This is a genomic window from Alteromonas hispanica, from assembly GCF_010500915.1.
In the GTDB taxonomy this organism is placed as follows: Bacteria; Pseudomonadota; Gammaproteobacteria; order Enterobacterales; family Alteromonadaceae; genus Alteromonas; species Alteromonas hispanica.
The window spans coordinates 173,015-230,685 of record NZ_JAAAWP010000005.1; the positions used below are offsets into that span (position 1 = coordinate 173,015).

At 44.3% G+C, this 57,671-nt stretch carries 53 protein-coding genes and 1 riboswitch (1 of these 54 cut by a window edge); of the genes, 21 read left to right on the forward strand and 32 right to left on the reverse strand.

Features of this window, described 5'->3' with window-relative positions:
- Positions 1-1,808 carry the 3' portion of an RNA polymerase sigma factor RpoD gene (rpoD, locus tag GTW09_RS09985; RefSeq protein ID WP_163111763.1) on the forward strand. 25 nt of this gene lie to the left of the window's left edge, so only the last 1,808 of its 1,833 coding nucleotides appear in the window; its start codon lies off the left edge, out of view; it ends in the stop codon at positions 1,806-1,808.
- Positions 1,809-2,044: 236 nt separating this feature from the next.
- On the opposite strand, the gene GTW09_RS09990 is transcribed toward rpoD, so the two are convergent.
- The 6 genes from GTW09_RS09990 to GTW09_RS10015 form a co-directional block, all read right to left on the reverse strand.
- Positions 2,045-3,664, reverse strand: coding sequence for a methyl-accepting chemotaxis protein (locus GTW09_RS09990; RefSeq protein ID WP_163111764.1), 1,620 nt, complete (start codon positions 3,662-3,664; stop codon positions 2,045-2,047).
- A gap of 190 nt (positions 3,665-3,854) precedes the next feature.
- On the reverse strand, positions 3,855-5,036 hold the full coding sequence (locus GTW09_RS09995; protein WP_163111765.1) for a topoisomerase IV: 1,182 nt from the start codon (positions 5,034-5,036) through the stop codon (positions 3,855-3,857).
- Positions 5,037-5,071: 35 nt separating this feature from the next.
- Positions 5,072-5,476 carry a type 2 periplasmic-binding domain-containing protein gene (locus tag GTW09_RS10000; protein WP_163111766.1) on the reverse strand — a complete coding sequence of 135 codons (405 nt, stop codon included), beginning with the start codon at positions 5,474-5,476 and terminating at the stop codon, positions 5,072-5,074.
- A 520-nt stretch (positions 5,477-5,996) separates the two neighbouring features.
- Positions 5,997-6,233 carry a hypothetical protein gene (locus GTW09_RS10005; protein WP_163111767.1) on the reverse strand — a complete coding sequence of 79 codons (237 nt, stop codon included), beginning with the start codon at positions 6,231-6,233 and terminating at the stop codon, positions 5,997-5,999.
- 22 nt (positions 6,234-6,255) lie between these two features.
- Positions 6,256-9,366 (reverse strand): efflux RND transporter permease subunit, encoded by a 3,111-nt coding sequence (locus tag GTW09_RS10010; RefSeq protein ID WP_163111768.1) that lies wholly within the window; start codon positions 9,364-9,366, stop codon positions 6,256-6,258.
- 11 nt (positions 9,367-9,377) lie between these two features.
- Positions 9,378-10,427: an efflux RND transporter periplasmic adaptor subunit gene (locus GTW09_RS10015; protein ID WP_163111769.1), complete on the reverse strand. Its 1,050-nt coding sequence runs from the start codon at positions 10,425-10,427 to the stop codon at positions 9,378-9,380.
- A 378-nt stretch (positions 10,428-10,805) separates the two neighbouring features.
- On the opposite strand from GTW09_RS10015, the gene GTW09_RS10020 reads away from it, so the two are divergent.
- The 3 genes from GTW09_RS10020 (at position 10,806) to GTW09_RS10030 (ending at position 13,566) form a co-directional block, all read left to right on the forward strand.
- Positions 10,806-11,177, forward strand: coding sequence for an NUDIX hydrolase (locus GTW09_RS10020; protein WP_338024942.1), 372 nt, complete (start codon positions 10,806-10,808; stop codon positions 11,175-11,177).
- A 256-nt stretch (positions 11,178-11,433) separates the two neighbouring features.
- Complete coding sequence (locus GTW09_RS10025; RefSeq protein ID WP_163111771.1) at positions 11,434-12,201, forward strand: class II aldolase/adducin family protein; 768 nt, start codon at positions 11,434-11,436, stop codon at positions 12,199-12,201.
- Positions 12,202-12,381: 180 nt separating this feature from the next.
- Positions 12,382-13,566, forward strand: coding sequence for a mandelate racemase/muconate lactonizing enzyme family protein (locus GTW09_RS10030; RefSeq protein WP_071978643.1), 1,185 nt, complete (start codon positions 12,382-12,384; stop codon positions 13,564-13,566).
- An 89-nt stretch (positions 13,567-13,655) separates the two neighbouring features.
- Here GTW09_RS10030 and GTW09_RS10035 read toward each other — a convergent pair whose 3' ends face one another.
- Positions 13,656-14,534 (reverse strand): amidohydrolase family protein, encoded by an 879-nt coding sequence (locus GTW09_RS10035; protein WP_163111772.1) that lies wholly within the window; start codon positions 14,532-14,534, stop codon positions 13,656-13,658.
- A gap of 56 nt (positions 14,535-14,590) precedes the next feature.
- Positions 14,591-15,340, reverse strand: a complete 750-nt coding sequence (locus GTW09_RS10040) for an SDR family NAD(P)-dependent oxidoreductase (protein ID WP_163111773.1) — start codon at positions 15,338-15,340, stop codon at positions 14,591-14,593.
- A 191-nt stretch (positions 15,341-15,531) separates the two neighbouring features.
- On the opposite strand from GTW09_RS10040, the gene GTW09_RS10045 reads away from it, so the two are divergent.
- On the forward strand, positions 15,532-17,292 hold the full coding sequence (locus tag GTW09_RS10045) for an acyl-CoA dehydrogenase family protein (protein ID WP_163111774.1): 1,761 nt from the start codon (positions 15,532-15,534) through the stop codon (positions 17,290-17,292).
- A 98-nt stretch (positions 17,293-17,390) separates the two neighbouring features.
- Here the strand turns inward: GTW09_RS10045 and GTW09_RS10050 are convergent, their stop codons facing one another.
- Positions 17,391-17,864 carry a DUF3016 domain-containing protein gene (locus tag GTW09_RS10050; RefSeq protein WP_163111844.1) on the reverse strand — a complete coding sequence of 158 codons (474 nt, stop codon included), beginning with the start codon at positions 17,862-17,864 and terminating at the stop codon, positions 17,391-17,393.
- A gap of 126 nt (positions 17,865-17,990) precedes the next feature.
- Positions 17,991-18,290, reverse strand: coding sequence for a hypothetical protein (locus GTW09_RS10055; protein WP_338024943.1), 300 nt, complete (start codon positions 18,288-18,290; stop codon positions 17,991-17,993).
- Between the two features lie 598 nt (positions 18,291-18,888).
- Here GTW09_RS10055 and ccoG point away from each other — a divergent pair.
- The 5 genes from ccoG to GTW09_RS10080 all read left to right on the forward strand — a co-directional run bounded on the left by ccoG (position 18,889) and on the right by GTW09_RS10080 (position 25,310).
- Positions 18,889-20,319 (forward strand): cytochrome c oxidase accessory protein CcoG, encoded by a 1,431-nt coding sequence (gene ccoG / locus GTW09_RS10060; RefSeq protein WP_071978639.1) that lies wholly within the window; start codon positions 18,889-18,891, stop codon positions 20,317-20,319.
- Positions 20,316-21,302, forward strand: a complete 987-nt coding sequence (locus tag GTW09_RS10065) for a serine/threonine protein kinase (protein ID WP_163111776.1) — start codon at positions 20,316-20,318, stop codon at positions 21,300-21,302. Before ccoG ends, GTW09_RS10065 begins: the two co-directional genes overlap by 4 nt.
- Positions 21,303-21,404: 102 nt before the next feature.
- Positions 21,405-21,707: riboswitch (cobalamin riboswitch) on the forward strand.
- Between the two features lie 75 nt (positions 21,708-21,782).
- Positions 21,783-23,723: a TonB-dependent receptor plug domain-containing protein gene (locus GTW09_RS10070; RefSeq protein WP_163111777.1), complete on the forward strand. Its 1,941-nt coding sequence runs from the start codon at positions 21,783-21,785 to the stop codon at positions 23,721-23,723.
- A 225-nt stretch (positions 23,724-23,948) separates the two neighbouring features.
- The gene (locus GTW09_RS10075; RefSeq protein ID WP_071978636.1) at positions 23,949-24,581 is read left to right on the forward strand and encodes a thiol:disulfide interchange protein DsbA/DsbL; all 633 of its coding nucleotides are present in this window, start codon (positions 23,949-23,951) and stop codon (positions 24,579-24,581) included.
- A gap of 126 nt (positions 24,582-24,707) precedes the next feature.
- Positions 24,708-25,310: an HD domain-containing protein gene (locus GTW09_RS10080; RefSeq protein WP_163111778.1), complete on the forward strand. Its 603-nt coding sequence runs from the start codon at positions 24,708-24,710 to the stop codon at positions 25,308-25,310.
- Between the two features lie 140 nt (positions 25,311-25,450).
- Here the strand turns inward: GTW09_RS10080 and GTW09_RS17760 are convergent, their stop codons facing one another.
- Positions 25,451-26,830: a DUF4397 domain-containing protein gene (locus GTW09_RS17760; protein WP_203565706.1), complete on the reverse strand. Its 1,380-nt coding sequence runs from the start codon at positions 26,828-26,830 to the stop codon at positions 25,451-25,453.
- A 189-nt stretch (positions 26,831-27,019) separates the two neighbouring features.
- Positions 27,020-28,012 (reverse strand): glycosyl transferase family protein, encoded by a 993-nt coding sequence (locus GTW09_RS10090; protein ID WP_163111779.1) that lies wholly within the window; start codon positions 28,010-28,012, stop codon positions 27,020-27,022.
- Positions 28,013-28,215: 203 nt separating this feature from the next.
- Between GTW09_RS10090 and GTW09_RS10095 the strand changes: the two genes are divergently transcribed.
- Positions 28,216-28,455 carry a hypothetical protein gene (locus GTW09_RS10095; RefSeq protein WP_163111780.1) on the forward strand — a complete coding sequence of 80 codons (240 nt, stop codon included), beginning with the start codon at positions 28,216-28,218 and terminating at the stop codon, positions 28,453-28,455.
- A 64-nt stretch (positions 28,456-28,519) separates the two neighbouring features.
- Here the strand turns inward: GTW09_RS10095 and GTW09_RS10100 are convergent, their stop codons facing one another.
- Together GTW09_RS10100 and GTW09_RS10105 are read right to left on the reverse strand one after the other, a co-directional pair.
- On the reverse strand, positions 28,520-28,891 hold the full coding sequence (locus GTW09_RS10100; protein WP_071978632.1) for a VOC family protein: 372 nt from the start codon (positions 28,889-28,891) through the stop codon (positions 28,520-28,522).
- Between the two features lie 218 nt (positions 28,892-29,109).
- Complete coding sequence (locus tag GTW09_RS10105; protein WP_071978631.1) at positions 29,110-30,675, reverse strand: SulP family inorganic anion transporter; 1,566 nt, start codon at positions 30,673-30,675, stop codon at positions 29,110-29,112.
- 328 nt (positions 30,676-31,003) lie between these two features.
- On the opposite strand from GTW09_RS10105, the gene GTW09_RS10110 reads away from it, so the two are divergent.
- On the forward strand, positions 31,004-31,291 hold the full coding sequence (locus GTW09_RS10110) for a hypothetical protein (RefSeq protein ID WP_071978630.1): 288 nt from the start codon (positions 31,004-31,006) through the stop codon (positions 31,289-31,291).
- On the opposite strand, the gene GTW09_RS10115 is transcribed toward GTW09_RS10110, so the two are convergent.
- The 4 genes from GTW09_RS10115 to GTW09_RS10130 form a co-directional block, all read right to left on the reverse strand.
- Entirely contained in the window at positions 31,288-31,914 is a 627-nt protein-coding gene (locus GTW09_RS10115; protein WP_203565707.1) for a nucleotidyltransferase family protein, read from the reverse strand. The genes GTW09_RS10110 and GTW09_RS10115 overlap by 4 nt on opposite strands.
- A gap of 54 nt (positions 31,915-31,968) precedes the next feature.
- The gene (locus GTW09_RS10120; protein ID WP_163111781.1) at positions 31,969-32,667 is read right to left on the reverse strand and encodes a phosphatase PAP2 family protein; all 699 of its coding nucleotides are present in this window, start codon (positions 32,665-32,667) and stop codon (positions 31,969-31,971) included.
- 125 nt (positions 32,668-32,792) lie between these two features.
- A complete protein-coding gene (locus tag GTW09_RS10125) occupies positions 32,793-33,113 on the reverse strand; it encodes a BolA family protein (RefSeq protein WP_163111782.1) in 321 nt (106 codons plus the stop codon).
- Between the two features lie 24 nt (positions 33,114-33,137).
- The gene (locus GTW09_RS10130) at positions 33,138-33,809 is read right to left on the reverse strand and encodes an alpha-ketoglutarate-dependent dioxygenase AlkB family protein (protein ID WP_163111783.1); all 672 of its coding nucleotides are present in this window, start codon (positions 33,807-33,809) and stop codon (positions 33,138-33,140) included.
- 214 nt (positions 33,810-34,023) lie between these two features.
- Between GTW09_RS10130 and GTW09_RS10135 the strand changes: the two genes are divergently transcribed.
- Positions 34,024-35,223 (forward strand): methyltransferase, encoded by a 1,200-nt coding sequence (locus tag GTW09_RS10135; protein ID WP_163111784.1) that lies wholly within the window; start codon positions 34,024-34,026, stop codon positions 35,221-35,223.
- Between the two features lie 20 nt (positions 35,224-35,243).
- A complete protein-coding gene (locus GTW09_RS10140) occupies positions 35,244-35,864 on the forward strand; it encodes a peptidylprolyl isomerase (protein WP_071978625.1) in 621 nt (206 codons plus the stop codon).
- Positions 35,865-36,021: 157 nt separating this feature from the next.
- On the opposite strand, the gene GTW09_RS10145 is transcribed toward GTW09_RS10140, so the two are convergent.
- On the reverse strand, positions 36,022-36,159 hold the full coding sequence (locus GTW09_RS10145) for a hypothetical protein (RefSeq protein WP_156844025.1): 138 nt from the start codon (positions 36,157-36,159) through the stop codon (positions 36,022-36,024).
- A 208-nt stretch (positions 36,160-36,367) separates the two neighbouring features.
- Here GTW09_RS10145 and GTW09_RS10150 point away from each other — a divergent pair, with 208 nt between their 5' ends.
- The 4 genes from GTW09_RS10150 (at position 36,368) to GTW09_RS10165 (ending at position 39,592) form a co-directional block, all read left to right on the forward strand.
- Positions 36,368-36,817: a rhomboid family intramembrane serine protease gene (locus tag GTW09_RS10150; RefSeq protein ID WP_163111785.1), complete on the forward strand. Its 450-nt coding sequence runs from the start codon at positions 36,368-36,370 to the stop codon at positions 36,815-36,817.
- A gap of 167 nt (positions 36,818-36,984) precedes the next feature.
- Positions 36,985-37,332 carry a rhomboid family protein gene (locus GTW09_RS10155; RefSeq protein ID WP_239059341.1) on the forward strand — a complete coding sequence of 116 codons (348 nt, stop codon included), beginning with the start codon at positions 36,985-36,987 and terminating at the stop codon, positions 37,330-37,332.
- On the forward strand, positions 37,329-37,787 hold the full coding sequence (locus GTW09_RS10160; protein ID WP_163111786.1) for an acyl-CoA thioesterase: 459 nt from the start codon (positions 37,329-37,331) through the stop codon (positions 37,785-37,787). The genes GTW09_RS10155 and GTW09_RS10160 overlap by 4 nt, the downstream gene beginning before the upstream one ends.
- Before the next feature lie 242 nt (positions 37,788-38,029).
- Positions 38,030-39,592, forward strand: coding sequence for a hypothetical protein (locus tag GTW09_RS10165; RefSeq protein WP_163111787.1), 1,563 nt, complete (start codon positions 38,030-38,032; stop codon positions 39,590-39,592).
- Positions 39,593-39,605: 13 nt separating this feature from the next.
- On the opposite strand, the gene GTW09_RS10170 is transcribed toward GTW09_RS10165, so the two are convergent.
- The 5 genes from GTW09_RS10170 to efp form a co-directional block, all read right to left on the reverse strand.
- Positions 39,606-40,109 (reverse strand): GNAT family N-acetyltransferase, encoded by a 504-nt coding sequence (locus GTW09_RS10170; RefSeq protein WP_163111788.1) that lies wholly within the window; start codon positions 40,107-40,109, stop codon positions 39,606-39,608.
- 137 nt (positions 40,110-40,246) lie between these two features.
- Entirely contained in the window at positions 40,247-40,927 is a 681-nt protein-coding gene (locus tag GTW09_RS10175; protein WP_163111789.1) for a gamma-glutamylcyclotransferase, read from the reverse strand.
- A gap of 228 nt (positions 40,928-41,155) precedes the next feature.
- Positions 41,156-43,657: a TonB-dependent receptor gene (locus GTW09_RS10180; protein WP_163111790.1), complete on the reverse strand. Its 2,502-nt coding sequence runs from the start codon at positions 43,655-43,657 to the stop codon at positions 41,156-41,158.
- A 230-nt stretch (positions 43,658-43,887) separates the two neighbouring features.
- Positions 43,888-44,856 (reverse strand): elongation factor P--(R)-beta-lysine ligase, encoded by a 969-nt coding sequence (gene epmA / locus GTW09_RS10185; RefSeq protein WP_163111791.1) that lies wholly within the window; start codon positions 44,854-44,856, stop codon positions 43,888-43,890.
- Positions 44,857-44,990: 134 nt separating this feature from the next.
- Complete coding sequence (gene efp / locus GTW09_RS10190; RefSeq protein WP_071978617.1) at positions 44,991-45,560, reverse strand: elongation factor P; 570 nt, start codon at positions 45,558-45,560, stop codon at positions 44,991-44,993.
- Positions 45,561-45,596: 36 nt separating this feature from the next.
- Here efp and epmB point away from each other — a divergent pair, with 36 nt between their 5' ends.
- Positions 45,597-46,622 (forward strand): EF-P beta-lysylation protein EpmB, encoded by a 1,026-nt coding sequence (gene epmB, locus GTW09_RS10195; RefSeq protein ID WP_163111792.1) that lies wholly within the window; start codon positions 45,597-45,599, stop codon positions 46,620-46,622.
- Position 46,623: 1 nt separating this feature from the next.
- Here the strand turns inward: epmB and GTW09_RS10200 are convergent, their stop codons facing one another.
- The gene (locus GTW09_RS10200; RefSeq protein WP_071978615.1) at positions 46,624-46,815 is read right to left on the reverse strand and encodes a hypothetical protein; all 192 of its coding nucleotides are present in this window, start codon (positions 46,813-46,815) and stop codon (positions 46,624-46,626) included.
- Between the two features lie 147 nt (positions 46,816-46,962).
- Between GTW09_RS10200 and GTW09_RS10205 the strand changes: the two genes are divergently transcribed.
- On the forward strand, positions 46,963-47,280 hold the full coding sequence (locus tag GTW09_RS10205; protein ID WP_071981127.1) for a hypothetical protein: 318 nt from the start codon (positions 46,963-46,965) through the stop codon (positions 47,278-47,280).
- A gap of 54 nt (positions 47,281-47,334) precedes the next feature.
- Here GTW09_RS10205 and GTW09_RS10210 read toward each other — a convergent pair whose 3' ends face one another.
- The 7 genes from GTW09_RS10210 to nudF all read right to left on the reverse strand — a co-directional run bounded on the left by GTW09_RS10210 (position 47,335) and on the right by nudF (position 55,876).
- Positions 47,335-48,630 carry a YfiM family lipoprotein gene (locus GTW09_RS10210; RefSeq protein WP_163111793.1) on the reverse strand — a complete coding sequence of 432 codons (1,296 nt, stop codon included), beginning with the start codon at positions 48,628-48,630 and terminating at the stop codon, positions 47,335-47,337.
- Between the two features lie 508 nt (positions 48,631-49,138).
- The gene (locus GTW09_RS10215; RefSeq protein ID WP_163111794.1) at positions 49,139-51,214 is read right to left on the reverse strand and encodes an NHL repeat-containing protein; all 2,076 of its coding nucleotides are present in this window, start codon (positions 51,212-51,214) and stop codon (positions 49,139-49,141) included.
- Positions 51,215-51,377: 163 nt separating this feature from the next.
- Positions 51,378-53,273: a DNA topoisomerase IV subunit B gene (parE, locus tag GTW09_RS10220; protein WP_163111795.1), complete on the reverse strand. Its 1,896-nt coding sequence runs from the start codon at positions 53,271-53,273 to the stop codon at positions 51,378-51,380.
- Positions 53,274-53,457: 184 nt separating this feature from the next.
- Positions 53,458-54,039, reverse strand: a complete 582-nt coding sequence (locus tag GTW09_RS10225; RefSeq protein WP_163111796.1) for a YqiA/YcfP family alpha/beta fold hydrolase — start codon at positions 54,037-54,039, stop codon at positions 53,458-53,460.
- A gap of 24 nt (positions 54,040-54,063) precedes the next feature.
- Positions 54,064-54,816 (reverse strand): metallophosphoesterase, encoded by a 753-nt coding sequence (locus GTW09_RS10230; protein ID WP_163111797.1) that lies wholly within the window; start codon positions 54,814-54,816, stop codon positions 54,064-54,066.
- Positions 54,813-55,208 carry a DUF1249 domain-containing protein gene (locus GTW09_RS10235; protein ID WP_100973157.1) on the reverse strand — a complete coding sequence of 132 codons (396 nt, stop codon included), beginning with the start codon at positions 55,206-55,208 and terminating at the stop codon, positions 54,813-54,815. The genes GTW09_RS10230 and GTW09_RS10235 overlap by 4 nt, the downstream gene beginning before the upstream one ends.
- Positions 55,209-55,249: 41 nt before the next feature.
- The gene (nudF, locus tag GTW09_RS10240; RefSeq protein WP_071978609.1) at positions 55,250-55,876 is read right to left on the reverse strand and encodes an ADP-ribose diphosphatase; all 627 of its coding nucleotides are present in this window, start codon (positions 55,874-55,876) and stop codon (positions 55,250-55,252) included.
- A gap of 309 nt (positions 55,877-56,185) precedes the next feature.
- On the opposite strand from nudF, the gene tolC reads away from it, so the two are divergent.
- Positions 56,186-57,559 carry an outer membrane channel protein TolC gene (gene tolC, locus GTW09_RS10245; protein WP_163111798.1) on the forward strand — a complete coding sequence of 458 codons (1,374 nt, stop codon included), beginning with the start codon at positions 56,186-56,188 and terminating at the stop codon, positions 57,557-57,559.
- Positions 57,560-57,671: the final 112 nt, after the last annotated feature.

Genomic DNA, 57,671 nt, shown 5'->3' on the forward strand with positions numbered 1-57,671 from the left:
TTAAGCTCCTGATTGCAAAAGGTAAAGAGCAAGGTTATTTGACCTTTGCAGAAGTTAACGACCACCTGCCGCAAGATATTGTCGATTCTGATCAAATCGAAGACATTATCCGCATGATTAACGACATGGGAATTCAAGTTTCTGAATCAGCTCCTGATGCAGATGAACTTCTCATGCAAGAGGCAAATGCAGACGAAGACGCAGCAGAGGCTGCCGCTCAAGCACTTGCCACTGTAGAAAGTGAAATAGGCCGCACCACAGATCCAGTGCGCATGTACATGCGTGAAATGGGTACGGTTGAACTATTAACACGTGAAGGCGAAATTGAAATTGCCAAGCGTATTGAAGATGGCATTAATCAGGTTCAGTGTTCTGTTGCAGAATACCCAGAAGCCATTACTTACTTGCTCGATCAATGGGATCTTTACGAAGCAGAAGAAATTCGCCTAAGCGATATTATCTCTGGTTTTGTTGACCCGGATGACGACCAAGACCTCGCCCCAACCGCAACGCACATCGGTTCTGACCTTTCAGAAGAAGAGTTAGAAGACGAAGATGATGATAGCGATGATGAGGACGAGGAAGAAGAAGACACTGGCGTAGATCCTGAACTTGCAAGAGAACGCTTTGACGAACTTCGCACTCAGTACATCAAAACTCGTGATGTAATTGAAAAGAAAGGTCGTTCGCATGCAGAAGCACGCAAGCAAATCAACGCACTAAGCGACATATTCAAAGAATTCAGACTTGTTCCAAAGCAATTTGATCGCATGGTGAAAAACATGCGTCACATGATGGACAAAGTGCGCATTCAAGAACGTCTCGTTATGAAGTTCTGCGTAGTGAATGCAAAGATGCCGAAGAAAGACTTTATAAAAGCTTTCGCCGGCAACGAAACATCGACAGCATGGCTTTTTGAAGCAGTTAAATCTGGTGCTCCGTACTCCGATGAGCTAGCGATACACCAAGAAGAAGTTGAACGCTGCATAAGCAAGATGAATCAGGTTGAACAAGAAACCGGTCTAGTTATCGCAGACATTAAAGACATTAACCGTCGTATGTCTATTGGTGAAGCGAAAGCCCGCCGTGCGAAGAAGGAAATGGTGGAAGCTAACCTTCGTCTTGTTATTTCAATTGCTAAGAAATATACCAATCGCGGACTTCAGTTCCTCGACCTTATTCAAGAAGGTAACATTGGTCTTATGAAAGCAGTTGATAAATTTGAATACCGCCGTGGGTATAAGTTCTCAACTTATGCAACGTGGTGGATTCGCCAGGCTATTACTCGCTCAATTGCAGACCAAGCACGTACTATACGTATACCGGTTCACATGATTGAGACGATTAACAAGCTAAACCGTATTTCTCGCCAAATGCTGCAAGAGATGGGACGCGAGCCAACACCAGAGGAATTATCGGAGCGCATGTTAATGCCTGAAGATAAGATTCGAAAAGTGCTTAAAATCGCTAAAGAGCCTATTTCAATGGAGACGCCGATTGGTGACGATGAAGATTCACATCTTGGTGACTTTATTGAGGACAGCACGATTGTGCAGCCTCTAGACTCGGCAACCGGTGGAAGCTTAAAAGGTGCAACTCAAGAGGTGTTAGCGGGTCTTACAGCTCGTGAAGCTAAGGTTTTGCGTATGCGTTTTGGTATCGACATGAATACTGACCATACGCTTGAAGAAGTAGGCAAGCAATTTGACGTTACCCGTGAGCGAATTCGTCAGATTGAGGCGAAAGCATTGCGTAAACTTCGTCACCCAAGCCGCTCTGAACAGCTTCGCAGCTTTTTAGACGAGTAGCCTCAAGAGAAACAGCAATCAAATATTGCTAATGCAAATAAACAGAATCCTCGGCGTTTGCCGGGGATTTTTTATTTGCGCAGTTCTTTATGTATGTTTACGTCTTTCTTTGCGTACTTCTATGTTGAAATACAACGTCTTGAATACCTTCGTACTGCTTGGTAAATCGAATCCTCAACCAAAAGTTAGACATAAAAAAACCTCCAACAGGAGGTTTTTATGAAACTAGATACGTCTTAAACACGGAATTGTTTAGCAATCGATTCTAAGTGCTGAGCCAAGTTTGCAAGCTCGTTACACATACTGCCAAGCTCGCCGGAGCGACTGGACGTTTGCTCTGTACGCTCATGAATTTCATCAACATGACGCACGATGTCGATAGCCACTGTACGTTGGTCTTCAGTATTTTTGGCAATTTGCTCGTTCATATTATTAATACGACCGATTGTGCTAGTAATAGTCTCTAGGCTTATACCCGCCTTGTTCGCGGTTTCTACGCTATTAGATGCTTGCTCTGTTCCTTTCGCCATTACTTGCACGGCCGATTTAGCCGCATTCTGCAGCTGCTCAATAGTGTTTTGAATTTCTTCGGTAGATTGCTGCGTTCTTGAAGCAAGAGTACGTACCTCATCCGCAACAACGGCAAAACCACGACCTTGCTCGCCTGCCCTAGCAGCCTCAATAGCCGCATTCAGCGCTAGCAAATTAGTTTGTTCTGCTATGCCTTTAATAACGTCTAAAACCGACCCGACTTTGTTTGAATCAGATTCTAAGCGCCCAATGACATCTGCCGTTTCTCTAACGTTGTCCGCTAAGTGCTGAATACTGGTCACTGTTTGTTGAACAATTTGACGTCCTTCACTAGCTGCATCAGTCGCTTCGTTTGCATCGTTTGCCGCTTGGGCCGCGCTTTGCGCTACACCATCTACAGAACCGCTCATCGTATCAACTGCTTGTTTCGCGTTAGTCGCTGAGCGTTGTTGCACATCAATGGTACGCTGCGTTTCTTCAGTCACACCGCGAAGGTTTTGCGCTAAATTAGACAGAGGCAGACTTGCTTCAACCACGTCTTTTACAACGCCTTGAAGTTTGTCCATGAATTGATTGAACCAATAAACAAGGTCGCCAATTTCATCTTCGCTTTTTGTTTCTATGCGAACGGTTAAGTCACCGTTTTCTTGCGCTATATCTTTAAGTGAGCGCACCACATCATCAATGCTCTTCTTGATACCGCGAACGATGGGAACTGCTGTGGCAAACAAGAGAATTGTTACTACTATCGCTAAGATAATGCCCGTACTAATTAGCGAGGTGTTAGCAGAGTCAGTGTTTTTGAATGCTGTTTCAAAAGCATTCTGTTGATCGTCTCTAAACCGGGTCATTGCAGCAATTACGCCATCGTACGACTCGTTCATCTGACTAGAAAGTTGTCCAATTCGGCTGAAATCGGCAGTTCCATTTACCATAGACTGAGATACATCAAAGGCAACTTTGAAATAGTCGTCAAAGCCCTCTGAAATTTTAGCCATATCCGAACGAAATTCAGGGCTGATGCCCCCAATTTGTTTCATGCCTGCTTTAGCCTCTTTTGCCAACGTTTGAGCTGCTGTTAGCGTATCTTGGTCGCCCGTTGTCACTGCACTAGATAAGGTATCTCTTACCTTTTGCATTTCGACAAGGGTTGAGGCAGATAATTGAAGTGCTGGGAACTGTACTTTTTGTACTTTTTCTAGAATTGCGTCGTTGTTTAATGCAGTGTAAATAGTGATTAATAGATAAATAACAAAGCTCAAAACCGCAATCCCTGGTATCAGGAAAATTTTTGACGCTATCGGCATTTTTTTAAGAAAACTCATTTGCTATCTCTCTATTTTTATTCATCGTCCAACAATAGTTAGGCAACCACTAACACGACGCTTCTAATGTTATTTATCTACTGTATTTTTGAATACTTTAGCAAATACTCTAACGAATACTTAAATAAAGCCTTAAAAACTTAGACAAATAATTGGGGCTCAGCAAAAAAGTCTGAGCCCCACTAGCGTTTTAGAATGTGTAGTTTACGCCAACTTTAAGCAAGGTTGCATCGTTCAAGTCATTTAAGTCATCGCTGTACCAGGTTACATCGGCTTTTACCGCAAGACCTGGCTCGACATCGTAACGTAGGCCTGCAGTTACTGCTGACACGTCTAGGTTTTGCTGAGCAGCAATACCACTTGCTGCTTGATAGATACCAGACCAGGTAGCATCTGTAACAGCATCACCAGAGGAAATTGTTGGTGGAAGCGCTGCAACTAAACCAAGCTGCGCACCGTTGTCCGCCTCTTCAACTTCATAAGTAATATGCGGAGTGAATTTACCAAAGCGTAAACCAGCAGTCACATACCATGCTTTGTTGTCGGCAATAACAGAACCATCAACTTCTGTTTGCGTGTATTCTGCACCCACAAACCAATCGTACTTATCAACACCAACGGCTACTTCAAAGAAGGTACCGGTGTCTTCTTCTACGCGTAAACCAGTCGCTAACGCCGATGCACCAGGAACAAAAGCACCAAATTGGCCCGCGCCGTCAACAAACGCATCAAATTCTGGGTTTGCAGCACTTGTTTTACCGGTTGCTATTAAAGTACGAGCACTAAACCAATCTCTTGTTGCTTCAAAAGATAACGCCAAAACGTTATCTAGAGTTAACGCCGCAGGAGTTCCAGAAATAGTGGTGTCTGCTTGAGCGCGACCTGTAGTGAACTGTGCGCCATACTCCCAATCGCCTGCATAGTTGGCATAGTCAACTCTTACACCATCAATGTTGTTAAAGTCGATACCGTAAACCGCGTCTGGTGGCGTTAACCAGTGATAAGAGTAACCCACATCTAAAGATGCAGAGTATTTGAATAACGGCATACGGATTCTGCCAGCACTAATACTAGTAGTATTAGATAGGTTATATGTCATGTAGGCCCATTCGAAATCAGCGTCGTAATCGTCTCTACCACGCCCTACAACCTGTGCTGTGGCAGACAGTTTATCGCTAATTTCACCGCGAACTTGCAAACCAAATACACTTGCTGGGTCGAAGCTAACGTCGCTGTTGTAATCGTAAACCGATTCGTCGTCATCCAGTGTCATACCAGCGATAAGGTTGGCAAAACCGTTAATTTGAACGTCTGCTATAGCGGGAGCGGCCAAAAGACTAGCCATTGAGAAGATAGCAAGTTTTGTTTTCATGCTTGTTCCTTTAAATTCAGTGTAATTCGGTAAAATTAAAACGTGGCTACAACGCGTACGCTGTCATTAACAGCGCCAGCATCAACGTAGCCTATGGCGCTAGGATTTCCCGCCACAGTGGAGAGCACTTCTGCGTCGCTACCAAGAGATTTTGGCGGTTGGCCTTTCCCTGTAAATACAAGCTTCGACCAAAACGCTGTTAATTGTGACGCCGTTTTATTGAGTACTTTACCGTTAAATTCGTCGGTAACTGCGTTACCTTCCGCTAGCGCTACCGGCTCAGCGCGAGTTCCGTTAGGAAATGCTTTGGCTTTGTTTAAGAACAATCTACTGATCGTTACTTTGTCTAACGAGTCGCCATTACTTGGATGAACAACAACCGCTACATCTGCGAATGCCATATTGCAGCAAAGGCTCGCTGCGAGTATCCATTTTTTCATAAGATATCCTCTTAACTTTGTCGCGGTGATATATCACCGCTTCAATTATGCTCAGCCCACGTTTTGCTCGTGTGGCAAAACCAGTGCTGGGTAAAACAAAGCGCAATCGTAGCTTCAATTCCACAATTGCCTAAGTATTGGTCACAAATGGTAATATCGCCAACAAAGCTACTAAGTTTTTAGATTCGAAAAATGAAGAACTTACGTTTGAAGGCGTGTGATGGCGCGCAGTTTAATGCGCGGGAGATTTTAAACAACTAGACTAATGACTAATAGCGCTACTTAGTGGTTGGATCAGTGTTTAAAAAAATAAAAGAAAGAATACGATTAAAAATTTAAACTCGAAAAATCAGACAATTAGCTAAAACCAGCTATTTTAATAGGGCATCAAAACCCATATGGAAGTATGAAAAAACATACCAAAAGCCTAACTGACGTATAATGCACTATACGAATACTTCTGGCATATTAAAAAAAGCGGGATATCAAGCTGGCAACAAGCACATAAACTACATCCCACTTAATCATCACCTAGCACACTCGACTCAGCTAACTTAGCAAGCAAATCGACTCTGTCAACTTGTACGTAAACGACACGCAGGCGGTCTTTTTGACAAACCATTTTGGCGCACCAGTAAGTCGCAGCTAGTGTAATTGATACGCCAACTGCGTTCACCCCGTCACGCCAACCCAGCCGCATCTCCTCAAAGTTTCCACTCAACAGTGTTAAATCTTGCTGAGTGAAGGACAATGGCATGCTGGGCTATATCGACAGGAAACTATTCAACATCACCCTTTTTGTATGGAATCTCTTTGTGCAACCGTTCTATCTCTTGAGTGCGCTTAAGCGGTGAACTTGTATTTCTGGCAAGCCAACTGTAAGCCGTTGGTACAACGTACAAGGTCATGAAGGCCGATACTAAGACACCTGAGAATATCACCATACCTATTACCATTCGGCTTTCTGCGCCAGGCCCGGTGGCAAGAACCAGAGGTAGCGCACTAAACACCGTAGTAAAACCTGTCATTACGATAGGACGAAGCCTTTGGGTAGCCGCTCTTTTTAGGGCCTCTTCAAAGGCCATGCCGCTATCGCGAAGCTGGTTCGCAAATTCAACAATTAAAATACCGTTCTTCGCAGCCAGCCCAATAAGCATGACTAACCCAATCTGACTATATATGTTTATCGTCATGCCCGAGAAAAACAGCCCAATATAAGCACCTACAAGAGCCAGAGGCACCGTAAGCATAATAACGAGAGGATGCACCCAACTTTCAAATTGTGCGGCCAAAATAAGATAGGTGATTGCTAATGCAAGCATGAAAACATAAATAAAGGAACTACCGGCTTCTTGATAGAGCTGTGACTCGCCTTTGTAGTCAATGGATACGGTGTCAGGAAGCTCTGTACGAACAATGTCTTCTAAATAAGTCAGTGCCTGACCTAGCGTGTAACCCTCGGCTAAGTTTGCCGATATAGTAACAGCGCGCATTCGGTTATAACGGTTTAGACGAGACGAGGTAGCCTGCTCCTCAAAAGTCAGTAAGTTATCCATAGGAACCAATTCGCCGGTTCTTGACGAACGCACATAGAGGTTTTCTATGCTGTTTGGGCTTCTAAAGTCGTCTTCAATACCTTCTAAAATAACATCGTATTCCTCTCCTCTATCTAGGAAAGTAGATACTCTGCGCTGACCCAGCATAACTTCTAAGGTGCCACCGATATCACTAATAGAAACACCGAGATCTGCGGCTCTATCGCGGTTAATGTTAACTAGCAACTGAGGTGACGTTTCTTTGTAATCTGAATCTAGTCGAATAAGCCCGGGGTTTTCAGCCGCTTTTTCAAGTACCGTATCTCGCCATGCAACAAGGTTTTCATAGGTATCGCCTTTTAAAACAAATTGCACTGGTCTTCCGAACCCGCCCCCAGATACACCACTTCGCATAATCGAAAAGGCTCTTACATCAGGTACCGTAGTTAATTTTTCGCTTAACTCGTCCATAAGTTCAAAGGTGCTGAAATCTCTTACATCCCAATCTGCTGAACCTACAATGGCAATACCTGCATTGCCACCAAAGCCCGGTGTTCTTACTAGCAAACGATTAATTTTACCGCTCTCCCGATAGGGCATTAATATATCTTCAATTTGCTTTAGGTTTTCAGCATTACTTTTAAAACTCGCCCCCTCCTGCGCATTCATAAGAATAAAAAAGTTACCCCTATCTTCTTTTGGTACAAACTCGCTGGGCACTTTTTCTGAAAATTGAATAATAGCGATGACTGCAAAAGCGAGTAACAGCAACATTAATATTGGCTGATGTAAGGTTTTCCCCAAACTTTGAAAATAACGGTTTTCGAGCGCCGAGAAACGCTTATCCATCCAACTTCCGAAACCAGATGCTCGCTCACGCTTTTTAAGTATTTTCGACGCCATCATAGGTGTTAGCGTTAGGGCAGTGAAACTGGAAAATGCCACAGCGGCAGCAATGGCCAATGCAAATTCAGTGAATAAACGTCCAATGTTCCCCTCCAAAAACACAAGAGGTACAAATACCGAAATCAGCACCAATGTAGTAGCAATAACGGCGAAACCAACTTCTTTGGCCCCCCGATAAGCAGCTAAAATAGGGGGCTCGCCCAACTCAATTCTGCGATAGATGTTTTCTAACACCACAATAGCATCGTCTACTACTAGTCCTATGGCCAGCACCATGGCCAGTAGTGTTAAGAGGTTGATTGAAAACCCAAGGGCATACATAACAATGAATGCAGCAATAAGAGATACCGGAACGGTGACCGCAGGAATAAAGGTAGCGCGAACATTCCCCAGAAATAAATAAATCACTACGACCACCATAAGCATAGCAATGGCCAGGGTTTCATAAACCTCATCAATAGAGGCCTCAATGAAAACCGAGGAGTCGTAGCTAGGTACAATAAAAATGTTATCTGGCAGCGATGCCTCTATTTTTGCTATTTGTGCCTTTGCCGCACGTGCCACTTCAAGGGTATTCGATTTAGATTGCTTGATAATGCCAAGACCAATCATGTTTACGCCGTCGCCGCGAAACTCGGTCTCATCATCTTCTGCGGTTAACTCAACATTGGCTATTTCGCCTAGTCGCACCAGATAGCCGTTATCGCCTACCGCCACAGTGAGGGCAGCAAAATCTTCAGGGGTTAAAAAGGTTCGGGCTACCCTTACTTCAAAATCACGGTCGACAGACTCAACTTCGCCGGCGGGCAGTTCAACGTTTTCTGCGCGAATAACTTGCTCTACATCGCTAACGGTAATGCCCCGGGCAGACATAGCGGTTCTATCTAAAAACACTTTCATGGCATAGCGGCGACCACCACCAATTTGCACCCGCGCAACGCCATCAACAATGGAAAGCCTATCAACGAGGAAGCGCTCTGCGTAGTCGGTCAATTCCATTGTGTTTAGGTTTGTACTTCTCAGGTTGTACCACACCACGGCGCTTTCATCGGAGTTAGCCTTTGACACTTCAGGTGGATCTGCTTGGTCCGGTAGATTATTTAATGCGCGACTCACGCGCTCCCTTACATCATTGGCCGCAGCATCAATATCGCGAGAAAGCTTAAATTCAATTGTGATGTCAGAACGACCGTTGCGCGAAGTAGAGGTAACGTTTTTTATACCCTCTATACCCGATATACGGTCTTCTAGAAGTTGGGTTATTCGAGTTTCAACAATATTTGCCGATGCACCAGCATAGGTGGTATTCACCGACACTATGGGTGGATCGATATCGGGGTATTCACGAAGTGACAGCATAGAAATAGCAACAACGCCAAATATCACTAACAGTAAATTGATAACCGTTGCAAAAACGGGGCGCTTAACTGAAACGTCAGACAATAACATGGTGCGCCGCCCTATCGATTAAGTACGTTGACTGGAGATTGGTCACGCACACGCAGCGTACCTTCGGTAATAACTTCATCACCTTCACTTACACCTTTGATTATCTGGACTATGCCTGGCCTTCTCTCCCCAATAACCACTTCTGTTTGGTGCGCCACATCGTCTTTAACCACATAAACAAATTGCTTATCTTGTACGGGAACCAGTGCTTTTTCTGGAAGAACGAGAGTGTTTAAAACACGCTTTTCTACTGTAACGGTTAGCAGCATACCTGGGCGTAAACGGTTGTCTTTATTCTTTATGACTGCTCGCACATTAATGGCGCGGATCACGGGGTCTAATCTGGTGTCGACATTACTAATAACGCCTTCGAACTCTACGCCTGGATAAGCAATTGAAGTTGCAGTTAACCGCTGGCCTGCTGCAACACTCGCTAAATGCGTTTCTGCAACACTAAAGTCAACTTTTACCACGCTGATGTCGTCTAACGTAGTAATAGTATTTCCAGGCTGGATAAGTGAGCCTTTACTGATCATTCTATTGCCAAGCAAACCACTAAAAGGAGCGCGAACCTGCAAGTCGTCTAACTGTGCTTTTGCGATATCTAGCTGAGCTTCTAACGCTTTTACGCGGGCTTGTTGTTCGTCTAAAAGCTGCTCAGAGGTAGCATTGGTTTGGCGTAAATCAGCTATTCGGGTGAATTGTCTTTTTGCTTCAACAATATTGGCCTTGAGTTCTTCAACACGCGCGAGTTCTTCCGAGTTATTAAGCTGAACAAGTACTGTGCCTGCGTCAACTTTATCACCGTCTTCAAAATTGATACTGGCTATCGTTTCTGTAACTTGGGCAGTGATGTTTACCGATTCGTTCGCCACCGCGGTGCCTAGCGACTCTATGGTAATGGGTAATGCTTGTGTACTCGCCAATGCCGTTTTGACCGGCGTGGCCTTTGCTGCATTTTGTTGCTCAGCACTTTCTTCGGGTAAATTAAGATAGACAACAATGCCGGCCAGTAGGGCAACACCAATGAGTAGTGGAGATAAAGAAAAACGTGAAGACATAACCTTTCCTATAGGTAAAATAACGCCTTGTGATAAAGTAGTTTGCGAAGTGGTTGCCAATTTTAGTAAAAAGCACTCTATTCACATTCGGCTACGCATCTCAAACACCTTCTCCAATATGCACCCTAGGCACGTTTTGGTGCAAGGCGCGAGCGGTGGTTTTGTGGCGCTATTACTTGTTTTTATTTTAATAAGGGTATTCTACCTTTTTCGATGACTTTCTATTTTCGCTTATCAGCTATTTTGGCACTTTTAACGCTTTTTGCCTGCTCGGACTCTACTCCTAGCCAACCCGCTTGTAGACAATCAACGCAATTGAGTACTGAAACTGCCCAACCGCAAAATAATACCGTCAACTCAAACGCCGCAGCCTGCCTTGTGAAAATTCAAAATAAAGTGTTACTTATTAGGCATCGGCTAACCGGCAAACTTGATTTTCCTGGAGGTGGGGTCGATAAGGATGAATCTTTGTCTTGTGCCGCTCATAGAGAAACCTGGGAAGAAACCGGTTTTAATGTTTTTGTTCGCAAACACTTGCTCACAACCCGGCGGGGTCTCTCGGTATTTGCCTGCGACCTGGATGCAGGAGTTGGCGCTTTTCCCGATAATTTTTCACCACCGGCATGGGCTAAAATTGAGGTAACGGCTGTAGAAAAAATTGACCCCTTTGTTATAGAACATAACGCAATGCGATTCCCAGACGATTTAGTTTCACTTAGAGATGGTTTTATTGCATTTACGCCACAGTAAACGGGCAAAAATCGGTATTAGCATATCTTTGCGCTGAATATATGTCAGCCATATGTATCAAAACGGCTATATATGCTTGTGATTCAAAATCCAAAGAAGTTCTGGCTTTTGATAAATAGCCTGAACTGGTAATCTTTGCGGTACGGTTAAAGCGATTCTATGGCTGTGCCTTGTATTTGTAATTCACATTCGCTTTCAACGCCCTGCACTACTTTTTCTACCAAGTGCAGGGATAAGATTACCCAAGGAGTAAAGCGTGTTTTCACTACCGCCTCAAAGTCTTAAAAATTCTGTTTCAGAACAAGAATGGCAAACCCGAGTGGATCTTGCAGCCTGCTATCGCCTGGTAGCAGATATGCGCTGGGGCGACCTCATTTATACGCATATTTCAGCCAAAGTGCCGGGAACAGAACATTACTTGGTGAATGCGTTTGGTTTAGGCTTCGACGAGGTGACGGCTTCTAATCTCGTTAAAGTAGACCTAGACGGTAACATTCTCGATGATACACCTTATGGAATAAACCCTGCGGGCTTCACTATTCATAGCGCTATTCATGAAGTGCGTCACGATGCAAAATGCGTAATTCATTTGCATACATTGGCCACCATTTCAGTTGCCTCGGTGAAAGGTGGCTTAAAACCTTGGAGCCAGTATTCTTTATTTTCTCTTCCATCGCTGTCCTATCATAAATATGAAGGACTGGCTGTTGATGACCAAGAAAGAAAGCGTCTGCAAGAGGATTTAGGCGATACTAACCATATGTTATTGCCCAATCATGGCGGCCTTACTCTAGGCCCCACCGTAGGTGACGCGTTTATGCGATTTTATGATTTACAAAGAGCATGTGAAATTCAACTTGCGCTGATGCAGTCTAATGAAGAAGTGATTGAGATCCCTCAACCCATTATCGACGGTATATATGAGCAAGCGAGCATTGTTCACAGCGGAGAGACAGGTGGCCAAAAAGCATGGCCAGCGATGCTTAGAAAAGCCTACAAATTAGATCCAAGCTTCTGTGAATAATGCGTCTTTGTGATTACAAGGCTATTTCTCATCACAAAAAGCTATCTTGTTATCACAAAATAACAGGCAGGGAAAAGGCGAGGCAGTTAAAAAAGTACGAGTTGGCGCTCTGACATTTAAGGTAGGTTTCCGTAGGGAAATCCTCAAAATTGACTTAAAACACGGAATTGAACATAAACTATGAAAGTGACCAAAGTAGAAATATTCGACATTCAATGTCCAAAACGCCCACAGTGGAACCCTGTATTTGTAAGAGTTTATACCGACGAGGGAATTACCGGTGTGGGTGAAGCGGGTCTTGCTTACGACTGGGGACACAGCGCTGCTGCTCACATGGTAAAAGAAATTGCTGAGGCATTGCTCATTGGCTTTAATCCTTTTCAAACCGAACTATTATGGTCACGCATGCTACGTGAAGGTTTCTGGGGGTTAGGCGGCGGCCCTGTTTTTTATTCTGCAATGAGTGCCATAGATACCGCGCTTTGGGATATCAAAGGGAAAGCACTAGGCTTACCGGTATACGAACTGCTAGGTGGAAAAACAAACGGCAAACTGCGTAGCTATGCCAGTCAGTTACAGTTTGACTGGGATAAGGAAGTTACAAAACTGAACGACCCTGCCGATTACGCTCGCGCGACAGAGAAAGCGCTTAAAGACGGTTACGATGCGGTTAAAGTCGACCCCATTGTTTATGACAAAGATGGCAACACCCATTTCGACAGAACTAAGTTGTTTACTAAGCCAGAACTCAAGCTATTTAGAGCCCGCCTACAGGCAATGCGCGATGTTATGGGTGACGATGGCGATATTATCTTCGAGTGTCATAGCTTACTAGGCGCTTCTACTGCCATTCAGCTAGGTAGTATCGTAGAGGATATTGGCTGCTTGTATTACGAAGAGCCTGTGAACTACTTAAACTCAAAGCTTCACGATAAAGTTGCCAAGAACGTAAATGTGCCTATTGCTGGCGGCGAGCGTTTGTATCATCGCTGGGATGTTCGCCCTTATCTTGAAGATCAGTCTATTGACGTACTGCAACCAGATGTCGGTCTTTGTGGCGGCTTCACCGAAGCGAAAAAGGTGTGCGATTATGCTGACATTTACGATGTGCGTATTCAGGCCCATGTTTGTGGCGGCCCAGTAGCAACCGCTGCCAGCTTACATCTTGAGACCGCAATACCGAACTTTTTAATTCACGAGCATCACACCTACGCCATAAAAGAGTGGAATAGAGAGTTGTGTATTCAAGATCCTCAGCCAGTGAACGGATTCATTGAAGCACCAGATACGCCAGGGATCGGAATCGATTTGAATGATGAAGTTGTGTATCGCTCGCCACATATGACGGTTACCGAGCTAAAATAGTTATTACCTTTAAAACAGGCATCTTAAAAGCGAAGTGGTACATTGCGTTGCCACTTTGCTTTCAATTCACCGGCTCTTATTAGCGCGTGTTATTCTTCAAAATCTTGCGGAGTAAATTTGTACCAGCGATAAGCATTGCTATATCGTAACTGCTCGGCTGTTTGGCGATCGAAGCGCTTTAATAACCTGTCGTAGCCACGAAGAAGCGCTGAATAAGGCATTCTTAAGTTACATAGCGGAAAATTACTTGCCAACATAAGCTTACTTAAAGGTACACTTTCGATAACATCACAAAGTACCCCATGCGCATACTGCCACGACCACTGCCTCTCCTGCATCTCCATACCAGAAAATTTAAATGCCAACTTATTGTGCTGCCCAAGCTCTCGCAAATGATGCTGCCAATGTTTATAAGCAAGATTGGCTCTGCTAGAGGGCGCAATTCCAACATGATTTACCACAACTGTGAGGTGTGGCACTTGCTCAAGTACTTTAACTAATGCACTGACGCTTGCCGTGTCGGTTAAATCTAACTGAGCATCAAAAGAAAGCTGGTGCTGCGCCATGTATTTAAATGTGTGTAAAGCTTTTGGCGAACGCAAAATGGTTTGTGCACCGTCATCGAGAATATGGCGTAACCCGACGACGGAGTGAAAGCGGACCAGCCTATTGATATCTGCTTGCGCTGAATTTGCGGTTAAATGAATATTGGCAACGCTGCGAAATGGCCCTTTGCAGTGCTGCTCTAAAAATTGTACTTCCCGCCAAGGATGATGGTTATCAAACCCAGCTTCTATATGCACAAACCCTGCGATCAGGTTTCGGTTTCCTTCGTACAGCTCAGGCTCTAAGGTAGTTTGATTTATTACTGCCTTGTCGCTCCAGAACGGCGGGTTTTCAGGCTTTAGCCATGCATAATGTCCGTGGGCTAGTGCAAAAAGGTGGATGTGTGGATCAATCCATTTCATATCTTCTTCCCCTCTTTTCATACTCAGCCTAACAGCATTATGATGATTCATATTCACTACTGCGCTGTATAACCGCCATCAACCGCATACAGGCTGCCAGTAATAAAGGATGCTTTGTCACTGCATAAAAAATAGGTGAGTTCTGCAACATCCTCTGGCTGCCCAAGCCTGCCTAATGGCTGTGCTGACGCTTCTTCAGCAACCACTTCCTCTTTATTTGCACCAGATTTCGCCACATAGTTATCGATAGCGTTATGAAATAAAGGCGTTTCCACCGTACCTGGGCACACAGCATTCACACGTATTTTAAATGATGCGTAATCAAGCGCCGTTGTTTTAGCCATAGACGCTAATGCAGATTTTGTTAAGCCATACGCGAAAGAGTTTTGCTTACCTACAAAAGATTGATCTGACCCCATTACCACAATAGCGCCAGATTGCTGCAACTTCATCATCGGCAATGTGTATTTAATTGCGGCGTAAGCGCCTTTTATATTTAAATTAATCACGCTGTCTAGAAGGGCTTCATCGGTTTCTTCAATAGTGGCAGATACGTGCTTACCTGCATTACACACTAGCGCGTCAATTCGTTCATATTTGCTGGCAACAGAAGATAACGCAGTTTCAACATCACTAACCTTGCTAACATCACAACTTACCCATTCACAATGAGCTGGCGTGATATCAAAAGGCCTGATGTCTAAATTGACCACGCGATAACCGTTTTCGGCAAAGGTTTTACATACCGCAAGGCCAATTCCCAAGCTGCCTCCCGTTACTACGCATACTGGACTATTATTACTCATACGCTTTTTACGCCTTAACTATGTCGCCTTATTTAGGGCGTTAGCATGCCAGTGAGATGGATAAATGCAAGAAAAAGCCAAGTGGTATAAATAATATTTATTATTAACTTTCGATTAACGGACTACTCTGACCACTTGTTTTATGGCTATAATAGCGAGATTAAAACACTTGTTTGAAAAAGGAGTCATCCATGCCTCTACACCACGCCCCTACCGCTGATTTTCAGTTTCTTTTAAAAGAATGGCTTGGACTTGATGCTCATTACCAAAAGCTAGGTATTAGCGATTTCGATAGTGACTTAGCAAATGAAATTATTTCCCAAGGCGCCAAATTTGCCTTGGACGTTGTTGCTCCGCTTAATCGCGAAGGCGACGAAGAAGGCTGTAAACTTGAAAATGGCAAGGTCACTACCCCTAAAGGCTTTGCAGACGCTTACCAAGAGTATGTTGCGAATGGCTGGAACGCCATGCTTGGCTCTGCAGAATACGACGGTCAAGATTTACCTTACACTATGGCAGTGCCGGTGCATGAAATGCTAAACGCGGCCAACTTGAGCTGGCGCTTAACAACCATGCTTACCGAAAGTGCCACGCTGGCAGTAACAAAGCATGCGAGCAAAGAGTTAAAAGATAAGTATTTAGCCAAGCTAATTAGCGGTGAGTGGACAGGCACAATGAACCTCACCGAGCCTCACGCGGGAACCGACTTAAGCTTGTTAAGCACAAAGGCGCTTCCGCAAGAAGACGGTAGCTTTAAAATTACAGGTAATAAGATCTTTATTACCGGCGGCGACCACGACTGGAGCTCTAACGTCATTCACTTAGTACTGGCTCGCTTACCTGATGCACCAAAAGGTGTTAAAGGAATAAGCTTGTTTCTAGTACCTAAATTTTTGCCCGATGCCAGCAATGAGCCGGGCGAAGCGAATAGTCTTTCAGTAGGTAGCATTGAGCACAAGATGGGGATCAAGGCTAGCCCAACATGTGTGATGAATTTCGACGGCGCCACCGGCTGGTTAGTGGGCGAGGAAAACAAAGGCTTGGCATGTATGTTCACTATGATGAACGACGCACGATTCCAAGTTGGCTTGCAAGGGTTGGGGGCAGCTGAAGCATCGTATCAAGGTGCACTAACATATGCCCGCGAGCGCGTGCAGTCTCGTGCACCTCAAGGTATTCAAAACCCAGAAGGCAAAGCCGACCCAATCGTGTTTCAGCCAGATGTGGCTCGAATGCTGTTAACACAGAAATCGCTTATTGAGGGCTGTCGTGCCCTGTCGCTTTTCTACGCTAAGTTTATGGACATTGAAAAGCACACCGACGGCGAAGAACAGAAAAACGCAGAGAATGTGCTTCAATACCTAACGCCTATCTGTAAAGCGTTCATGACTGATATGGGCCTTGAAACTACAAACCTTGGTGTTCAAATCTTTGGTGGCCATGGGTTTATACGCGAGTGGGGCATGGAGCAGCTTGTGCGCGATGTTCGTATTGCTATGCTTTACGAAGGAACAAACGGCATTCAAGCGCTCGACCTTATTGGACGTAAACTTACTCGCGACGGCGGACAAATGCTAGAGTCTACCTACAACGCGTTTAACGCACTCGTAGCAGACATCGAAAACGCAGAAGACAAAGGCCTAGCTCAAGGACTATTGGATGACTGGCGCGCCTCTTCTGCTGACTGTTTGGGCATGGATGCGACTACAGCTGCATCAGCGGCCTGTGACTTCCTTAACTACAGTGCTTACTCTCTAATTGGTGTGTTGTGGTACAGCATGGCAGATAAAGCCCAGCGCGGAGAGAATGCAGTACTTGCGGCATCAAAGGTAAAAACACGGGATTTTTATATGGAGCGTATTTTACCTCGTCGTGATGCTCACAAAGTAGCCTATACAGCAGGACCAGAAAGTACGTTAGCCGTCAGCGGTGATGAGTTCGATTATTTATAATCGCTGAAATAACTGTCCTTAAAATCAGTTTTTTGCACCAATAAAAAAGGCCGCGTTGTTTAGCTAAAGCAACGCGGCCTCTTTGTTTATACTTTGTTTTACTTTTCTTTTTCTACAAACGTGTCGTCAAACCAGTCATCAAGCATGGCTTTTTCATAAAACAGATTTTCATTTCTATTATTGCGAATATTGGTGTCCATGAACCCCATGTCTTTAAGGCTAAATTCCTCTTCGCTTTTAATTACTTCACCATCGCTATCGGTAAGTGAATAGCTAAACGTCATGCGTGGAATATCAACACGCTGTATCACGCGCACGTCTTGCCCCATGTTATTACCAAAGCCAACAAACTGACTGGGCCATACCTGCCCTGCCAAATCGATGTTCGTCACTACCATTGTCAAAGTTTGTGATTCAGGTAACGTCGCAGCTAACTCCACGAGATGCGATTCCAATTCCTCAAGAGTGCGCTCGCGAAAACGAACACGAGACTCGTTTGATGGCCTAACATCGGTATAAGACTTTGGTTCTTCCCATGTTATTTTTAATTCAGCCGCGTGAGCAGGCGTCATGGTGGTAAAAACTAAAGCGCTACTGAACAGCGCTGAATAGATAAGGGTTGCTGAAATAGGTAACTTATTCACGTTTACTCTCCTCGTTAAGGTCTTCTCGCAAACGTTTTTCGGCCTGTTGTCGCTTTACTGTGGCTTTCTCATCAGAGAAGACTGCATGATGGTATGGCACAGCTGAGCACGTTTAGTTCCCGAAAAGTTGGGGTTTATGTCGTCTTTTTCACAGTATGTTGCGTAAAAACGTTTAACATTGTCTGTGGATACGGTTATTTGTTCGACATAGTTTTGTTGGTAAGGTTTTAATGGCTTTAGCTGCTGCAGTATATCGTTGCGCAAACCGCTCAACGCGCGCTGCTCTGGCAAAGTAGACATAGAAATAAACCAGTCGGAAACAGAATGCTGAATATCTTCAAATAAATACTGCACGAACGGCGATCGTAAGATTAATACGAGCACAATAATTTCAGCAGTAATAATGAAAAAACGTAACATAATGTCTTACATAGCCTTTCTAAAATAACCGTAATTGAATAGCTAAGTCTTGTTGAAATTTACGGCTAAAAAGCCACTAAAAGTTCAACTATTCGGTGATATTACACCATGTTCTCTACATTTAAGAACACTAATAGTAATACATCAGTATGGAAAACAACCATAGGTATATGAAATTTATCTTAGCTTGCCCAGCAAGCATGCTCAGATGGCTGCTGATCATACTGCACCGCAATTCTCATTAAATAAGCCTCACTAATTAAATAAACTTATTAAGAAAACTTTAATGCTATGCCCCACAGAGCATATAGCTGTTTGGTATTTTACTAACTACGCTTTTGGGTGTGTTGACCCTATTTTTGACTTATTTTAACGAAGGCATATTTTTCAATGAACATTTCTGAACTTTCAGTATTGACTGAAAGTTCAAAAGGACCGATCATAATGAGTATTCTTGATCTACATTAATTATGACATTCTTCTTGCTGTTATACTGCTTATGTCACTTAAAGATGTTAGCTAAGGTTATTTTATGAATGAACAGATACCGGTTAAAAACGTAACACCGGTAAAGGTCCACAAGCCAAAAGGTGAAGGTCAGGGGAAGCGTCACGATTCCCGCAGTCGTATTTATGTGCGTGCTGTGAAAGGCCCTTTAGAATCGTTTCGTCGCTTTTTTGGGCTTATCTTTCTTGGCCTGTTTGCCATTATCCCTTGGCTTCAATACAACGGTCAACAAGCTGTCTTGCTCGATATTGGCGAACAGCGGTTTACGATATTCTCGTTAACTCTGTGGCCGCAAGACCTAACTCTGTTGGCCTATATTTTTATTGTGTCAGCCTTTGCTCTCTTCTTTGTTACTACCTTTGCTGGGCGGGTATGGTGCGGTTTTATGTGCCCGCAAACTACTTGGGTGTATATTTACACTTGGTTTGAAGAAAAATTTGAAGGCCCGCGCAACAAACGCATGAAGCTTGATGAAAGGCCGATGGATGCCGATAAGTTTATGCGTAAAACTGCTAAACACACTGCATGGGTTGTTGTTGCACTGTTAACCGCACTGACTTTTGTGGGATACTTTACGCCTATCGGCGCACTCTTTATCGACTTCTTCACTTTCAATGTAGGATTCTGGGCTGGCTTTTCAGTTATCTTTTTTGCTGTTTGTACCTACGGTAATGCGGGCTATATGCGAGAAATCATGTGTACCCATATTTGTCCATATGCGCGCTTTCAGTCAGCGATGTTCGATAAAGATACCTTTACCGTATCTTACGATGCCACCCGAGGTGAAAAACGAGGCCCTCGCCCACGCAAACTCAGTCATGAAGACGTTAAACAGAAAGGGCTTGGCGACTGCATAGACTGCAATTTATGTGTACAAGTTTGTCCTACCGGTATCGATATTCGCAATGGTTTACAATACGAGTGCATTAACTGCGGTGCTTGCGTTGATGCATGTAACGGCGTTATGGAAAAGATGAATTACCCCAAAGGCTTAATTAGCTTTACCTCAGAACATGAGCTATCTGGTGGTAAAACGAATATTATTCGACCTAAGCTGGTGGGTTACTTCGTTGTACTCGTCATCATGATCGGACTTCTATTTGCGAATATCTACACCCGCAGTCCTGTTGAAGTTGATATTATTCGCGACAGAAACTCTCTATACCGCGAAACCAATGAAGGGCTTATTGAAAACGTATATACCATTAAGGTGTTGAACAAAACTCAACAGCGTCAAAGCTATACGGTTGAAATAAAAGGGCTACCCGATTATCAATATATTGGTAAACAAGAGTTTGAGGTAGAGGGTAGCGCGGTTTACTCAACACCGATATCGGTTGCAACAGACGCCTATAATCTGGAAGATACTGTCACTGACATATTCATCAGTGTTACTGTTACCGTAAATGGTGAGACGGTAACCGTTGATGAGCCAACTAAGTTTCTTTATCGATGACAGATTTCTCCTTCTCGGGCTTAAGCCCAGATACGATATTAGATGCCCTGGAAACCCAGGGCATTTTTCTTCAAAGCGGACTACTCGCGCTTAACAGTTATGAAAACAGGGTTTATCAGTTTATTGCTGAAGACGGCAAGCGCTACGTTGTGAAGTTTTACAGGCCAGGTCGCTGGACTGACGAACAAATTCAAGAAGAGCACAGTTTTGCTAAAGAGCTGGCTGACAATGAAATTCCCATTGTCGCCCCCATGGCACTCAATGGGAACACATTGCATCATCATAAAGTTGTTGATACCGACTACCGCTTTGCCCTTTTTCCCTCAGTGGGAGGCCGACAGTTTGAAAATGACAATTTAGATCAGCTGGAATGGATGGGGCGCTTTATCGGCCGAATACATCTAACAGCGCAGGCCACGCCATTCACTTCACGCCCCGCTATTGATGTAGAGAGCTATTTATTAGAGCCGCAAAAAATTCTTGAGCAGAGCGAGTTATTGCCAGAGGGTTTAAAAACCGCTTTTTTCGCTATTCTTAACCCTGTTATTGAAGCTACACAAAAAGCGTATAAAAACGTTTCTTCGCCTATACGTCTTCATGGTGATTGCCACCCGGGCAATATTTTATGGCGAGATGGACCTACTTTTGTCGATTTAGATGACTGCAGAATGGGGCCTGCCATCCAAGATTTGTGGATGATGCTAAGCGGCGACAGACAACAGCAGCTATTGCAACTTGACACATTAGTTGAAGCTTATGAAGAATTTCAGCTCTTCAATAAAGCAGAACTCTCGCTTATAGAGCCATTAAGAGCCATGCGAATGGTTCATTACATGGCATGGCTATCTCGCCGTTGGTCAGATCCGGCCTTTCCCCGCGCCTTTCCATGGTTTGCTGAAGATAAATATTGGGAAGGGCAAATATTAGCCTTGAAAGAACAAATGTCTGCACTTCAAGAGCCCCCGCTTAAGCTTGGAATGTAATCCCATAACGTGTTCACTAAAGGCTCTTTCTGCCGTTCCACGTCAGAATATAGCAGCTTGGAGTATATAAAGTCTTAAATAAAGGCTATATACTCCCCCCCGCGTAGGTGCCCATGAACCGGTGTCAGTTGGTTAACATCAACAAGATGCCAGTGATTGTGTTAAACGGGAAATCAGTGTGATGCTGATGCTGCCCCCGCAACGGTAATCTCAATACTCAACGAGTATGTCTTTTCAAACGCCACTGTCTATAACGTAAGCGCTATGTTTGCTGATTAGATGGGAAGGCAAAAGAGTTACAGCTCCTCAGATATGTTTTTATGCTAGTGATTTTATTAGTTTGATTTCAATTATGTGAGCGACTAACGAGAGAGCCCGGATACCGGCCTGTGCTTCACGGCTTAGGTAATGCTTTGCATTGCCTCTCGCTTCCGCTAAATCATGTACTCGGGTGGAGTACATAAGAGATTATTTTTGATTATGGACGTATCTTTTACACACACTGCATTTACTAAAGCTGCAGCAAGCGCAGCGCTACTTGCTTTTATTTCTTCAACACCAACATTTGCACAATCTACTGCTGACGATATAGAAACACTGACTGTCACCGGCACCCGATTACCCATAGAACTGACCAAACTTCCAGCGGCAGTATCGGTTTTAACTGAAAGCGATATTAAAGCATCGGGGGCCCTGCAACTTACCGAACTTATTCGCGGGTTACCCGGTGTAAGCTTGTCTCAATCTGGTAGCCCAGGAGGCCTCACAGAAGTTAGGGTGCGAGGTAGCGAAACCAACCACTTATTGGTGCTAATAGATGGCGTTATTGCCAATGATATTGGTCAAGGAAGCCTAATTGACCTTGCGCATTTAACTGCCGCAAACGTGACTCGAATTGAGCTTTTAAAAGGCCCGCAAAGTGCCCGCTGGGGAAGTGGTGCTATTGGCGGCGTTTTAAGCATCACTACCAAAGCCGGGCAGACGCAGCAACCTTCGAAAAACGTAAGCATGTCGGCAAGTGCGGGTACGCAAAGCACTTATAAAGGCAGTGTTAACGCTGCATCGCAGCATAATGACTTTGGCCTTAACGCCTACGCCAGCTACTTGCAAACAGACGGCGACAACATTTCTCGTGTCGGCAATGAAGACGATGGTTACAACAACCTTACAGCGGGTCTTAATGTGAGTTTTGAAGCCTCTAGCGAACACTTACTTAACGCGTATCTTCGCGCGGTAGATTATCAGAACGACTACGATGCTACCGACTTCCTCAGCACCGGCCTGCCGGCAGATTCAGATAATGTAACACGAGGCTTTCAAGTTAGTTCAAAGCTTAAGTGGGAGTATCAGCCCCACGATTCGGATTACAACTCAGCGCTTACTGCACAGTATCGAAAGGATAAGAATGATAATACAGCATCAGGTGACGATGTTGGGGGAACTACGGGAGAACGCGTAGAATTCAATTGGACCCATTTTTACAGACTCGATAACTGGAACGTGGCGGCGGGGGCTGAATATTTACAGCGGTTATTTTCTCAGCGCGGTCCTGTGGTATTTGGCGACCCTAATCAAGCGCAGCGAGATAAAACGTACAGTGCATTTGGGGAAGCAAGCGGGAACCTTGGTGATAATGTATTCACTTCTCTAAGTGCTCGATTCGACAACAACAGTGAGTTTGACAATGCGTCAAGCTATCGCGCCGGATTGACTTGGCAAGTCCACAATAACGTATCTGTTTTCACCAGTTACGGAAAGGCGGTTAAAACCCCCACTTTCACAGAGCGATTCGGATTTACGCCCGCCAGCTTTATCGGCAATGCTGACCTGATGCCTGAAAAAAGTGAAGAAATCGAGGTCGGTATCAAGACACGCTGGGAAACACTCTCGACACAGGTAAGCATATATAGCACCCAGCTTGAAGATGAAATAAACGGCTTCGTTTTCGACCCGGCCGCTGGCGCATTTACCGCGGATAACATTGACGGTGAAAGCCAACGAGACGGTGTAGACGCAGAGTTTAATTGGCGCGGGGAAATGGTGAGTGTTACGGGCTCATACAGTTACCTTAATGCGCAGCAAGATGTTGATGCTGTAAATACAACTGAGCTTCGTCGCGCCCGTCATCAAGGAGCTTTAACGGTTTCCTCCGATTTTGGGCTTGATAAATTCAGTTTTTATACGAAATTGACTTATACAGGGACGCGGTTTGATACATTCTTTCCCCCCTTCCCCGCACCTTCACAAACGCTTGCACTTTCGGCTTATACACTTACTAACGTTAATGTAAGCTACCGTATTAGTAATGAATGGCAGTTGTCGTTGAAGGTGAATAACCTATTTGACACTGAATACGAAGATATTATTGGGTATGTGGGTCAGGAACGTCGTGCTTTGGTAACCGTAAACTACACACCTTAACGAAGTATGTTGCTTAACTGTTGATATCGGCGCTTACACCACCTATTAGTAAGCGTCTTAAACTTCACTTTATGCTTGTTCATCAAGGGTTAAGTTTTACCTGGTATTATTTCGTTGTATTTTTTCGCTTGCTGGTCGTTGAAACTAGGGCACGCTCTAGTTAACGCATAAAGCCTGTGATAATCTTTTGAAAGTTTATATTTTTAATACAAAGGAACTTATTCCATGAAAAAGTTTGCAGTAATGTTTGTCATGGCAATGCTTTTGCCGTTAGCGGCTTGTGCTCAAGAGCCAGCCACAAAATGGAAAGAAGGTACGCATTATAAAGTCATTAATGATGAAGCCACTGATAAGCCAGTTATTACTGAATACTTCTCTTTTTGGTGTCCGCACTGCTTTCAATTTGAGCCAATTGTTGAACAAATAAAGCAAAAGAAAAGTGACGGTACTTCGTTTAACAAAGTACACGTGAACTTCATGCGTTTCACTGGCCCTGATGTTCAAGACGCGGCAACGAAAGCCATGCTTATTGGCCGAGCTATGAAACAAGAAAATGCAATGAATGGTGCTATTTTCAACTACATTCATAAGCAAAAAGCATCTATTACCAACTTGAAAGACTTGCGTAATATCTTTGTTGTAAACGGCGCCGACGGCGAAGAGTTCGACAAACTTGCAAAAAGCTTTGGTGTAAACAGCATGTTGCGTAAAAACCAGCAGCAAATCGATGAAAACCGCGAACACTTAACCGGCGTTCCAAGCTTTATTATCAATGGCAAGTATCAACCTACGTTCACATCTGACATGTCTTTTGATGATATTGCAGATTTGATTGTGTGGTTATCTGAACAGAAATAATTTTTCTTAATCGTTGTGCGGTATGTAAAACCGCGCAAGACGAAAGACAAAATGAGCGCCGTAACAGCGCTCATTTTTTATTGGCTTATGGTTTACTGAGCCGGTTTTCACTAAATAAGAGACGTTATGACACCCGTAGATTCGTTTGCAGACTTTATCTGTGAACTTGACAAGTTGAAGGCGGTAAAACGGAAAATTACCCTACCTGCTGATAACAACCGAGAAGAAAACTCTGCCGAGCATAGCTGGCATGTGGCTCTAATGGCCTCGATGTTAAGCCAATATGCAGCAAAACCTATCGACATCCAGCGAGTGATACAAATGATCCTCATTCACGATGTGGTGGAAATAGATGCTGGCGATATGTTTGCCTTTAACACTCAGCAGGATCACGCGGCTCAGGCTGAAAAAGAAATGGCAGCGGCAAAACGGATATTTGGCCTTCTTCCCCCACCGCTTGATGAAACTATGCTGCAGCTGTGGCTAGAATTTGAAGACGCAGCTACGCCAGACGCTGAGTTTGCGAAGGCTATGGATAGGGTGCTCCCCGTGTTTCAAAATATGAATGCCAAAGGTGGCAGCTGGACAACCCATAAGATCTCGCGTCAGCAAATAGAAAAGCGCAATGCTCACCTGAAAACCTGTGCGCCGGCCCTCTGGAATTATGTCAATGAGCAACTGGACATCGCCGTCGAAAATGCGTGGCTGATTGACTCAACTGCTCGCTAATGTGTACTCGCCCAACTCGATGCGATATGCAGACAGGCGCTGCTTGTAGGCGCCTGTCTGACAAGAGCTGATTTGGCGCACAACAGCAGCGCAAAATCATTTTTTACACCCTTGATAGTGGTGTATATCGAATTATATTTTTACTCAACAAAATCATCGGCAAGCAGCAACACGGGAGCGTCTCCTGCATTGGGTCCATTTACGGCAAATGCGGTGTAAAGCTTATTCGCTTGCAATGACAACACACCGGTTTCAATAACTTCAGTTTTACTTCCACTTGGTGTAACGGTCACAACATAGTCACCTGCACTAATCTGAGCATACCCGGTGTCGGCTAAGTCGCCGTCTAAATAAGGAATGTCGGTAAAAGCAGGGGCTACATCGGCAATTTCACCATCGGTGGTAAGGTAAATATCAATATCCGAGGTTAACGATGCCGCATGGAAAATGCGAACTTGTGCAGCGGTCGCCACTCGTCGTGTATTTTCAGTTATTAGATCCAAATCGATAGTAGCGAGCTCATTATTAGCAATAGCTGTGTAATATACCCCCGCCTCCAAACTTACGTTGGCATCGTCAATTGCCACAGTTGAGTTGTCGGATGCGACTGCAACATCAATGTTATAGTCACCCGCTTCCACGTTTAAGTAGTCGGTTACGTCGGTGTAGATCGCGCTGTCAAAAAGCTCAATTGTGTTGTTAGCGATAATATCCACAGCTGGAGCATCAGCAACGCCATGAACGGCTCTTAGAGCTGCTGGTGTATTTGTGTCTAACACTACCGAAGACGATGCGCCATTTGAAATAGTTAGCGCAACTGGAGAGTTTCCCGGGGCAACGTTACTGGTGGCTAACACCAAAAGCTCATTGTTTGCGGGTAATTCAATTGCACCAGAGTCGAACACCACTGTTTTTGTACCTGCAGCAGTAATACGTATTTGATATTCCCCTCCAGGCACATCAATGCTTCCAGAGTTTGCTTTGTAATCGAGAGTTGCATTTGCTTGAGCGCTGTCTAAATCGTCGTTGAAGGCCGTGATATACACATCAACTGCCGGGGCGTTTTCTGCCGCGTGTACCACTGTTGCTCGTACATTCCCCTCCGTTAACGTTTCACTTGGCTGAGCAAGTGTTAATAGCTCCAAAGTTTCATCCACTACGCTACCAACTGCAATGGCGTTGTAAAGGACGTCGGCGTCCGGTGATAGATCAAGACTCAATACTTCAACAGGCCCAGCAGGTGTATTCGCTTCTACGGCAATATCGTAGCTTGCCCCCGTATCAATACTTAAACTTTCTGATGCTTGTTGATAATCTACTCCCGTCAGAAACCCGAGTAGCTCGCCATTAGCGGTTACGTTCACAGTTGGGGCATCAGGGGATGCATGTACAATTCTAACACTCGCGGTTTCAACAACCTCGCTAACGCCATCATCGTCAGTGTAATCGTCGCTGTCATCGTTGCAGGCGAGTAAAAAAAGAGGGGTAAGTAGTAGTGCTAATTTTTGTTTGATATTCACAATTCTTCCTTAGTCACACGTGTGGAAACCGCAACCTTACGGTTTAGATGCTTAAGGTGAGCAAATAGGTGCATAACCTTAGTGAATGGTTACAGTGGAAGACGGCGAATTGGTTCTAAAATAATCGATTATTACGCACATTTAATAAGGAGTTTGTTTAGCTCTTATGCGTCGAAGCTACTAATTGCTTTAAACACTAAACGGCAGGTTGGCTTTATCACGCTCATGCCAAAGTATGTTGGCTTGCTCAACGGCATCTTTTACCTCAATGCTGCGAAGCAAAACTAAGTAGCTTGCCAATGAGCTAACAATAGCTTGCTCTCCATAATCACTGTTTGCCTTGTCATGCCACACGTCTAGCATATCGCTAGCTGCCATGTTTTTGTCTTTTAGCGCCCAGCGTTTAGCGATAACGGGCAACTGATATTCTTCCGTTTTACCATTTCGAGTAACAAACAACTCTGTTTCACGCTCGCCATTGACTTCAGGATCGCCGCCATCACCGCGAAAGCACAGGGCATCTATGTTCTCGTAATTTTCGTTCACCCTACAATGTTTGTGATCGAGGTGCATATGGTAAACCCCTTGAACACAGAATTTGGCGCCAGTGGGATTTAACAAGCGTGCCAGTGTGTTCGCGCAAGAGCGTAACCCAAACACCTCTCGCAACTTAATAATACTGTTAAGAGCAGGCAGCAGATATGATAAGTCTAAATAGGTCGCTCCCTGTGCATCGAGTTGCTGTTTTGCCTGGCTGATACTGTGTACCTCAGGCAAGCCTAGTAAGGGTAACGCTGCACTGGCATACAAACGGCCTGAGCCAGGTTCATGAGCACCGTGCAGCATTACTCGCATTCCATTTTTAACAAGCACTGCAACGGCAAGTAAATACCACGGGAGCTGACGGCGTTTTCCAGCGTAACAGCCAATATCTAGCACTGGAGCCAGAGTTTTTACTTCAGGCTCGATAAGTTCTCTGCACGCATCCACAAAGCCAATGACTTCTTCAGGCGTTTCTTCCCGAGTACGCAGTAACATTAAAAAAGCGCCGCGCTGATCGCCGGTGACTTTATCTGCAAGTACCATTTTCATGGCGTGATACGCCTCTTCGCGAGTAAGGCTTCGACCGCCCCGCTGGCCTTTTCCAATAATTTTAATGTAGTCACTAAAAGGTAGCTGCATGGTGTTTTAATTGAATCTCGATAGCGTACACAGTGAAAAGAGAATATCATTTTTTGCCCTTAATAAACCAATTTTAGCCTCTGACAACAATCTGTATAACCTTCAAACACCGTTATCTGTCTGTGGACGAATTACTATAAATAGCTTTAGCAAAATATACTTCCGCCGATACAGCTATATCACCGGCATAAAGGGCGTTAGACATGAACTACAAAAGATATTTTGACGGAAAGCAGCGCTTGACCAAGCAAGCATTGGTAAACCTAAACACATTGAGCGCTATGTTCAGAGGCCGTTCTTTTGACTTAGAAGCGGTGAATGAATACAACCGTTGGACAAAACGGTTTAATCAGGCCGTTACTCGAGCGGAGCAAGAGCGGGCCCTCGATGAAAGACAGCGCTTTATGCTAAAAATGATACAGGCGCCGCGACAGGCAGCTTAGGCTTGCTTGTGCTGTGTCCCACCAGTACTTTGAGCGCATTCTGAGCGTATATCGGTACGCCTAGCTAGCCGAAAAAGTTAAAACAAATTTTGTTACCATCAAAGTCCCTTACGTAAGCCGCATAAAACTTTCCTGGTACTCGTTGTCCTGGCGCGCCGTCGCATGTTGCACCAAGAGAAAGTGCTTTTTCATGCATTCTGTCTACTTTTTGCTTATTTCCCGGTGCGATAGAGAACATGTTGCCGTTGCCTGGTGACGGCTCTTTCTCATCCCATGGAATACACACTGCAACCATGGGCTCTTTCATCGATTTGCCGATGTATTTAATTCTATCCATATTCACCAAGCGCTTAACGCCAAAGTCTTCCAGCAAAGATTCGTAAAATGAGGCTGACTTTTCAATATCGCTCACGCCTAACGTAATGTAATTAATCATAAAACCTACCTTAACAAGAAAGTAATTAGTGATATGACTTACGGTGGCAAAATGGATATCGTTCAGTGAGGAATATTTAATAAAAAACCGCACGCGTTTGCACGGGTGCGGTTTTGTGTTTTTCACTTAGCTCTTATATGTCTCTGATGTGTCTCTTGCGTCAACATCAGCGCCAGCGAATGCCTTTGGGCAATTAATCAAATATGTTGATAAGAACCTTAGGCTAGCTTGTCTGTCGCAACGCGATAACGAGGGTCTTCGTTCACGTTAATCTCTACAAACTTATCGGCCTTGCGCAACAAGCTTCTGCACTCGTCACTGATATGACGTATATGAAGCTTTTTACCTTGTTCAAGGTACTTATCTGCAAGCGTGTCTAGCGCGTCGATACCCGATGAATCCCAAATACGAGACTCTTTGAAATCGATAACCACATCTTCCGGGTCGTTTGCGATATCAAATAAGTCTTTAAAGTGAGTGACCGAGCCAAAGAAAAGCGGCCCCTCTAACTCGTAAACCTTCCAGTCGTCGCCATCAATATGAGTTTTCACCGCAATGTGACGGGCGTGCTTCCAAGCAAATACTAAGGCAGATACGATAACACCTACCACTACCGCAATGGCCAAGTCGGCTATCACCGTCACGCCGGTAACTAAGAAAAGCACAAATGCATCTTCTTTGTTGACACCACGTACAATGCGGAACGATGCCCATTCGAAGGTAGCAATAACTACCACAAACATAACACCTACAAGAGCTGCCAATGGAATCATTTCAATAAGCGGCGCTGCAAATAGAATAAATCCAAGAAGCACTAATGCTGCGCTTATTCCGGATAAACGACCGCGGCCGCCAGAATTAATGTTGATCATGCTTTGACCAATCATGGCGCAACCGCCCATGCCGCCAAAGAAACCGTTAACGGTGTTAGCAACGCCTTGCCCGACACACTCTTTATTGCCGCGGCCACGGGTATCGGTCATTTCGTCAATAAGCGATAGAGTAAGCAGTGATTCGATAAGACCAACCAAGCATAAAATGATAGACGTTGGCAGCACAATCATTACCGTTTCCCAAGTGAAAGGCACCATTGGAATAGCAAAGGTTGGCAACTCGCCCGCCAAGGTAGCGCTGTCTTTTTGATCAGCAGGTAGTAAATCTCTTACAAAGTCGATAACCGTACGCGCTTCTAAATCTAAACCGTGCACTAAAGCGGTGACCGTTACAATAGCCACCAAAGACGCAGGTACGGCCTTGGTAAGCTTTGGCAGCAAATAAATAATCGCCATGGTGAGGCCTACAAGACCCAACATCCAGTACAGCATTGAACCCTGCATCCACTGCAACTCGCCAAGTGAGTTAACCACTTTAAACTGTCCAAGTTGAGCTAGGAAAATAACGATAGCAAGCCCGTTCACAAAGCCCAGCATCACCGGATAAGGCACCAAGCGTATAAACTTACCGAGCTTAAACACGCCGCAGAGTATTTGCAGCAGCCCTGCTAGGATAACGGCTGCAAAAAGGTATTGCACACCATGCTGCGCAACAAGTGCAACCATAACAACGGCCATAGCCCCTGTTGCACCTGAAATCATACCTGGTCTACCGCCAATGGCAGAGGTAATCAGCCCCATCATAAATGCAGCGTATAAACCAATCATGGGCTCTACACCGGCAACAAAGGCAAAGGCTACCGCTTCGGGGACGAGCGCTAAGGCAACAGTTATACCCGAAAGCACGTCATTTTTTACGTTGCTATCTTTACTGGTTATTAAATCGAACATGTTCTCTCAGAGTGTAAGACGTTTAAAACACAACCCCTTGTAACTGCACTTGTGTGTGCACCTAAGGGCTTGCTGGAAATTTGCTGGCGATTCTATCACCATTGTAGCTTAAAATCTTTTAATAGAATGTTAACCGTACTGCTCCCTCTTTCGAGCTTTCTCTTCTAGTCAATTGCTTATACTTTAGCCAGCGTAGTGAACTATTTGCCTAACTTGCTGACAAAACATCGCGAACATGGCATCGTGTAATAGGCGCACTGATTGGCACAGACGCGTCAATAACATTTGAATTCTCAGCACTTATTTCTACAAACAACTAGGAGTTAATGTGGTTCCCTATATCCTTACGATTTTATGTGTTTTAGTCGCAGGAGCGATACATTGGGTTTCTCCAAAGGCGTACTGGAAAGCAACAATGGTCTCTACCGGTGTTATTTTGCTTTTCTCTGTAGCCGCCCTTTTTATCTTTCAAGCCTCTGGAATGTTAGTAAGTGAACAAACGGGGGAAAGCGCCGACTTCTCAGGACAGCTATTAACCATTACCGTACTTATCGCCTTTTTCGGTTTACTTATTTCACTGTTTGTAGGCTGGTTTTTGCGGGTGGTAAGAAACTAAGCCCGTGGCGCGACCACTTTAAGCTGTGGCCAAATGTCACACCACTTTTTGTCTGTTACCCGTTTATTGAAAATCTCGTACCGAGGAAGTTTAGGGTTAATACTAATCTGCCCCTTAAAGTTATGTGCAAGACCAAAAGGCGCCAAAATATCGAATTGGTTTACGGTCGATAGCGCTATCGCAACGCAGGTTTCTCTCTCTATCCAATAGGAGATGGCATCCTCACAGTCTTTGTACGGGGCATGATCATGCAAAACATGCATACGAGCTTGATTCTTAACTTGCCAATTTACATCGGGCAACAAGGCATTAAGTTGCTCTTGGAAAGCTAAATCTTGTTCGCGTTCTCTGTTTACAGAATCGCTTGGGTTCAAAGTATGGCTTATGTTTGAAACAAAGCTTGTGTTTGAAACGTGAGCATCAAAATAAATAACATCAACATCGTTCAGGGGTGTAGAAGTTTTTTTGCCATGTAAATCATCCCATATGGCGTTTCGCAGAAATCCTGCTCCAATATACCCCTGCGGCAAAGCCAGCTGCTCAAGCGCCTGCAAGCATTCCATACGAAACGCATCGCCCTCAATAAGATGACAAACCCTTTGGTGATATTGCGAACTGCTCATATTTATCGAACTGCTTATCATTATATTGTGCACTTCATCATTTCAATCACTCAATTACTGTTCTTTTGGCTGCACGGGTTCTGTTTTACTGATGTGAAGCTTTTGCTTCCATTTAATAATATACAGGCAAATAGCAACCACGCTGCCACCCGCGAACCAGCCACCTAACACATCACTAGGCCAGTGAACGCCTAGCATGACCCTTGATAGCCCAATAGCAAAAACTAAAAATGCGGCAGCAAAATAGGTAAAGGCATTTACCTTGCGATGGGAAGAAAAGTGACACAATAGGTAGGCAAGATAAAAGTAAACTAGCGTAGATAGTGTAGCATGAGCCGAAGGAAAGCTTTGCGTGTAAACATCTACGTTGTGCTGACTCAGTGGCGGACGCGGTCTATCTATACCTGCTTTTAAGGCAAACGCTATACACAAACCTAGTAATACAGCCAGCGCAAACGTATAGGCTTTATTTCGCTGCTTATGCATTGCTAAACCAACCACTACCACGACAGCAACAAATAACAACACCGTATTACTTCCAAGTGCAGTGATATCTCTTAGCACATCAGCGACCCATTTAGGCGCGTCAGTATTCAGCTGTAAGCTAGCGTATAGCGCCTCATCCATCGACTGACTCACACCGAGATGCACAAAAAGCATCACCAACACAAAACAGGTGCCTAACAAAATAACCTGCACAGACGGTGTTTTTAGCATATCGATATAATGACCAACTTCACTGTTTTGTTTCATTGCTTACTTCCATTTATTTTGAAAAGGATGACTGCAAAAGGTCCTTTCACCGAAAAAGACTGACACCGAGAAGAACTGGCACTAATAAAGCCGGTCTCACATGTGTCGGTATTTTCTTATCTAATTTAATTATCTAATTTACTGCCGCCTAAACAATTTGGAGATGATAGCGGTTCGCCACCTCGCTTTATCCATTCTTCTTGCGTGTAAGTATGCAATGCTAGAGCATGTACCGGCCCTTCTAGCGCTTCTGCAGCCAATGCATTTATTTCTCTGTGCCGAGCAATTAGACGTTTTCCTTCAAAAGTATCGCTTACTACTGTTACCTTAAAATGACTTTGTGCTCCTTCAGGAACATTGTGCATGAAGCTTTCGTCTACCACCTCTAAATAGCTTGGTGATATCGCTTCGGTGATAGTCGACTCTAAAAAGGCTTTTACCTGCATAACTGACAAACCCTGTGAAAAAAATTACATTGAATTGGAGACGATTAACCGCCTAAACGTAAGGTTAATTCTACCATCTATTGGTTTTACCGTCTTCGCGATACCGTGTAAATAATGACTCTGCGTCGCTCCTGCCATAACTAGTAAGCTACCGTGCTCTAAAACATGCGTGTGGCGTACTTTCGTTTCTTTATGTTTAAAGATGAAAGGCCTGGCTTCGCCCAAAGTAATAGACGCAATGATTGGGTTAGGCCCAAGCTCTGGCTCGTCGTCAGCGTGCAGACTCATACTGTCTTGACCATGGCGGTACCAGTTGGCAAGCACGCTATTAAAACGCGTTTTACACACATGGTTGCAGCGGTTTCGAACATCAGTGAGTGTAGCTGTCCAGGGATTTGGCGGCATAGTAAGCCCAGAGTAAGTATATGTGCACTCCGGATCACCATGCCAGCTTTGCAACCGTGGTATGGGAATAGTCTTGCCAAACATACGCAGAGAATCTTGCTGCCACGGCAATTCGTTCTGCAGTGCCTTAAAGAAAGCGTCTGCAGTATCTGGGTTTAAAAACGCCGGATAGTAGATTACATCTGCTTCAGGCAGAGGCAAACGCATCGCTTTTTTTGGGTTTTCAGCGATGTCTAATTGCTCGAATAGCGAAAACTGCCTATCACCGCCTGTGGTATTGCTTGGTGGCATAAATCTATTTGACTTCCGTTTAAGGCAAGTTGGCCTTCTTATGAAGGCATAAATGCATAAGTGAATTACATTCGCGATGTCTGTATTTACGCAGATTGACGTAATCTGATCATGCTCTTTTGGTTCACGAAATGGTATTCTTTAGCCATTACTAATTCAAAAGCACGGTATACATTACTAGTTCATCGCTGCTTTTGTTATCAGAGCTTTTTGAATGAATACAGAATTTATCTTTGCAGATCGCAATTTGTCGCTAATTCGTTACCCTGAGAAACACCAGCATGTCAGTTTGCAGGCATGGGATAGCGCCGATGAGTTACTTATCGATCACGTAGAATCACTGCTGAACGACAATGTTATTTCACCAGATTCAGATAATACTGGGCTAATGATTTTTAACGATGACTTTGGCGCACTTGGCTGCTGGTTTGAACATCTTAATCCAACCTGGGTATCAGACTCTTATATTTCTCGTCGCTCTTTACAAGAAAACTTAATGAGAAATGCGCTTAGTTCAGAGCAAACTAAAGACATTAATTTTATCACCAGTGTAGATAGCTTAACCTTCTCTCCCGCCGTTTCGCCCTCTATCGTAATGATCAAAGTGCCGCGCGCGCTAGCCTTGCTAGAGCAGCAATTAATTGACTTAAAGCGCTATATTTCTGCCGACACACAAATTATTGCCGGCGGCAAAGCCAAGGCTATCACCAAATCGGTACTGGCTTTGTTTGAAAAATATATTGGCCCCACCAGCACGTCGCTAGCTAAAAAGAAATCGCGCTTGGTATTTTGTCGCCCCGATTTGGATATTCCTCAGTACCCCTCCCCTTACCCCACTAGATGGGAATGTAAAGGCACTACTGGCGCTAAAATGACTTTGGACAATGAAGCCAACGTTTTTTCTCGCCAGTCGTTAGATATTGGTGCTCGAATTATGATGAAGCACATGACCGTAAGTAGTAACGATACTGTGGTTGATTTAGGCTGTGGTAACGGTGTTTTGGGCATAAACGCATTAACCTTAGCGCCAGACTGTAAGGTGATTTTTACCGACGAGTCTTACATGGCACTAGAAAGTGCCCGTCAAAATGTGTTGAATAATCATCCAGACAAAATAGACCAATGCACCTTTATTGCTACCAACTGTTTGGAAAGTCTGCTTACCGAACCCAACACACCCGCCATTACAAAGATTTTATGCAATCCGCCTTTTCATCAGCAAAATGTGATCACCGACCATATTGCATGGCAAATGTTTATTGATTCTCGAGATTTACTGGTAAGAGGCAGACACTTAGTTGTGGTGGGGAACCGTCACCTCGATTATCACATAAAACTCAAAAAACTCTTCGGCGGCGTTGATATACTTGCCAGCGACAAAAAATTCGTTATTTTTAGCACCGCAAAGCAATAATTTTACTTTAAGGATTTCTTATGCGAGAGACTGTGAAAAAAATCTTCTCCAGCCTTCTTTTAGCCTGTGTTTTTCTTGGTACTAGCCCCATTGCCACAGCTAAAAAAGACGATGGTTCACAAATACAGCCAGACAACTATTACCCGCGGGTGAAAATAGAAACTACCATGGGTGATATTGTGGTGGAGTTAGATAGAAGAAGAGCTCCCATTACTGTGAATAACTTTTTACGCTATGTAGATAAACGGGCGTATAACGACACCATCTTTCATCGCATTGTTCCTGGGTTTGTTGTGCAAGGGGGAGGATATACCACTGACTTTAATGGCAAATCGAATTTTCCTGATATCTTCAATGAATCGGGTAATGGACTTACTAACGATTTACATACCATCGCCATGGCTCGTCAAAATGGACCGCATACAGCAAATAGGCAGTTCTTTTTTAACGTTAATGACAATGAAAGCCTAAACCCGGGAAGAGATTGGGGCTATGCGGTTTTTGGCTTAATTGTAGAAGGTTCGGATATCGTCGATGCTATGTCTGAAGTGGAAACAGAGTACTCAATTCGCTTAAACGCCAACAACGTGCCTATTGAGCCCATTGTTATCAAAAAAGTGACCGTGCTACCGCCGCTTTAGGCGCACTTTTTTTGCATTAAACGCGCTGCTCTAACCGCATTATTTTAACCGCGAATAATGCCGGTTTGCGGTAACCTTAAAAATACCTACACCACCGCCTTGGTTATGCAACTTCCCAAGGCTGGTGGCGTGTGAAGCGTTAGTTATCAAAGTTCCGTTAAATTCCCGTAAAGACGGTATTCATTAGATACACGCCAATCGATAGACACACCAAGCCTAGCGTGACCATGGGTACCATCATTGTCGCAACAACTTTTGCCGTTTCTTTACTCGTATCGTTTTTCTGTTTAGTCATGTCTTAGCCCTCACGAATTAGGCTTTAATTGTACGCGATCACGACCTTTCGCTTTAAGCGCTAAACCGCTGATTTTGAGACAATAATTTTTAACTTTTGTTTATGAAATGTTAAAGGTAATCGGCTAGTTTTTTCTGACAAGTGCTCATTGCTGCCATTAAGCCTACAGGAAAGTTGTTATTCTATTAATTGCCCATAAATCTAATTAATGAATACTACGTCACTCAAAAATAGCATATTAATCACCGCATTTGCCGTTGGTTTCATTTGGTGCTTTAAAGCTTTTGAACTCAACTTTAACGTCGACCTGAGTTGGCTTGGGGTTTATCCTTTAGCCCTGCATGGCTTGATTGGAGTCATAACAGCGCCTCTCATTCACGGCTCATTAGAGCACATTTTCAACAATACGCTGCCTATGTTAGTACTTGGCTCATTTCTCATCTACGGTTATCCGAAAACACGTTGGCGTGTGTTAACAGCAGTGTGGTTACTATCTGGTATTGGTGTATGGTTTTTTGGGCGCGAAAGCTATCATATTGGCGCCAGTGGTTTAACTCATGGTGTGTTTTTTTATTTATTCGTGGTGAGTATATTCCGCAGAGAAAATACCACTCCGCATAGATACTTATCCACTCAGCGAGACTTAAAATGTTCGTAATCGCGGCGTGTTACCGCAGGTATAGTGGTTCTACATCAAGGTGACACAACAAAGAGTACGGACATTTTAAACTCGCCCTTCGGGAAGGTCTGGCAAGCTCCCTAGCTTCATTCCGGGAATTTGAAAGGGAAGAGCCATTCCTGCATTCCCACGCTTTGCTAGGAAGCTTGCCAGCGCCTTCTGAGGGGGTAATTATCTATGCGGACTGGTATCATCGTTCAGTCGTGCTTATGATGGTTGCTTTTTTCATGTACGGTGGAATGACGATGAGCATATTTCCTCGCCAAGAGGAGATTTCGTTCGAATACCATTTATTCGGTGCTTTGGCTGGTGTTCTTTGTGCCTGTTTATGGCATTCGCTCGATCCAAAACCGACAGTTAAGGCATATTCCTGGGAAGTAGAACCTAAATCGGAAGACCCTGTTATAGGTGACCAGTGGCGTCTTGATGGGCAAGCTGAAGAAAATGAAGGGCGTAGACACACTGTGCCGAATGAAAAGGATAAACATGAATGACTAACGTTAAACCTAATGCATTTGAATTACTGCTAAGAGTTCGATACGCCGAATGCGACCCTCAAAACGTTGTATTTAATGCGAGATACGCTGACTACGCAGATTTAGCCGCAACTGAGTTTATGCGAGCGTTAATAGGTGGGTATCAAGCATTAACAAACCAAGGCTTAGATAATCAGGTCGTCAATCTCAATATATCATGGCAAAACTCAGCGAGATTCGACGATATTTTGTGCTTATCGGTGCATGTTAGCAAGGTTGGCAATACGTCTTTTACGATGCAAATTAACATGCTGAATTGGCAAACTAAACACGCTGTCGCATCGGCTGAAATTGTCTATGTGATGGTCGATTCACTTACACTTGAAAAGAAACCCGTACCCAATGAATTTAAAGAAACGTTATTAAAAGGGGCCCCAGGAAAAACGATGAACCTAGCAGGCATTGAGCTTTAATAGCGAAAAGAACCCAGCTAGAAAATTTACGCTCTGCTATACAGCAGCGCTATGTCAGCACCTTTCAATTACGTGTTTCGTCTTGAAGCATCACCTGTTAAGCTTAATTTCATTCCACATAGACAATTACTGAATAGGTAACTATTTATGTGGACTGATATAAGAAGCTAGGGAGGGCTGTCTATTCAATGATGTCGATTCAATATGCCTCTCCAATATATAAATTATCTGAGAGAGGTCTCATGAAAGCAGGTTACTGGATAGTTATCATTATTGTCACATCCGCGATAGCTTTTACCGTTGGGCGTAGTATCGAAAGTAATATTGGGCATATTACAGGGCAAGAAGTAACGCCAGACACAAATGAGGGCGTTAATGTAAAGAGCACGTCAAACAACCAAAAGTCGTCATCTAACAAAGCGATGACAAGTTATGTCGACAACAATATCGCAGACAACTCGCCGTCAAAGTCATCTGAGAGTTCCCCTAGGTCAATGGAAGATATTGTAGTAGAGGTGGGCGAGTTGTTAACAAAGATAGAAGAAAATCCAAGGGAGGCAACGTCAATTCTAAGGCTAGTTGCATTCTTAGAGAGGTTAACTATCGAAGAGCTTTTAGCGTTAGCCCCGTTATTCGAAAACAGCAGTGAGTCACAACGAAGTCAGCTAATTAGGTATATTACTGCCCAAATAATTGAGAAAGACCCCGGCCAAGCACTAGCATTTGCACAACGTTTCAACCCCATGCCAGACTTTCCAATGTACTTACCATTGATAAAGGCACAAGTTGCTGAAAAAAGACCTGATCTCGGATTTGAATATTTAAATCAAATGCTTAATCTTGCACCTGAAGACATCGATTTAAACGCTCACTCCGCTTTGCTCAATGTGCTGGCGAAAGAAGACTTAACGCTATTAATTGACACCCTCGCCCAATTTAAAGAAAAGGGGGCCGACCTTGAGAATAGTTTTAATTTGATGGGCTATGAGTTGGAAACAAGTGAAGAATATCTAAATCTATTTAATGAACTTAGACGCTTGGATGATATGTCGATACTGCATTCGGTAATGATTAATTGGGCAAAAACCTCACCCACTGATGTGCTTGAACGCTTAAATCAAATTGAAGATAACGCAGAACGCAAAGAATTAAGTAGAACTGTTTTTTACAGTTGGATGCGTAATTCACCGGAAATCGCTGCTGATTATTTTTTAGCGGAAGCGGCAAATAAAGTGGAAATACTTAAAGATATAATGCGGGCATGGCCAGAAGACCGAGCCTCTGATGCATTAGTATGGATATCATCGCAAAGTAATATTGATGCTAATCGCTATAAAATTGACTACTTGCAAGGTTTAAGTTATCTAAAGCCAAATTTTGTACTGGCTAATTTAACTAGCATCAATTTAGACAAAGACGAAGAAGTAGCGTTCCACCGCAATTTATACAATAGTTTTAAGCGCAAAAGTAGCAAAGACGCTGCACAGTTCCTAAATACCACTCCGTTTAAAGATGAGATACTCGGTATAGCAACAGAACAAGAAAACTCTGATGAAAACAGAGTCGCTAAGATTAACCAAGTCTTTAATAAATATTTTGATTTCAAATACAAGAAAGCGTTTGCGCTGGCCTTAGGTGCCAATGGTACCTACGCATACTCTTATGTGGTGAATAAACCGTCTCAAAATGAAGCGAACCAGCTCGCACTTAGTCGATGTGAAAAGTATCGCTACAGATATAACGTTGATAATGCGTGTGAAATTTATGCTGAAGGCGATGTGAAAATGTTTAATTTGATGCCATGAGAGCGCATTTGCGTTAAAGCGACAGCCAATAGAGCGCTTGAACGGGGTATGACTTGTCGAAATACCATCCCTGTTTTTCGTACCCTAGTTTAGTCAACAGTGCTTGAGAGCGAGTGTTATCTGGATGGGTCATTCCTGTGAGAAAGCTGTAACCTTGGCTTCTTGCCCACTGAATAACCAGCTCGCAAGCTTCTTGGCAAATACCTCGCCCGCGTGCCTCTGGCAGTAATGCAAACCCCAAATCTGGACACGTAAAAGCGAAGCGATTAAACAGCCCGCATACTCCCAGTGGTAAATCAGTCTTTATATCCTCAATGGCTAATAGCCCATATCCCCACTCTTCGCGCTGCGCGTTGGTGCGGGCAATGTAGTCACAGGCATCTTCCCGCGTATTCACGCCGCGACTGCCAATAAACTTCACCCACAGGGGATCTTGTTGTAGCGCCAACACCCATTCTTGATCTTGATAACTCAAAGGCCGCAACCGTACACGCAAGCCATGAAAATTAATATTCATATTGTTGGAACGCCATTTAGCTAGTTTTCACGCTGTTCACACTTCGCTTTATCAAACTTACTGCACTCATAACTTACTACGCTCAGAACTTACTACATTAAAAAGCGTATTGGGACTATTTACTTTACGAACTACAACTACTGACTAAGCGTTGCGGCTAGCACTGCGTCTATTTTTTCATGCATATCAGCGCTAACCTTGGCAGCTCTTGGATATTTTGGCAATGCTCTGTCATTAATTCTAGGGTGATCCCACATTGAGGTGTGAACAACAAAATCTCGCGCCGCTTTTTCACCCGCGTGTTCAATGCAGCCAGCTAGACAAGTATCAATATAGGTTTGGCTTACTGGAAACGCCTCGGTAGCTGGGCTGCACTCAAGTGTTTCGCATACCCATAAATGATAGGCACTAAGCACCTCATACAATTCGTCAAGCTGGGCGCCTGTTTTTAGGTTACCTTGCGAGTGTGTAGCTAGGTCAAATGTAATTTGGTCTGCTGACACTTGGGTAAAGCGATAGTCTTTTTCTCTTTCTTGTAATGCTGGGTTTAATTGGGTGGGTATTAGTTGGGCATTGAGCTTTTTGCTGCTGTTTTTTATCGCACCCACATAGGTTTGCTGCTCTTGAATACTTCTAGTTACCCACGCGCGCTCAAAACCGCTTACCATTACTGGAATACCCAAAGTATTTATCTGTGAATAACGCTCTCTGCTATCTCGGCTTAGTAAACTTCCGTATCCAAGCACAATGTGTGACTCATCAAGTTTATTCAAATATTCAACAATGTCACTGACTGACGGCGCATTCGGGTAATTCAAGCTATCTCCTATAAAACAAAGCTTGGACCATAGAAGTAGTCTACAATTTCACAGCGGTATTTACTGCGCCAAATTGATTAAAACCCATTAATAAGCCCGCAGCGGTTAGAACTTCAGCAGTGAAGAGCATTACTTTTAAGAGCTTTGCAGATTACGCCACATTAAAGAAAAAAGGCGATAACCATCGCTGGTATCGCCTTGTTTTTCTGCTGTCGGTTAATACGCTATTTAGAAAACAGCCCTTACGCCGAAGGTTAGGTTTCTACCCGGAAGTGGTGCCTGATCCTTAAGGAAGGATGTATGAACACGTGCTTCTTCGTCAGTTAAGTTGTCGCCTCTTGCAAACACAACCCAATCTACGCCATCACCTGCAAACTCATATTGAACGCTCGCGTTAAGCAATGTGTAGCCTTCCGTTGATGTTTCAAAAGATGCTGTATCGTTTTGGTCGTCTACCCATGTGAAACCGGCATCGGCACTTAAGCCGCCGCTCACGTAGCTTAACTCTCCACCAATTCTCATAGGAGGTGTACGCGGTAGGTTATCGTCTTCAATTTCTGCACGAATGTAGTCGGTAAATACCGTTACACGAAATTCGTCATTTAAATCGAAGTACGCTTGCGCTTCTACACCCCAAATATCCGCATCGGCTTGCTGGAAGTAATAAACAGGCAATCCTTCGTCGCTGTGCGACTCGTGGCCTTCCTCATGTTCACCCTCGTGCTCGTCGTGACCTTCCTCTTCGTGTATTTCTTCTTCGTGCTCTTCTTCACCGTGGTCCTCATGCCCTGCAAGTGCAATTAAACCCGTGTTGGTTTGAAAAATGTAATTGTCGGCCTGGTTGTAAAACAATGAAACACTGTAGCCCCAATCACCAGTAAACTTGCGGAATGTCACATCAAGGTTAGTACTAACTTCTTCAGAAACACCCCTTAAGTTCTCATCAATATGGCCCTCTTCGTCCATATCAAACACCAAGCCTACCTCATAGCTCTCTGTAGCTAAATGCTGACCCGCGGAGAACAGCTCTTGTTGACTTGGCGCTCGCTCACTGCGAGATAAGGTTACCGCCACCGATTGGCCATCGGTATATTCCCAATTAGCCCCTGCAGACAGTGACACTGCGGAAAAGTCATACTCGGGGAATGAAAATGCTACCCCATGGGCTTCGTGTTCTTCGTCGTGCTCTTCTTCGCCCATATGATCATCGTGCTCTTCATGAAGTACTTCCAACTCTACCTCACTATTGGCCACATCAATGGTGGTCGACTCAAGACGTCCGCCTATTTCAAAAGTAACATTACCTACTTTTTTCTGCTCTATCAGGTAGAGTGAAAAGCTGTCAGTCACATTTGCCGGCGTAAATGCCTCTTCACCCACGGCGTTGTAATCACTTTTGGTATATTGCATGCCGAATACACCATGCCATCCTGCGACTTCTTCGTGATAGGCCGACAGACGAATATCAGTGGACTCATTGGTGAACACGGTACCCTGTTCGCCATCTTCAATTTCAGCATGTTCATAATCGGTGTACGCTGCAGCAAATTTTAAATTTGAGATACCCTCAACAGGCGAGTGCCACTCACCTGCTGCTTGATAACGGGTCATATCAACATCAAGCAACACACCTTCTTCGGCCATGTGCTCTTCGTCGTGCTCTTCATCATGCTCGTCAACATGAGCACCTTCGTCATGTTCATCGCCGTGGCCGTGACTATGCCCAGGCACGCCATACTCGTTATCTAGTTGTTCAACAGCGAAACCAAAATAGCCTTCTTCAGCAACGTATGACAAACCTGCAACTATGTTCGTGGTTTCCATGGCACTGCTTTCTAGTTCGCCACGTTCTTCATCTTCATCAGGCTCTACTGATGCAAAGCCAGGTATGTCTGCATTGTCGGTATCGCGAAGAAAGCCGTCTAGATGCCATACAAAGTTGCCTTGCCCGCCGGTAATATCACCTCGAGTGTATTTACCCTCGTTAACGGTGCTGTAACTCATTTCAGCTTCACCTTCCACACCATCAACTTGATATTGTGGAATACGTTTATCAACAACGTTCACCACCCCACCAATGGCACCACTACCGTATTGGAGCGTAGCCGGACCGCGAAGTACTTCTACTTGTGTTGCACTTGCCATCGTAGTTGCTACGTTATGGTCTGGACCAACACGAGATACATCCGATACGTCTAAGCCGTTTTGCACAATTTTTACGCGAGGACCATCGTTACCACGAATAATAGGGCTACTTGATACCGGTCCAAAATACGTACTGTGAACTCCCGGAGTGTTTTTTAAGGTTTCACCTAACGTTGGCGCTTCAATTTTACGAAGCTTATCTGCACTAATTACCGTTACTGGTGTTACTGATTCTAAAACTGAAGACTGCAGCGCTGTAGCAGTTACCACAATGTTTTCAACCGATGCAGGCTGCAACACAAAGTCGACATTCTGATCGTTGGATACGTCGCCAAGGTCGTTGTCGCCGTGAATGTAATTACTGGAATAAACATGCAAATGAATATGAGGTTTTTGTACGTCATTAAACCGATAAACGCCGTTTTCATCAGTGAATGCCACATGACGTGTGCCCTCAATCTTCACCTCAGCTCCTTCTACGGGCTTACCAGAAACATCCGTTACCTTTCCGGTTACTGTAGTTGCTAACACTGGGGCACTTAAAAGCCCAGCAATTGTCATACTTAACAACGAGCGCATTCTCATGAATTTCCTCTGAAATGTAGGTTTGCTTATAATGTGATGTTATAACATTTTTAAGCATGCAGAGTTCAAAGTCAACCATGGCGAAGTATTACTTTATTTTCATCTGCTAAGATATGCCGAGATATGTGCGGAAGGGTTTACGTTTTTAGGAGCCACGCTAGCGCAACTGATTTATCAAGATGGGAGTGCTAACTTGGGCTTGCTAACTTGGGCAGATTAACTTGGGCTTATTAGGCTCGGCTTACGGGGAAGTTGATAACGTCTTGAATATGCTTGGCATCAATTTTAAGCATTAAAAGTCGGTCTATGCCCATGGCTACACCAGAACACTGAGGTAAGCCTGAGTCTAGTGCAGCTAAAAAGTTCTCATCGATAGGCTTTGTCGGTAGGCCAGCACAAGCGCGCTTTTTATTATCTTGCTCAAACCTGCTTCGCTGTTCTTCAGGCTCGCTGAGTTCATGGAACCCATTGGCTAATTCAATTCCTTTGAAATACACCTCGAAGCGCTCGGCTACGCGACTATCCTCACGGCTTAGTTTTGCCAGTGCAGCTTGAGAAGCGGGGAAATGATAAATAAAACATGGGGTCTTATTGCCAATTTTAGGCTCGATGCAATAGGAAAACAAAAGTTGTAGCTTACTGTCGATGGATAGGGTTTCAACATCGTCAATGTCGATGCGACATTCTTGCATTTTGTGATTCAGTTCTTCGTTTGAGCACGTAAGCGGATCTAACGCCAAATGCTGTATAAAAGCCTGCTGGTAGGTTAACCACTCGCCTTTTTCTGTTCCTAAAACCGCTTGCAAAAGTTCGTCAACTTCTTGCATTAGCGCTAAGTGATCGTACCCAGGCTGGTACCATTCCAGCATTGTGAATTCTGGATTGTGCCAACGACCGGCATCTTCATGTCGGAATGCCTTGCCTATTTGGTATATGGCACCGCTTTGTGCGCATAACAGTCGTTTCATCGCATATTCGGGAGACGTTTGTAAATATAACGACTGAGGTTTTCCCTGTGAACCAAACAGAAACTGGGTTTCAAAAGCCTCTAAATGCTCATCGGTCACTGTGCCTACCGATAAAATGGGAGTTTCAACTTCTAGTACGTGTTTACAGTCAAAGAAATCTCGAATAGTGCTGAGCAAATTTGCTCTAGCCACTCTCGTGCTATGGGTGGTGGTGGGTTGCCATGGCTGCATATTTAGGCCGACGCTGTTATGAAGAAATGAAAGCTGTTTTTAGCGCGTTATTGAAAGCGATAAATAAAAACCGGTACATTCACGTACCGGTTTTACCCATTTTTTCGCAAAAAATAAGCGAACAAATTGTCGAGTTATTTTTGGACTCGAGATACATACTCACCAGAACGCGTATCTACGCGGATAACTTCACCAGTTTGTACGAACAAAGGCACGCGAACTACTGCTCCGGTACTCAGTGTGGCTGGCTTTCCGCCAGTACCTGCTGTATCGCCTTTTAAGCCAGGGTCGGTTTCAGTAATTTCCAACTCTACGAAGTTAGGCGGAGTTACTGTAATTGGCGCACCGTTCCACAAGGTGATAGTGCAAACGTCGTTTTCCACTAACCATTTTACATTTTCACCTACCGCTTTTTCGTCAGCCGCGATTTGTTCGAATGTATCGTTGTTCATAAAGTGGTAGAATTCACCGTCGGTGTAAAGGTAGGCAAGCTCGGTGTCCATAACGTCTGCGCCCTCTACTGATTCACCAGAGCGGAACGTTTTTTCTAAAACTTTACCTGAAATAAGCTTACGAATTTTTACGCGGTTGAACGCTTGCCCTTTACCAGGCTTTACATATTCGTTTTCTAAAATGTTGCAAGGTTCGCCATCCAGCATGATTTTCAGGCCGCCTTTGAACTCGTTAGTGCTGTAATTAGCCATAATTCCTCTGTCCAAACATAAGGTACAAAAAGTTTCGTGGAACAAATAATACCTAAAAAAGCGATTTCTGTAGAGCATAACTGGCAAAAAGATCTATCGAACAGCTTTACCGACCCATTAAAGCTTATTCATCACTTGAATTTAGATGCAGAAAAATACCACCAGCACGCCAAAGCCAGACGTTTGTTTCCCATGCGAGTTCCTCAACATTTTGTTGAATTAATGGAAAAAGGAGACCCTAACGACCCTCTGCTTTTGCAAGTTATGCCCTTAAGCGACGAGTTTTTAACGTCGCCGGATTACAGTGAAGATCCTCTTGATGAACACGACACCGCAGGGAAAGGGCTGCTGCATAAATACGACTCAAGGGTTTTACTGATGGTTCGTACCGGTTGCGCTGTGAATTGTCGATATTGTTTTAGACGTCACTTTCCCTATGCAGAAAACGCGGTCAATAAATCACAATGGAAAGATGCTTTATCTTATATAGCCAGCGACTCCTCAATTAACGAAGTTATATTTTCCGGAGGCGATCCATTAATGGCTAAAGACGAACATTTAGCGTGGCTAGCCTCTGAAATAGCGGCGATTGACCATGTAAAGCGCCTTCGTATTCACACTCGGCTACCGGTGGTATTGCCTAACCGTTTGTGTCAGGAATTTGAAGACTGGTTTACCGCCTTACCCTTGCAAACGGTATTGGTGCTTCATGCGAATCACGAAAAAGAAATATCATTTGAGCTTGAAGAAGCACTTAATAGGCTAAGAAGAAAAGGAGTTACCTTACTCAATCAATCAGTGTTGTTGAAAGGCATCAATGACAGTGCGGATGCTATTTGCGCACTCAGTGAGAGGCTTTTTGCAGCTGGCGTGCTGCCTTACTACCTACATGTATTAGACAAGGTACAGGGAGCAAGTCACTTTTTTGTCAGTGACGATGATGGCAGAGCGATAATGAAAGAAGCGATAAAGCGTCTGCCGGGATTCTTAGTGCCCAAACTCGTGAGAGAAATTGGGGGACAACCCGGCAAAACGCCTATCGACTTACACTTGCATCCCTAACCTATGCGAAGGTATCGATGTTGGCGCCCAACGCAGGGTTTGCAGAAGATGCTTTTGGTACGTCAGAAGCTGATTCTAGCAACTGAAGCGACGCTTGACCCTCTTGCTCTTGCTGGCTTTTTGCCAACTTAAGAGAGGCCAACTCAAGCGAAGCACCGGACGCTGCAGAGGCATTTGCACCTTGTAGTTCCATACCGTTTTCCTTTGTTGCTTGTAGCAAAGTAAAAAAATGGGCAAAATTGCCCACCTCAAAGGTTATCGGCCATATGCGCAGAAACTTTAACCAATTTTTAAATCACACTCTATGTGGTCACAACTTTAAGGCGTTCTCATGCAAGAAATGCACAATGTACATCAACAACTTCAAGAGACCATGCAAACGCTTTATCGAAAAGCCGTAGATGCTGACAAAGCACTAGATGAACTTCAGCGAGACCAGAAAGGCAAGTTTTCAGCTGTATTTGCAGCTGATAGTGGCTTCTCTACCTCGGCAAAACGCTTTGTTCCTTACGTTGAAGAAATTGCTTTAGACTGGCAAGCGATGAAAGACATGGACGAGGAGCAAACCAAAGCAGCTCTTGCTCCGCTGGTAAAAAAGATTGAGCTAGCTCTTTTAACCATAACCCAGTTTCAACAAAGCCTGGCTACTAAGTCTTAAGCTTTACCCACCTGTGAACGAAAGGCCTAAGCAGCATGTTACTTCATTAAGCCACTAACGCTTATATAAAGGAATTTCCACTATCCGCTGCTTAAGCCTTGCAACTTCATTCAGGTAAGCTTGGCTGTCTACACGACCGTATTGCTCGGTGAACGCCTGCTTGCTAAGCCCTTCCGGTATATCATCAATAGCTGGGATAATGTCGACTTCAGAGCGAATTCGGGCTAGCGTGTTTTGCACATCTTCTGCGCGATGCAGCGTGGTCGCTGTTTTAGCCAGTTCGGTACCAGACATATCCGCCACTAGGTCAACAAAGCTATAGCCAGAACCACCAATACCTCTATCCATAAGCTCTTTGAATTCGCCAATAGCAAATGACATACTTTGCTCTGACAGCAGCTCCAAGGCCGCAGAAATAATATAATGACGAGCAAGGTCGTTGCGATTGTGCAGCACCGCACCGGCACGAGGCCTCAGAGCCTTGTCTTTATCAGGCTGAATATCGCCGACTAAATTTCCTACCCTGTGGTGACCAACATAGGCTGCCAAGGCAAGTATTACTGCTTTGTTATGCAACACGGCTTGCTGCGGAGAATTGCTTTGCTCGCGGGCACGAGCCATTCCCTCACGTAAATATTCGATAAGTGAAACAGGCGTATTAGAAAGAGCAATTTCGCGCCCAGAAATGTAACGTAAATAATAAGCGGTAAGCGTTTGAAGCTCGGTTTCTTCATCTACCGATAAGTTCGATGCTACCGTGTTTAATTCGTTAAGGAAGGTATCTAACCGACCAATATCGAGGGTGAGCTCGCCCCGTCGCATAGACACTTTTTCTACGCGACTAAGCGCTAATGTGGCAATTTCTGAGTTCGTATAATTGTTTACTGCATATTCAATTACGTTAAGTAAGAAGCGACCTGGAATTGACAAACTGCCAACTTGAACGTGCTCAATGCGCAAATTGTCGCCGGGAAGAACTAAAGCCGACACATTAAAAAAATAACCAGTATCTTTGATCGCATAGGTTAGGTTTGCCGTGCCGCCCGTGGAAGTGATATTTACTTGGCCTTTGAAATCGGGAAGCCCCCGCTGTAATACGCCAACAAGACTCTCTACTTGAGTTTCACTTAGCACAACTTGGTGCCCCTCTTCCCGTCGAGAAAAGGCGCGTTTAAGCTGACTTAATAAGACTTGAACGCTATCGGCGCCATCAAGCTGGCTCGATGCGCTGTTCGTGACTAAAGGAGTCGATTGAATGGCCATTGCGGTAAGCGTGATAGCACTAACGAGAGATAAAAACGCGATTACAACTAACGCGATAGAGAACCATTTGATGATGCGCAATATCATATGTGTTGAGATGAACCTTTATTTGTAATGATATATGAACTGATTTGAAGATCGCCGAATGTTTGAAGTTTTAAACGCTTATTATGGCTAACTTAGGCGTCTGGTTTTTGCGCATTTGTCTCGCTTTGCTCTCGCTTCTCTCTCTTTAATTACGCAAATTTGTAGCGCTTTCTTGTGAAGAACCAAAACTTAATAACCTCTGTTTTGATCATTGTTTGTTTTAAACACACTTATTTTTCAACAAACACCTCCAAGGGGTAAAAACCAAAAGCGAGTGAAGAATAGCGCAATAAAATAAATAATACACTGTTTCGAAACACTATGTTACTTAACAGGCTTCGCTGTCTACGTTTATTGATAATATCAAGCGAATGCGAAACAGGCAGAAACACAAAAAGAGGCCGACGTAACTACGCCAGCCCTCTCATCTCATTGACTCATTTGCCCACTAACGTCTTCACTATAAGTAGCAATGACGGTGCATAAATAGCACTTGATAAATAGCTAATTAGTAAAGAGAAAGTACCGATACCGATTCAGGCGCCGTGAATGACACACTGTAATCTGGTGCCACATCACCTGAATTCGCATTCAGAATATTGTCAAAACGCAACACCGCGCCATTTGACTTTTCAGCCACATAAACATGCCCATTGCTTAGCATCAGGTCAACAGGGTTACCTAATAGAGAAGCTGGACCAGCAATATTGACGGTAACGTCTGTTTGTCCCTGAGCAGTTTTAGCACCAGGTATCACGTAAATCTTACCGTCTGTAGCATCAGCAGCACTACCCACATCCGATACCACCAGGCTGTCGCTTTGACTATCGTAATCGATACCGTGCAGATTTGTTGGTGCAGCAAATGCTACGCCTCCGCTAGTAGGAACGATTAAACGATCTTCACCAGTGATAACAGACTCGCCGCTATCTAGGCGCCTTACCACTTCTTCAAATACAGCAACCGTACCATTGGTTAATGCCATATATGCGCTATCTGTTGCTGGGTCGTAGTCGACATCCCAAGGACGAGCACCGTTTGCCGCTTCAAGCGTTAACAGCGGCGCCACATTACCCGACGCACATGGAGAGAACACTCTAACTGCCGGTGTATTTTCATTAACATCAGCCACAAATACCAAGCCGTCATCAGTTGATATATCTAATCCCTTTGGCGCTATTAAGCCTGTATCAGCACCTACAATCATGTGGTCATAACTGTCGCTATAAGTCATACCATCGCGAGATGACGACAGTCTATTCACCACTAACAGGCCACCTGTTGACGTATCTGGATTATCAAATGTGATAACGCCATCGCCGAAAGCAGTATAGGCAGCACTTTCAATACTCATCCCACTATCGAAGCTTTTTAGCTGACTTGAAAGCAGCGCACTAAACTGAGTCACTGCACCTGTGCTATCTCCTGCTGTGCTTGGGTTACTCGATACAGACAGCCCCGCAATAGGCATAGTTGTAATACCATCATCAGAAGAATCTACCCGTGAAGTTATCTCCTGCACCTCTGCAATAGACTCAGGCTTAATGGACGGTGTTGATAACGTGGGCGCTATGTCTCCACTATCACCGTTAAAGATGTTTGAGAATACAAGGATAGCGTCATTCGACTTTTCTGCAACGCGAAGGTCTGAACCAGATAGGGTTATATCAACCGGATTGCCAAGCTGTGTGCTGGCGCCAGCTACCACACGAGTAGGTTCGACCGCACCAGAAGCCGCGGCGGCATTTTCAATAACGAAAAGTTGTCCATCGTCGGCAATACTTGCATCGCCAACGTCTGAAAGCACTAAACGGTTCGACATTGGTTCGTACACGATACCGTGAAGGTTTACAGAAATCTGATTGCCATCAGCGTCCGATGGAGTAATGACACGGGTTACCGTAGGCGCAAAGTCAGAGGCAGTTACATCGTCGTATACCGCTACAGTACCGTCGGTCAAAGCCACAAAAAGTCTGTCTGCCGCTTCATCAAAAGCAAGATCCCAAGGTGGCGCAGAGGTAACCAATTCGGCAATGGGCGCTACATTGCCCGCCGCTTGCCCACCAAATACTGTTACTCGCTGACCGTTGAAATCAGCTGCCATGATAAGACCGGCTTCTTCGGCAAATACAATTCCTTTAGGATTAACTAATCCCGAAGCTGACCCGGTAATATCGTGACCAAAATTGGCATCGTAGTCATCGTTAGCTGAAAAAGAACAAAATGAACGAATAAGAGGTAAGTCACTATCGCCAGCTTGAATAAAGGTATTGCTCTGGCTTAGTACCAGTCCTTCATTAGCACCGGTAGATAAGGTATCGAGAACGTTGGCGTTTTGGTCGACCACCGATACCGTGTTGCGATTGCTATCGCCGTTGTTGGCTACTAAAAAAGTAGCGGAAGGAAAACCTGGGCTTCCGTCTTGTCCTGGTGCACCGACTTGTCCGTCTGCGCCGTCAGCTCCGTCTACGCCATTTACACCGTCAACACCATCGTCACCATTACAGGCTGAAAGAGAAAAAACAATTGCTGTTGCTAGTAGTGATAACTTGATGTTGCGTTGTGATGTTTTTGATAAATCCATCATCGTCTCCGTTTTCTTTTTGATAGTAGTGACGCGATACAACTTACGTCCTGTTCAAAAAGCCAAACGCATGAGACGTTAAACTAGATGCAAAGAATTAAATTTTTTAAAAAAATGTTTTCTCTTTGTTTTTCTTTTTGTGGCTTGAATGGGCTGCGCCTGTTTAAAGCACAACCTCTGCCATATTCCCTTTACTCTCTAGCCAGGTTTTGCGGTCGCCAGAACGCTTTTTAGCCAGCAGCATATCCATTAACTCCATCATATCTTCAGCATCTTCAATGGTTAGCTGAACCAAACGGCGAGTATTTGGATCCATGGTGGTTTCACGAAGCTGTAGAGGATTCATTTCACCGAGGCCTTTAAAGCGCTGCACGTTCACCTTACCCCGTTTTTTCTCTGCCTCTATGCGGTCAAGAATGCCCTGCTTTTCACTTTCATCTAACGCATAAAATACTTCTTTGCCAACATCTATTCTAAATAGTGGTGGCATTGCCACATATACATGGCCTTCGTTAACTAGGGTTCTAAAGTGGCGAACAAACAAAGCACACAATAGGGTAGCAATGTGCAAGCCATCCGAGTCAGCATCGGCGAGAATACAAATTTTGCCATATCGCAAACCTGACAAATCGGTAGAATCTGGATCAATGCCTAATGCTACCGAGATATCGTGGATTTCCTGTGAGGCCAGAACTTGAGAAGAGTCTACTTCCCAGCTGTTAAGAATTTTACCTCTAAGGGGCATAATAGCTTGAAACTCTCTGTCTCTAGCTTGTTTAGCCGAGCCACCCGCCGAGTCACCTTCCACCAAGAACAGCTCTGAATAGCTAATATCTTGCGAGGAGCAGTCGGTGAGCTTTCCGGGCAAAGCCGGGCCCTGCGTTACTTTTTTACGGGCAACTTTTTTGGTTTGACGCAGTCGGCGCTGAGCATTGTTAATGCACATTTCGGCCAGTGCTTCTGCTATTTCAGTATGCTGATTCAACCATAGACTGAAAGCGTCTTTTACCACGCCTGATACAAACGCACTCGACTGACGAGAGGACAAACGCTCTTTAGTTTGACCAGCGAATTGTGGGTCCTGCATTTTGGTAGATAGAATGTAGGCACACCTATCCCAAATATCGTCGGGAGAAAGTTTAACGCCTCGAGGCATTAAGTTTCTAAACTCACAAAATTCACGCATAGACTCTAACAGGCCTTGGCGCATACCATTTACGTGCGTACCGCCCTGAGCTGTGGGAATGAGGTTTACATAGCTTTCCGTAACCAACTCACCGCCCTCAGGCAACCACATTACCGCCCAGTCTGCGCCTTCAGTATTTCCGCTAAAGCTTCCCACAAACGGGGTATCTACCGGTAGGGTTTCGAATTCTGCTACCGCTTGATACAAATAATCTTTCAAACCATCTTCGTAGTACCATTCCTGGCTTTCTTTTGAAATTTTGTTGTCAAAGCGAATGCGCAAGCCTGGGCTTAGCACGGCTTTTGCCCGCAAATTATGCAGCAGCCTGCTTACCGAGAACTTGGCAGAATCAAAGTATTGAGGGTCTGGCCAAAAATGAACACGGGTACCCGTATTGCGTTTGCCACAACTGTCTATAACTTGGAGATCTTCGACTTTGTCGCCGTTTTCAAAGGCAATTTGATAAACATTGCTGTCGCGGCGAATAGTGACTTCCACACGGTGGGACAATGCGTTAACCACGGAAATACCTACGCCGTGTAAACCACCGGAAAATGCATAATTCTTATTTGAAAACTTGCCACCAGCATGCAGCTTACACAATATAAGCTCCACCCCGGAAATACCTTCCTCGGGATGAATATCTACAGGCATTCCACGGCCATCATCAATGACTTCTAACGACTGGTCTTCGTGCAGTATTACTTTGATATTCGATGCGTGACCGGCCAGCGCCTCATCCACACTATTATCGATAACCTCTTGCCCCAAGTGATTCGGGCGGGTGGTATCGGTGTACATGCCGGGGCGGCGTTTTACTGGGTCGAGGCCATTAAGAACCTCGATAGCGTCTGAATTATATTGATTTGACATAGTTATGGTTATTATTCAAGCCAGAAACATGAGTAAACGTACGCAGAGTTCTCCTGCAACGCAAGGTAAAAAGATGTTATCAGGGCGATTTAACCCTGGCAATTCAATCCTGCCAATTCAATCCTGCAGTTTCAATAATAGCTGCGTAATAGGCTATTGCCTTTTTGCCGCCCGCAGACACAGTTTAATCAAGCAGAAACTCGGCTATGGCCGGCAAATGATTTTCATAGCCTACAAAACTGTGATCGCCCCCCTCCTCTATCACTAAATCACTTAGCGCATATTTAGCCGCAGCCAAGCGATAGTCGAGGGTTTCATCATTAGTTTGGAGAAGCACCTTATACGCTTTGTCATTATTGAGTGCATCAATATCAAGGGCTTTTATAATATCAATATCCGTGAGCCCAATACTAAATTTCTCACCACTATACGGATTCACATGGGGGCCAATAAATTGTTGCAGCAACTCGTAAGGGCGTACGGCGGGGTTAATGAGTACCGCTTTACCTGAGTATTTTTCGATAAGAAATGTTGATAAGTACCCCCCCATAGAACTACCAATAACCTTAAGCCCTCCTTCAAGCAACTCAGGATTGTTCTCAATGAGTTCTACTAACTGGGCCTCTACTTTACTGGGGAAATTCGATAGTTCAGGTATGTGCAGAGTAACCTCAGGATGGTGCTTGGCAAAATAGTTTTTCGTTGCCTGTGCTTTCACGGAGGTTGGCGAACTTAGAAAACCGTGAAGATATAAAAGATGGTGCATGTGGAATCTCTGTAATTGCTATTGTTAGTTTATTCTTTTAACCGTCACTTCTGCATGACCATTATCGTGAAGTTCTATGACTTGGTAACCCGGCCGTTCATTGCTTACGGCAAAGTCTGGCTGCATCTCCCATTGCCAACAGGTAGACGGACAGCCGTAGCTGTTTATGCGACGTTTACCTACACATTGACGCAAGCTTGAATGCACATGACCGTGTATCACGTTCGCAATACCCTTCACATCCTCTAACCATTGAATAAAGTCCTCTGCATTTACTAAATTATGTTTATCCATCCAACTGTTTGAAGGCAAAATATGATGGTGTAAAGCTAGCAGATGGTACTTATGAGCATTTTGGGTAACGCCAGAGTGAACTTGCTCTACATGCGCAAAGTCTATTTCTCCCTGCGCACCTACTGCATTTACTTTTGGTCTTGTATCTAGACCGTGAATGCACCATTCCCCCAGCTCAAGTGGTGAATTGGCATCTAACCTTTGGTTTTTGAAGGTGCAGTCGAAGTGGGCATTGTTATCGTGATTCCCAGGTATAACATACCAAGGAATGTCGACATACTTTTCCATAAGTTGTAGAAAATGGTCGTAGCTGCCCTGCGAATCATCACCACTAATGTCGCCGGTGATAAGCATACAATCAGCATGTGTATCCAGTGAGATAAGCACCTGCTCTAAAGAGTAATAAGGCGCCAGATTTGCGTATCCTTTTCTCTCTTTTTCTCTTAGCAAGTGACAATCGCTAATCTGTATTATCGTTTTCACGCTTCAGATGTGACTCGCGGCGTTTGCTGTAGACAGAAGTTAAGCCACTCAGCAAGAAATATATTCACCATCTGTTTCTCGTTTCGCTGGCGCATTTTTAGGTTCGGATACTCATAGGAAGGCTCTAGCGCTCCCGTATTTTGGCTGTTAATCACTTCAGCCAGTCTGGCATCGTGGTACAAGCGCACTGTCATTGACGGGGTTAGGTAATCCGGCATGTCCTTTGTGGTTTGCTTAATACTTAACGAGCTGGTGTAGCGAGATGACTCAACAATTTTTATTTCATACGCTAAATGTTTACCAATAGAGAAGCGGTAGCTTAAATCTTCCGTGTCGCAATCGGGCAAAATACGCAAAAGGTGCGCATAATTCACCTCACACACAGCCTGCATGGTAGGTAAGTGAGGTATGTATTTTCGCGGTGTACGATAAGTCACGGTGTTTTCCACTGCTCCAAAAGTTGAGTTTTATGCATAAAAAACCATTGTAGCGCAATTAAGGCCGCTGCGTTGTCTATGCGACCATTTTCCAGCCATTCAAGGGCTGTATTTTCTTTCACGCGGTGCACCTTGATATCTTCAGACTCAGTTTCTAAGCCGTGTATACCATGCGCCTTAGTCGCATCTGTCTTCGCTATAAAAATATGTAATCTTTCTGTTGTACCGCCTGGGCTCGACAGATAACTTAACGCTTTTGTCAGCTGTTCTAGCTCAATGCCTGCTTCTTCCATGGATTCTCGGTGGCAAACATTTTCTTCGGTTTCGCCTTCGTCAATCATGCCAGCAATAATTTCTATTAACCAAGGGCTTGAAGATGTGGGTAATGCCCCAATTCTCACTTGCTCAATAAGCACAAACTCTTGCGTTATTGGGTCGTAAGGCAATACACCAACGGCATGGCCGCGCTCAAATATTTCGCGACTAACCGAGTCACTCCATTCACCGTTAAAGCATTTATGACGGAAAATGTATCGATTCATGGTGAAAAAACCGCGGTAAACAGGGCTAACTTCGGTAATTTCAACGTCATTTGAGGTAAACGAAAGGATTTCCTTGCTCATTTGCTGACACTTATGGTTCAAATAGATTTATCATGTAGTCTACATTTGCATACCACACATGTATACGCGTGAAAAACGCGACAATTTAAATGTTTAAATAACAGAAAACTCAGGTTACAAGTCGTTTATATAAAAATAATGAGCGTGGGTAGATCACATATTCTGTTACAGTTAAAGCAATACTGTTACGAGTTTGGACTTTTGGTTTGTGGTTGAATTTTCATACACTTGGTTTTAACTAGTCGGCACTATCGATTACAGTAGATAGGGTGAGCCGACACAACTCGAACACTACAGGAAAACGTAAGCATGAAACGAACACTTCTATCGCTGGTAGTCGGCATGTCGATAACCACGGGCGCGATCGCAGATGACCTAATGCAGGTTTATCAACAAGCACTCGCCAACGACCCGCTGGTGAACCAAGCGAAAGCGCAACGCAATGCAGCGTTCGAAGGAATAAGCATTAGCAGAGCTAATCTTCTTCCTCAAATTTCAGGCTCGGTACAGTACAGTACATCTACCTCTGAGCGTGCGCAAACATTGGGTTCTGATGCAGACAATCTACAAATTGTTGTATTTGAAACCGACGTGGATAGCTATAGCTATGGTCTACAAATGTCGATGTCGCTTTACGACCACGCCAACTGGCTTGGCTTAAACCGCGCTGAAAAAGTAGCGGAACAAAGTGATGCACAGCTTGCCTCCAGTATTCAAGACGTTATTGTACGCACAGTCACCGCTTATTTTGACGTGCTTCGCGCCAGAGATAATGTTGAATTTGTTGGTGCTGAAAAACGCGCTATTGAACGTCAGTTAGAACAAACTCGTCAGCGTTTTGAAGTAGGGCTTACCGCCATTACTGACGTACACGAGGCGCAAGCTAATTTCGATCGCACAGTGGCACAAGAAATTCAGGCTAAAAACGAGCTTGAATTTGCCCTAGAAGCTCTTCGCGTTATTACTGGTAAATACCACGACAAGCTGTTTGGCCTGAATACAGAGAGTTTTTCTGCCTCCATGCCAACGCCGGCAGACGTGACTACTTGGTTAGAAACTGCTGAAGAGAAAAACCTTGCGTTGCTTGTAAATCGCTTCGCTATGGATATTGCAAAAGAAGACATTTCTATTGCGCGCTCAGGGCACCTTCCAACGCTCTCGCTATCAGCGAACGCCACAAGAAGTAAAGATGAGATTGAAAACCCGGTACTGCAGTTTGAAACGCCATACTTAAACAGCCAATCTATCAATGTGTCGCTTAACGTACCTATTTACCAAGGCTCACGAGTGACCTCTCAAACAGACCAAGCTAAATTTAACTACGTTGCAGCGAGTCAAGCGACAGAGCAGACTTACCGTCAAACCGTGCAGTCGGTGCGCAGTTCATTCAACAATGTGAAAGCAGCCATATCTACTATTCGTGCCTTAGAGCAGTCTGTTGTTTCAGCAGATAGCGCATTAAAAGCTACAGAAGCTGGGTTTGATGTAGGTACACGTACTGTGGTTGATGTACTTGATAGCACCCGCAACCTGTTTGATGCACAGCGTAACCTTGCTGGTGCACGATACGACTTCGTGCAGTCGGTCATTACACTTAAGCAAGCAGCAGGAACCCTAACAGCAGAAGACGTTGAAATGATTAATCGCGGCCTAAAGCCGGTGGATATGTCATCAGATAGCTAATATAGCTAATGCTGTAACGAGCAGAACCTAAAGGGCAGCATTTTTTGCTGCCCTTTTTAATGCCCCTAATGTCTCCTCAAATACTATGTGGCAGGTTGATTTTGCTTGCATA

Excerpts from the sequence above, each read along its gene's own strand:
- GTW09_RS09990 (WP_163111764.1), bottom strand. The coding sequence starts at position 3,664 with ATGAGTTTTCTTAAAAAAATGCCGATAGCGTCAAAAATTTTCCTGATA.
- GTW09_RS09995 (WP_163111765.1), bottom strand. The coding sequence starts at position 5,036 with ATGAAAACAAAACTTGCTATCTTCTCAATGGCTAGTCTTTTGGCCGCT.
- GTW09_RS10000 (WP_163111766.1), bottom strand. The coding sequence starts at position 5,476 with ATGAAAAAATGGATACTCGCAGCGAGCCTTTGCTGCAATATGGCATTC.
- GTW09_RS10005 (WP_163111767.1), bottom strand. The coding sequence starts at position 6,233 with ATGCCATTGTCCTTCACTCAGCAAGATTTAACACTGTTGAGTGGAAAC.
- GTW09_RS10010 (WP_163111768.1), bottom strand. The coding sequence starts at position 9,366 with ATGTTATTGTCTGACGTTTCAGTTAAGCGCCCCGTTTTTGCAACGGTT.
- GTW09_RS10015 (WP_163111769.1), bottom strand. The coding sequence starts at position 10,427 with ATGTCTTCACGTTTTTCTTTATCTCCACTACTCATTGGTGTTGCCCTA.
- GTW09_RS10030 (WP_071978643.1), top strand. The coding sequence starts at position 12,382 with ATGAAAGTGACCAAAGTAGAAATATTCGACATTCAATGTCCAAAACGC.
- GTW09_RS10035 (WP_163111772.1), bottom strand. The coding sequence starts at position 14,534 with ATGAAATGGATTGATCCACACATCCACCTTTTTGCACTAGCCCACGGA.
- GTW09_RS10040 (WP_163111773.1), bottom strand. The coding sequence starts at position 15,340 with ATGAGTAATAATAGTCCAGTATGCGTAGTAACGGGAGGCAGCTTGGGA.
- GTW09_RS10045 (WP_163111774.1), top strand. The coding sequence starts at position 15,532 with ATGCCTCTACACCACGCCCCTACCGCTGATTTTCAGTTTCTTTTAAAA.
- GTW09_RS10050 (WP_163111844.1), bottom strand. The coding sequence starts at position 17,864 with ATGACGCCTGCTCACGCGGCTGAATTAAAAATAACATGGGAAGAACCA.
- ccoG (WP_071978639.1), top strand. The coding sequence starts at position 18,889 with ATGAATGAACAGATACCGGTTAAAAACGTAACACCGGTAAAGGTCCAC.
- GTW09_RS10065 (WP_163111776.1), top strand. The coding sequence starts at position 20,316 with ATGACAGATTTCTCCTTCTCGGGCTTAAGCCCAGATACGATATTAGAT.
- GTW09_RS10070 (WP_163111777.1), top strand. The coding sequence starts at position 21,783 with ATGGACGTATCTTTTACACACACTGCATTTACTAAAGCTGCAGCAAGC.
- GTW09_RS10075 (WP_071978636.1), top strand. The coding sequence starts at position 23,949 with ATGAAAAAGTTTGCAGTAATGTTTGTCATGGCAATGCTTTTGCCGTTA.
- GTW09_RS10080 (WP_163111778.1), top strand. The coding sequence starts at position 24,708 with ATGACACCCGTAGATTCGTTTGCAGACTTTATCTGTGAACTTGACAAG.
- GTW09_RS10090 (WP_163111779.1), bottom strand. The coding sequence starts at position 28,012 with ATGCAGCTACCTTTTAGTGACTACATTAAAATTATTGGAAAAGGCCAG.
- GTW09_RS10095 (WP_163111780.1), top strand. The coding sequence starts at position 28,216 with ATGAACTACAAAAGATATTTTGACGGAAAGCAGCGCTTGACCAAGCAA.
- GTW09_RS10100 (WP_071978632.1), bottom strand. The coding sequence starts at position 28,891 with ATGATTAATTACATTACGTTAGGCGTGAGCGATATTGAAAAGTCAGCC.
- GTW09_RS10105 (WP_071978631.1), bottom strand. The coding sequence starts at position 30,675 with ATGTTCGATTTAATAACCAGTAAAGATAGCAACGTAAAAAATGACGTG.
- GTW09_RS10115 (WP_203565707.1), bottom strand. The coding sequence starts at position 31,914 with ATGAGCAGTTCGCAATATCACCAAAGGGTTTGTCATCTTATTGAGGGC.
- GTW09_RS10120 (WP_163111781.1), bottom strand. The coding sequence starts at position 32,667 with ATGAAACAAAACAGTGAAGTTGGTCATTATATCGATATGCTAAAAACA.
- GTW09_RS10125 (WP_163111782.1), bottom strand. The coding sequence starts at position 33,113 with ATGCAGGTAAAAGCCTTTTTAGAGTCGACTATCACCGAAGCGATATCA.
- GTW09_RS10130 (WP_163111783.1), bottom strand. The coding sequence starts at position 33,809 with ATGCCACCAAGCAATACCACAGGCGGTGATAGGCAGTTTTCGCTATTC.
- GTW09_RS10135 (WP_163111784.1), top strand. The coding sequence starts at position 34,024 with ATGAATACAGAATTTATCTTTGCAGATCGCAATTTGTCGCTAATTCGT.
- GTW09_RS10140 (WP_071978625.1), top strand. The coding sequence starts at position 35,244 with ATGCGAGAGACTGTGAAAAAAATCTTCTCCAGCCTTCTTTTAGCCTGT.
- GTW09_RS10145 (WP_156844025.1), bottom strand. The coding sequence starts at position 36,159 with ATGACTAAACAGAAAAACGATACGAGTAAAGAAACGGCAAAAGTTGTT.
- GTW09_RS10150 (WP_163111785.1), top strand. The coding sequence starts at position 36,368 with ATGAATACTACGTCACTCAAAAATAGCATATTAATCACCGCATTTGCC.
- GTW09_RS10160 (WP_163111786.1), top strand. The coding sequence starts at position 37,329 with ATGACTAACGTTAAACCTAATGCATTTGAATTACTGCTAAGAGTTCGA.
- GTW09_RS10165 (WP_163111787.1), top strand. The coding sequence starts at position 38,030 with ATGAAAGCAGGTTACTGGATAGTTATCATTATTGTCACATCCGCGATA.
- GTW09_RS10170 (WP_163111788.1), bottom strand. The coding sequence starts at position 40,109 with ATGAATATTAATTTTCATGGCTTGCGTGTACGGTTGCGGCCTTTGAGT.
- GTW09_RS10180 (WP_163111790.1), bottom strand. The coding sequence starts at position 43,657 with ATGAGAATGCGCTCGTTGTTAAGTATGACAATTGCTGGGCTTTTAAGT.
- epmA (WP_163111791.1), bottom strand. The coding sequence starts at position 44,856 with ATGCAGCCATGGCAACCCACCACCACCCATAGCACGAGAGTGGCTAGA.
- efp (WP_071978617.1), bottom strand. The coding sequence starts at position 45,560 with ATGGCTAATTACAGCACTAACGAGTTCAAAGGCGGCCTGAAAATCATG.
- GTW09_RS10200 (WP_071978615.1), bottom strand. The coding sequence starts at position 46,815 with ATGGAACTACAAGGTGCAAATGCCTCTGCAGCGTCCGGTGCTTCGCTT.
- GTW09_RS10205 (WP_071981127.1), top strand. The coding sequence starts at position 46,963 with ATGCACAATGTACATCAACAACTTCAAGAGACCATGCAAACGCTTTAT.
- GTW09_RS10210 (WP_163111793.1), bottom strand. The coding sequence starts at position 48,630 with ATGATATTGCGCATCATCAAATGGTTCTCTATCGCGTTAGTTGTAATC.
- GTW09_RS10215 (WP_163111794.1), bottom strand. The coding sequence starts at position 51,214 with ATGGATTTATCAAAAACATCACAACGCAACATCAAGTTATCACTACTA.
- parE (WP_163111795.1), bottom strand. The coding sequence starts at position 53,273 with ATGTCAAATCAATATAATTCAGACGCTATCGAGGTTCTTAATGGCCTC.
- GTW09_RS10225 (WP_163111796.1), bottom strand. The coding sequence starts at position 54,039 with ATGCACCATCTTTTATATCTTCACGGTTTTCTAAGTTCGCCAACCTCC.
- GTW09_RS10235 (WP_100973157.1), bottom strand. The coding sequence starts at position 55,208 with ATGCAGGCTGTGTGTGAGGTGAATTATGCGCACCTTTTGCGTATTTTG.
- nudF (WP_071978609.1), bottom strand. The coding sequence starts at position 55,876 with ATGAGCAAGGAAATCCTTTCGTTTACCTCAAATGACGTTGAAATTACC.
- tolC (WP_163111798.1), top strand. The coding sequence starts at position 56,186 with ATGAAACGAACACTTCTATCGCTGGTAGTCGGCATGTCGATAACCACG.